The sequence below is a fragment of the Paenibacillus sp. p3-SID867 genome, assembly GCF_025142895.1.
GTDB lineage: Bacteria > Bacillota > Bacilli > Paenibacillales > Paenibacillaceae > Paenibacillus_AQ.
Map to the genome: position 1 here is coordinate 229,289 of NZ_JAMBDM010000010.1, position 43,408 is coordinate 272,696.

A 43,408-nucleotide genomic window follows, 5' to 3' on the forward strand; every position below is an offset into this window, starting at 1 on the left:
GTACTTGATTTCATCGCCCTACTTCTATCCGATATGTAAAACAACACCGCCGCCAGTTATCAATCAAGGCGGCGGTGCTATGGTCACCCTTACTTATGAATCGTACTGTATACGTCCACAGCACGCTGCAGGAAATCTTCAATCTCCTGGCGCGATTTGCGGAGTTTGTTAACATAGCGAACCAGCTCGCGTCCATCGGAGTATGCAACAAAGCTGGGGATACCCAAAATATTTTGCTGCTGACTCACGTCACCGACAGCATCGACGTCAACCTCTACCAGAGTCAATTGGTTTGAGAACTTCGTCTCAACCTCCGGCATGAATGGATCGATAAACTTGCAATCGCCGCACCAGTCTGCTTTAAATACGGCAACAGTCAGTCGCGGAGACTGGATTGCAACCTGAAATTCTGCTTCCGAAGTGATTTTTTCCATTGATTATCTCCCCTTTACGTCGAGTTCCTTCACCCTTAGTGAATCAAAATGTTGAGTGGAAGTCAAATTTTAGAGCATACTGACATTATGATGTTCACAGGCAGGGATTAACCATCAGAAAGTGCAGGTGACCCCCGAATGCACTCGAACGGAGTCAAAAATAAAAAAAACCAGGGCAAGGATGTATGGTCATGGGCGGCAGCCATTCCGCAGGCCCTGACAGAATCATGGTCGGGGATGATTGCATCATGGAGATTCTCCTTAAAACTCAGGACAAGCAAACACGAATTGCAATGGGACCCTGCAGCGGTAAGGGGAATTCGCATAAAACTCAAGGAAATCCTCTCCTCCCATCCCTACCTGCAGCAGAGCGTTTCCCCGTTTCCGTACCCTTCCATGCAAGGGTATAGCGATATTCGGATTCATGAACCAGGTGCAGATGTTCAGCTATCACAAGAAGAGCAGCAGTTGATTCATCATATTCAGGAGGCCGCAGCCTCAGCCAACCGGAGTAACGTGACCCGTACGCAAGCCTATTGGGACTGCTATGTATCACATCCTGAGCTGCATTGGGCCTTTCTGGCCCACATGGTATCGCGCAATGCCGGGTGGAATATGAGCGATTTGAAAGGCGGATTGATGTCTGATCTCATGGATTCGACATTCAAGAGCAATCTGTACCGTTTCCTGGAGCGCTGCAATGCGCTGATCTTCCAGGACGCCTACCCCCAGCTGCTTCTCTATATACACAGTCGAAATAAAGGCAAGCCCCTATTTCATTTACTCCCCCACTTTCATGTTTCGTCGTTTATGACACCGTTCTGGGAACAGTTCTGGCAGGATCAGAGCAGTTCGCTGCTTACGGTGGCACTCATCATTAATGAGCAGAACTATATAGAGGGGCGTGTGGCGAGACATCCTTTTTACCAACAACATATTCTGGAGAATCCCTTCTTTCGGATGCATGAGCTGACCCGGTTGAATCAAATCGTGTTTCCGCTGGGTCTAGTCCGACGAACAGAGTCGGGGGAAAGCGCTGGGCCAAAGCCCCTATCCCCAACCAGGCCGCTGGCCGGACTTACCATCCCCAAGTTTGACGACCTGTCCATTCGGATCAAGGCTGGCCGTTCGCTGTATGCTTTATTGTTTGGGTATGAGGAGATTTACCGCGCTGTGCTGGCCTTCGCGCGATCCACCAAGCACCAAGGATCGCGCGCTGAATACTGGCCGGCCTTATTTACGCCGACCCTTGATCAAGCCATGAATCATGGCCACGCGGGATCTGACCTCATCACTTCCGAATGGCTCCCGGGTGGCCAGCATCTGTACAGCCCTTATCTTGAGGAGATCTGGGAGGATGAACCCCCCGAGCCGATTCCCCGGTACGACTGGTTTCAGGGCCGGGCGATGTTTAGGCATATCCGCAAACCGTTACGGCCGCTGCTGCCGGATATTACCCACGCCCATCGGGCCGCTCTGGAGAAAACCTCCATCGTGCATGATGTGTCTGATCAGTTCCATCCGCATTAAAATGAAAAGAGACCGTCCCGATACTGCAAGGAAGGTCTCTTTTCGGTTCTATATACACGATAAGTGAAACTAAATCTATGTCTTTATCCCCGCTCCCGCATACGTGCAGGCTGCAGTCTCATAAGCGGACGGAACACCTTCTGCAAAAGGCGCGGGTAACTGCTCAGCTCCGATTGCCGCAATACGCCAAACACCACCAGCAGGACAAGATATATAATGACTACAGCCACGCCTACAACCAGGCAAGTCAGCAGGAATGCCAACCGTGCCGGCATGACATCGACCATTTGAATACCGGCCAGATTCAGGCCATATCCGATTCCCCCGGCAGCAATCACCGTCAGTACGAAGCCCGTCCAGCGTTTGCCCAGGATGGAGAAGGATACAATCCCTTTAATCGATCTTATATTCAGTATCGTAATGACAAGGAAACAGAGCGCCGTGCTCCCTATGATCCCGTAAATCCCAAAGAACGGAGCAAGCAGGAAGCTGGCTGCAAGCTTGACCACAACCCCAACCATCACGTGAATCATCGAGAGCTTGGCCTTGCCGATTCCGAGAAGAATGGAATTTGTGGTCATCATCGTGATTTGGAAAATCGTACCGAATGTCAGAAATCCAATTATCCCACTGCCGCCCAAGGAACTAAACAGCAAACCATTAATGGAATAGGATGCCACGCATAGCGCAATCACCATCGGCATGCCTGTTAAAATGGCAATACGCATAGCCAGCGATACTTGCTGTTCCAGATGCTCCTGATCTTTCTTCGCAAACGCTGCAGAGATGATCGGAATGAGCGAGGTGCTCAGGGCAATGGCTAGAATCGGCGGAATCCCCGCCACGCTCTGTGCCCGGTTTCCTAACACCGCGAGAGCTGCGGTCGCTTGTCCTAGGCCAACCTGCCCAATCAACAGCGGCTTCACAATGGAGCTGTCAATGAAGTTAACAGCCGGAACCGCCAGGGAAGACAGTACAATCGGTATAGACAACGTGAATATATCCCGGTATATCCCGCCAAGCGGGATGGAGCGGTCCGCTGCCGGCATCTTGAGCTCACGATCATTTCGGCGAAGCTTTACCGTAAAGTACAGCATGACGGCAAATGCTCCGATACTGCCGAGTACGCCCCCGAAGGAGGCGCCGGCTGCAATCCAGGTATCATCGTAACCCATCCGCAGCAGCACATAGGCCAAACCGATCGCTGTCAGAACCCGTGCAATCTGCTCGATAATCTGCGATATGCCGCCAGCCGTCATATTATTGCGTCCCTGGAAGTATCCCCGCATCATGGCAATGGCCGGAAACAGCAGCAGCGCTGGGGCAAGTGCCTGGATGGCCGCGGCGGCCTCCGGCTGCTTAGCAATATGGGTAGCATAATATGGGGCTCCGAAATAAAGCAGCAGCGTCATGACAACGCCTGCTGCTCCGGCAAAAATAAGCGCAGCATGATAGACACGCCGTGCCTCCGCTGGCTTGTTCAAAGCATGACGCTCGGATACCATTTTGCTGAGCGTGCTGGGAATGCCGGCCGTTGCTACCGTTAACAGCATTAAATATACGTTATTGGCGATCGTAAATGAGGCATCCCCTATATCGTTCAGCATATGCTCCAGCGGCACCCGCTGGACAAGACCCAGCACGCGGGCGACCAGCGCAGCAGCGGCCAAGATGATCGTGCCTTTAATAAATGACTCTTTCTTTGACAAAACCGTACCCTTCTTTCTCCTCCAAAGCGCCTCTTACAGCGATTCCTAAGCGTCTATTAGAAAATCCAAATGAAGAAAATAACAATCATCGCGAGCTGTAAAATAACCTTCACCACAATGCTGCTGAACAATCCAATGACCGATCCGAATCCAACCTTCATGGATTTGCTCGGTCCCGAACCTGCCAGCATTTCACCCAAAAATGCTCCCAGGAACGGTCCGATAATCAATCCAAAAGCGGGAATAACGAACGGCCCGATAATCAAACCGATGGTGCTGCCCCATATCGAGGCTTTGGAACCGCCGAGCTTCTTAACCCCCCAGGCGTTAACCGCATAATCGGCAATGAAGAGCACCACCAGAATGATGGTCTGAATAATCCAGAACCATGAATTGTAATGCTCGAATGTAAAGAACCAGCCGTAAACAAACAGCGCCAGGTAAATGGCGACAACCCCCGGCAGAATAGGGTAAATCGCCCCGGCCATCCCAATGATAAACAGAGCGATAACGATAATCCAGCCCAATATGTCCATCAACATCTCACCTTTCGATCAAAATATGATCCCTGATGACCTCAACGATGCCGTCCTCATTGTTGCTGGAAACCACAAGGTCCGCTTCATCCTTAACCGTCTGCTGGGCATTGCCCATCGCCACGCCGAGGCCGGCCTGCTGAATCACAGCCAGGTCGTTCAAGCTGTCGCCTACGGCTACGACTTCGGACATGCTAATGCCGAGCAGCTCGCACACCTGTCCGATTCCGGTCGCTTTGTTAACGCCCTGCGGATTGATTTCCAGGTTATCCGGCGAGGAGTTCGTGATCTCCAGTCCGCCCATATCCTGCAGGCGCATCAGAATGTTGTGACGCACCTCATGATCATTCGTGGTGTAACCGAATTTCAGCCATTCCTGATTCGCGATATCGTCGGTCCAGTTCTCAGAGTTATACAATCTTTCTACTGAATACGCCCAGAACCATGATCCGGTTTCAATGGCCAGTGCGTGCATTTGCTCCACGAGCTTGCTGTCGAGCAATGCGCGGCGGTGTAATTCATATGGCGCACGCCATACCTCGCCTCCGTTCACCGTTACCATCGGTGTCGTCAGTTCAAGCTGTTTGGCATACGGATACGCATCCTGAAACGGCCGGCCTGTCGAGAGACAGACATGAATGCCGTGCCGTACCGCTTCCTTGATCCACTTCACCGTTTCCTCAGACACTTCATGATCGTCCCGCAGCAGCGTACCGTCCATATCCAGTGCCAACAATCGATATTTATGTTTCATGGTATTAACCCCCTTACGAATCACAAGCAAACATAACGACATTTTACCACAAAAGGCATGACGTCAAAACATTCCCCTATGAATAGCCGCCCCCGGACATGCCAAAACTGAGGTAACGCTAGTCTCAAGTAGTATTTCCCAAGCTCTCGAACAAAGCACACGACCCTTGAAATAAATGAGCAATGTAAAAGAAAGAATATGAATTCCTATATGCTACGATATTACTGAAGACAACCCGAAAGGAGTCATAAAATTCATATGACCAAACTCAATGAGACCCCTGTCGTGACGGCAGAGATGTTGATTCGAAGACCCGTTTCAGAAGTATTCGAGGCTTTCATCGACCCTGAGATTACAACCAAGTTCTGGTTTACCAAAAGCAGCGGCAAGCTGGAGGAAGGCAGCCATATTCGCTGGGATTGGGAGATGTATGGGGTACATGATGACGTTTACGTTCAACATATCGAAGTCAATCGCCGCATCACGATCGAGTCTTCAGACCAGACCAAAACCGAGTGGACATTCACGCCACGGGGCGATCATGAGACCTTTATTGCCATTACCCACTCTGGATTTACAGGCAGTGCGGATGAAATGGTAAAGGGAGCTATTGATTCCATGGGAGGATACACTATGGTACTCTGCGGCCTCAAAGCGCTGTTGGAGTTTAACATCGTCTTGAACCTGGTGGCGGACAAAGCCCCGGACGCCCATGTGTAACGGATAAAGAAAAGGCAGCCAACCCATTTAGGGCTCTTGGCTGCCGTTTTGTAAATATCCTCTTATTCGTTACTGCCATCCCCATTCTCACCCTCGGTTTTTTTAGGGTGAGGCGTACCGTCCAGGCCGTAAATCTCGTCATACGCGTCGAAAATTTTACGGGCAACCGGCGCGGCACTCTGGGAACCGAAGCCGGCTTCAGGTATGACCACGGCGACGGCCAGCTTCGGATTTTGCCGTGGAGCAAAGGCGATGAACACCCCGTTTTCCACCCGGATCCGAGTACCGTTTTTATAAATATCCTGCTCGGATGTTCCTGTCTTCCGTGCAAAATCATATTTAAAATCTTCAAATGCTCGAAGTCCTTGCGTATTCATCCCTGCAATGACTTCATTCCAGTACTGCTCCGGGAAATCCGCTTTATTTAATACCTCGCGTTTGAATTCCTTGATCACATTGCCGTCCTGATCCACAATCTTGCTCGCAAGCTGAGGCCGAATGCGTTCTCCCCGATTGGCAAGCGTGCTGGCATACTGTGCCAATTGGAGCGTCGTATATTTACCGGACTGTCCGAATGAAGCATATGCCATGGCAGCCAGATAACTTCCCGCCTGCTCGATATTGGTATACTCGATGATTCCTTTATGCTCCTTTGGCAGACCGGATTCGGTAGAAACCCCAAGCCCGAATTCCCTCATGTATTCATCCCATATTTCAACGGATTTGGAGCCGTATTTGTTATACAGTCGTTCTCCGATCCAGTCAACCATAAAGGCGTTGGAGGAATGTTCAATCGCTTTTCTCGCATTCAGAGATCCATAGGCTTTACCGCCTGAGTTCCGGACTCTCGTATTATCCTTACCGAAAAATGCTGCCCCGCCATCATAATAATAATCGTTCGGTCCGAATAGTTTCTCATTAAGTCCAATCAATACCGTCAAGGGCTTCATAGTGGAACCGAGCAGCACAACCGATTCCAGATTGTTGCCGGATCGACCGGAACTGTATGGAGAAATCGTCCCGTTGCCGTAATACTTCATAACGGTTTCCCAATTAGCATCATCGGTCCCATTCTCCCACACATTCGGGTCATAATCCGGCATACTGGCCATGGCAACAATGTTTCCGGTGTCCACTTCCATCGCTACGGCATACCCCGTTTGCGCATTCGGATGCGTTTTACCGGAAACCGGATTGGCGTGAAGCCATTTCAGCTGATCAATGATCGCCTGCTGCGTCACCTTCTGGATATCCTTGTGGATCGTCGTATGAATATTGTAGCCCTTCTCCGGGGCGATCATGGTTGGCACCCCGTCCGCCATGTTCTGCGGATTAATCGGAATGCCGATATATCCGTTCTTGCCGCGCAGCTCATCCTGGAACATCATTTCGAGTCCGTCTACACCGACCTTCTCCTGCTCCGTATAGATGAGTCCCGGATCTTTTTGCTTCTTATTCTGCTCATCGATCTGTTTATACTTATCCAGTGTCTTATTTCCGCGGAATTCTTTCAAATAACCAATCGTTTGAACGGCGATTTTGTCCGGGTTGTATTGACGCTGACTCTCTTCGACAACCTCGACTCCAGGATATTCATTTTTATGCTCCATAAAGTAAGCCACTTCTTTAGTCGAGAGATTTGCCTTTATGCGTCTCGGCTCATAACCCGGCTGCTTGTTGAACTCCAGGTCCATCGCTTTGATCACATCATCCACCGTCAGCTTTTCGGCTTTTGGATCACCATACTGTTCGAAGACCTTGACCATTTCCTCGGCCAGCTTTTGGATCTCCGGACGGTTCTTCTTTCCTCGCTCGGATGAACTGTAATCCTTTAACAGCGTTAAATATAGTGCTTGGGAAGGTGTCGAGTAGGCAAGCGGCGTTCCGGAAGCATCGATGATGCTGCCCCGGATCGGCTGAAGCGGGAAATTTTTAACCTGCCCGCCGGTTTCGAGCTCTTTTAACTCAGGCCCCTCAACGAACTGCAGTATAGCAAGGCGTATAATAATGACACAGAATATGATAAAAGTGCTGAAAAAAAATAGATTAACCCGCAAGTTAAACTGACTGCCGGCATCTTGTTCTTCTTGTTTGCGCTTATCCGGCCTAAACCCTTTCACGTATGCTTCTCCCCTTTATCCACAATCACATAAACCCATATTAACATAAACGCCCCCCCACTTCATCTGGAAGGGCCCTCCTGATGGGAAAGGGCGGACTTCCCTTGCTCCAAAGTCCGCCCTTCTCCATATCAACACACCGATCAAAACACCTGCTCCTTAATATGCGTCTCATTAAAGCGAGGCGGATTAAACCAGCTTCCGCTCTGTGCCCAGGTCGGGTCCAGCGGTATCCATCGCTTCTCTTCACTCAAGTAGACCTCATTCCAGGCATGCGGACCATAACCGCCTTGACCATTATATCCCCTGCCGGTTACGACCCGGACTTTCAGATCCTGAGACCGGGCCATCATGGCATACAGACGGGCATAATCAATGCACACCCCTAACCTTGTATCGTACGTATCCTGCGGTGTCTGCTCTTTCCATATCCGCTGCTCTTCATACAAGGTCACTTTGTCGTGATCATATGTTATCCGGCTGCCAACCCAATCATAGAGCTTTCGCGCTTTCTCTTCATCGGTTGACGAATCCTTCACGACATGGGCTGCCGTCTGCTCAATGCCCTCGGGAATCTTGTGGTCGATGACCTCATACTTCCGCTGAATGATCCCGTTCAATTCTTCCTGAACGGATTGGGTAAAGACCGGCAGCTTCTCGCGGACGAGAGAGCCCGACAAAGGCTCTATTACTGCCCTCGCTCCCTGTTGATAAACGGGTGAAGCCTCAACGTACCGGCTAAAGCCGTGATCGGGATTCAAACTGACGTAGATGAATAAGATCGCAATAACAATAATGCTCCGCGCTGCGCCCATGATGACGCCAATTCCCGCACCTGTTAGCCGGCTCAGCAGCGATGCCGATGTATCTTTTCTCGTTTCGAAGAGTCCCAGCCTGCCTCCCATAATCAGGGACACGAGCAAACGCAGCATAAATACGATAAGGGCGTAACTTAACATAAACAGCACCGCAAACCGCAGCAGCGGGAAATCCGCCAGCGATTTTACGGCTGTATAATAAATCTGTTCCCAGAAGCGCAGCTCTCGATTCGGTAAAGTGGAGACCGTACCCAGCCAATCGCCTGCTTTAGGTGATAACCATAATGTAAAAGGAACGGAGATCGCTAGCCCGACCAGGCGCAGCACCGCGTCCCCCAGAAAAAAAACAAGCTTCCCGGCTGACCGGGAGGCTCCGCGACTCCATCCCTGTAATAGTGAAAAAGCCACAATCAGCAGCAGCAAGATGGTGATTCCGTTCCCACCCAGCACACTATCCTTCCATGCCGACATCAACGGTATCCCCTCCTCTCCCCATGATGTCTTGTCAACCGATGTAATCGAGCTGCAGCACTAACAACGCTGCCGCCCTCGTACATTCGCTTCCGATTGCGTTCTATCTTTTTTATTTAGAGGCCGTATTGCTCTTGGCATCGTCGATAAAGCTCTGAATTGTATCGTTGATATCCCACTTCCCTACCGAAACACCGCGGAAAGTCACTTCAACCTCTTCGGAACCGGCGCTTCCTTTCAGCTCCAGATTGGGAGCTTTAATGGAGTAGGTACCGTCCTCATTCGAGGTATATTTCGCTTCCTTCGCTTCATTCATCATCATGTTCAGCGCTTCTTTTTTTATCGTGTCCACCGTTTCTTCCTTCACCGTGGTTACAACCTCGCCGATTTTATCTAAGGAAATCCCGCTGTACACTAACAATCCCACGATGATAAGTACGGCCAGCGCCCATTTAATGACGGTTCTCACTACGTTCAGCACAATAAACAAGACAATTAAGGCGATGGCAATGACCAGCCAGTTTTGTTTGAGAAATTCAATCCAGACCTGAGTATCCAATACAATTCACTCCCGTTCATCGTTTCAAAAGCGGCGGTTCATGGCCGTCTTATTAATTATACATGATACCCCGCAAAGCTGTCAGCCAACCGGGTCTTTTCACAAAAAGGTATAAGCTTGCCCTTTCGAACGTACAAGTAGTAGTAACAATATCAACTTGCCGGATAGGAGGGTGCCATATTGAAAACCGCTTTATGGCTCTATATGTTTTTGTTTCTGGCGTTTTTTGATTTGCATGCTCAGTATCCTGTACTGACGCCTTTTGCCATCTCTCTTGGCGCAGCCCCTACGTTTATCGGCTGGATGATGGGCATTTATGCTCTGACCCATCTGCCTGGCAATCTGCTTGCAGGCAATCTGATCGATCGGCACGGCAGCAGACGCTACATTATTTTTAGCTTAACCGCCGCTGGTGTGATCCTGCTGCTCCAGGCTCATGTCCAATTGCCTTGGCAGCTGCTCGTGCTCCGCTCGATCAGCGGATTCGTTCTGGCCTTTTTGTCACCGGCCTGTCTGGCACTGCTTGCGTCACTCTCCCGGGATCCTGTTACGCAAGGCAAATATATGTCCGGTCATGGCGTAATACACACTCTTGCCTCTGTCTTGTCCCCGGCCGCCGGCGCTTTCATTGTAGCCAAAGCAGGATTTTCCGGTACATTCCAGAGTCTGGGCTGGCTTTTGATTTTCACCGGTTTGATGGCGTTTCTCAGTCTCCCGAAACCTCTGTCAGCCACTGCTAAGGATAAAGGTCAGGCTGCTGTTCCGATCAACAACGGGGCACCGGCGCGGCTTCCTTTTAGCTTGCGTTTATATTTGATTCCGTTTGCTATCGCATGCTCTCAAGGAATCCTGTTTTTTGAAATACCGCTGCGAGAAAGCGGGCTGGCAAGCATTATGTCCACCGGACTTCTATTCTCCGTCATTAGCCTTGGAGCTTTGGTCACATTAAGCATGCTGTTTCTTAATCGTTATGCGCCCCATATCAGAGTAGCCATCGGCGTATTGGGGCTGGCGATTTGCTTCTACGCTCTTGCCGCAGCTCATCATGTACCGATTATGATCATCCTGTTTGCACTCGGGCTAGCTAAAGGATTGCTGTTTCCGGCGTTATCCTCATTGTTCATCGAGCTAAGCGGCGGAGGCAGACTCGGGAAAGTATTCTCATTTCAATCCATCGCCATGTCGCTTGGTTCCTTTGTCGGCCCGATTGCGGCTGGACAGCTTCGAACGGTGGTGTCACCTTATTTCATCGCGTTTCTGATGCTGATGACCGTTCTGCTGCTGCTCCCCAAACGCAATCGTGAAGCCCCTTTAACGGCCATCTCACCGGAAGCCCCAATCTCAACCGTCTAAGGAAGCTGTACCTGCTTGAGTCAGCGCCCAAAAAGATGCGGATGGGCCAACACACAGTCCATTTGGGTAAATCCACATAAGATACAGTGTGGCAAATGACCACGTACATCTAACCAAGGGGTGAAGTAATCATGAGTCATGTTCATCATCATAAACATTGTCATACAGGAGGCCATGGAAATTCTGTAGGGATGGTTCTTGTATTGTATATTCTGCTCGTCATTATCTTGAGCTGTTTCTACTAGAATACATGGGTTAACCTTGTTGCGGCCATCCAGTGGATGGCCGTTTATTTTGCCTGCTTTGCATGATCGGCAAGAAACAAGTTACACTATACATACACCATTCGACATAACCATCATTCGACGGCGGATTATCATTTCCCGGGGAATGCTGCCAAGGATCTCCGTATCATGACAGAGGTGAAAAAAGATGCCGATATTCATCATCGTAGAGGGCAAGAACGACAGGAGTCGACTACGCCGATTGCTGACATCAGATATAACCATCTTGTGCACGTTCGGAACGTTAAACACCGCCAAGCTTGAAAGCCTTCATAAACAGGTGAAGGATCAAGAGGTCTATCTTTTTATGGATAACGACAGCTCCGGCAAGAAAATTCGCGGTGCCCTGCGCGACATCTTTCCTGATGCCGAACAGATTTATACGCGCCGGGGTTACGCCGGAGTTGAAGGAACGCCTGACGAGTACCTGATTGCCCAGTTAGAGAAGGCCGGGCTGGAAGAGTTCATCATTTACCCGCCTCCTGCTGAATTCTGATGACCTTGTTTTAAAATAATAAAAAGGCGTCTCCATCCTTAACGATAGAGCGCGCCTTTTGGTTTTACCTATAGGTTATTCCTTAATTAAGGACTTAATGTCCTTCACAATATCCTCGGTCTTCACTTGGGCCGGGTCTGCTGCATTATAAGTCTTCCGAATATTGTTATCCCGGTCAACCAATGCAATGGAATTGCCATGCGTGAAATTTGTCGAGTTATTGCCGAGCAGCGGGATTTTGAAAGAGTCCTGCATCAGCTTCCGTGTTTCCTCCTGATCTCCACGAAGGAAGTACCAGCCGCTATAATCAGCATAGAAACGGTCCCCGAATTCCTTAATCTTCTCTTTTGTATCGGTTTCCGGGTCAAAGGAAATGGACACGAAGTTAACCTCTTTACCGAAGAGGCCCTCTTTCTTCAAGTCTTCCTGTATTTGCGAAAGTACCAGTGTCGTAATCGGGCATACATCCGGGCAGCTGGTGAAATAGAAGTACATAAGCTTCACCTTGCCTTTGGTATCATCCGATGTGATCGTCTTTCCATCCACATTCTCCATGGAATAAGCGGCAACCTCACGAACGATAGGAAACTTTTCTTTTCCGAATCCCAGCGAATTGTATACCAGGTAAATAGCTGCTATTACACAGACAGCGAGTAGTACCCAAGTCCATTTGTAACGTTTGAATGCATTCATGACCTTCCCCGTTCTCCCTTCGTCTCAGGCAATCCCTGTTCTTATCAGGTTTAGTGTAGCGTTTAAGCCCTTCCACCTATTAAAAGGTGGTATTGAGTATGAGAACGATCAGGCTCAAGGTCAAGTAGTTGATGGAGATAATAAATACCTTTTTGGACCAAGCTTCATCGTCCTTGGCACGGAAACCTTGGAGTGCGGCGTAGAGCCACCAAACAGCCAGGAAGAGTCCGATAACCAGAAAGAAAATACCGGCGTACCCATACGTGTACATCAGAATAGGGATCGGAATAAGTAGCACCAGGTAAGGAATCATCTGATACTTCGTGCGTTTAATTCCTTTAACAACCGGCAATAACGGGAAGCCCGCTGCGCGATACTCTTCAACGCGGCGAATGCCCAGCGCCCAGAAATGTGGCGGCTGCCACAGAAACAGAAGTGCGAACAGCAGCACTGCAGCCATATCTACGTTTCCTGTCACGGCCACATAGCCGATCACCGGAGGCATCGCTCCGGAAATAGCGCCTACCGATGTGCTCCATGTTGATGAACGCTTTAACCATAATGTGTATACCACAACGTATACGAACATTCCGATCGCTCCGAATATCCCTGCCAATACCCCTGAGAACAGGAATAACATAGCTAGTCCAACGACCCCAAGTATGATGGCATACCAAAGAACAACCTTAGGTGTCAGCCGTCCGGTTGGAAGTGAGCGATTCCGTGTGCGCTCCATCTTCATGTCGAGCTCTCTGTCGAAATAGTTATTGAAAACACAGGACGAAGCCATAACAAGCACGGTTCCGAGAAGTGTCATAATCATCAATCCAAATTGGATATCCCAACGCGATGCTAGCCAAAATCCGGCAAAAGCCGCTATCAAATTTGACCGGATGATTCCGGGCTTCGTCACCGTGATAAAATCTTTCCAAGTCCCCGCCTTATCGGGAGGTGCAGGCGCTGCCGAGGCAAGTGCCGCGGATTCTGAAGGAGCCTGGTATCTCAAGTGATTATCCACGTGTAAACGTTCCTCCTTGTATCTGTCGTTATGGAGGAAGTACTGCCTCCGCTATAAAGTTTATCATATCATTAGTAAAAAGTGTTTAGCAATCCTTCGGAATTCGTTCCATCTATATGACAATTCAGTGACATTTGGAAGCGATCTATTCTTGACGTTATGCCGTTGTTTAAGGCACAATTTGTCTATGTAGCAAAGTGAGTGTCGATCCCTTAATATGAATACAAAGCCCGGAGCGCAATGATAGCGCTCCGGGCTTCCATACTCACGTTATGAGAAAGAGATTACAGCGTGCGGCCAGACCCCGAAAGAGCCTGTTCAGCTTGCTGTACCAAACGTTTTGTAATGTATCCACCCAGGGATCCTGTTTCACGGGAAGTATAGTTACCATAGTAACCGTCCTGAGGAATCGTTACGCCTAGTTCTTGAGCAGCCTCGAGTTTCAAACGTTGTAATGCTGCAGTAGCTTGAGGTACAACCAAATTGTTGCTGCGGCGTGCCATATTAAATATCTCCCTTCACTGAATGTCTGTTATTCCAGTGCAAGCTTGCAAACTTATTATGGCTCCTTCTTGCAACGTTATACGTATTTTTTGAATTTTTATCTTTGGAGGTTTTTTTCATATGAGTAAAGGCTTATCCCTATGGTTTGCGGTCTCTTCGATCGTCCTGCTGACCGCTTCGGCCATATCCATCAGCTACAACGGATTTCTGGCCGTCGGTCTGGCTCTACTCTCCATTCTCAATATAGGTTGGGGATTCATTATCAAATCCAAACGCAGGCCTTCTTAAGGAAGCACCCTGCTTATTTACGAGCCAGAAAGCCCATTTTGTCCTTGACTCCATCCAGTATTTGAGCCGCAGTCTTCTGTGCCTGCTCTGCTCCCTTGGCCAGAATGTCATGGATCTCACCGGTTTGGCGAATTTCGTAGTATCTGTTTTGAAGTGGTTCCAGAGCGGCTACTACAACTTCGCCAAGCTCCTTCTTGAATGCCCCGTACATCTTTCCTTCAAAACGCGCCTGTACTTCCTGCAGGGATACTCCGGCGCACTCGGAATAAATGCTCATCAGATTGCTAACCTCAGGTTTAGCGGACGGATCATAGACCACTTCGGCCCCGGAGTCGGTTGTAGCCCGGCTGATTTTCTTGCGGATTTGATCCGGCGTATCCAGCATCGCAATATAACTGCCCTCAACCGGATTACTTTTGCTCATCTTTTTAGAAGCATCGTCCAGCGACATAATTCGTGCGCCTACCTCCGGAATGAACGGTTCCGGCATATTGAAGTAGGAACCAAACCGATGGTTGAACCGTGCAGCTAAATCGCGCGTGATTTCCAAATGCTGCTTCTGGTCATCCCCTACCGGTACCAGATTGGCATTATACAGCAATATGTCTGCAGCCATGAGCGCTGGGTAGACAAACAAACCGGCTCCTACGGAATCTTTACCCTCCGATTTGTCCTTAAATTGTGTCATTCGTTCCAATTCGCCCATATTGACCATCGTTGTCATGATCCATCCCAGCTCGGCATGCTGAGGAACATGGGATTGGAGAAAAATATTAGCACGGTTCGGGTCGATTCCGGCTGCAACGTACAGTGCCGCAACCGATTCGGAGCGATCTCTAAGCGAGCTAGGCTCCTGCGGTACCGTAATGGCATGCAGATCGACGACCATAAAGTAACAATCATGCTCATCTTGGAGCTTAACAAAATTTTTAATGGCTCCGATGTAGTTGCCCAGTGTCAAATTGCCGCTCGGCTGAATTCCCGATAATACAGTTTTCATGACTAGCCCTCCATTTATTTACAATATTCTTTTAATCCAAAGTCTGCCCCGCTCAAGGAATTATATATGAACGCAAAAAGGCCTCACATCCGCAAGGGACGTGAGACCGTGGTGCCACCCTAATTCGCTGCAGTAAACTCTAATACTTAAGCTGCAGCCTTCCATTCTTGTAACGGAGAATACCCGGCCGGCATATTAAGGAATATCAGTATAATCCCTGTTCAGCCTGGCACTCAAAGGTCCATTCAGCAAAGCGGATCCACCGGTTCACATCAACCACCGGCTTTCTGAAGGATGGGCCGCACCTGCTTACTTGTCCTTGTCATCGTGTTTCAATCATTTTGGATCACTATTACATGCAATGATAAAACTCTTGCTCTCCCTTGTCAATTCCATTTTGGAATCAAGTCGTCCGATGTTTTGAAGCATTTCTTTTACCCTTTCCACAAAAATCTGTTATGATGTGGTTAATCGTCCAGACCATGATTTCTGTTAGTAAAGGAGCATCGATATGAATCAAGTGACCAAAGGCCAGTGGAATGGTTACGACACCTATATTTTAAACAGCGGCCGTCTTGAAGTGACTCTCCTTCCTCGTCTAGGTAACAATGTCATTGGAATTAAAGACCTTGAAAATTCACGCGAAATCCTTCGAAAACCAGATGAAAGTGAGCTTGCCTTCTATCTTCAGAAGCCCTATCACTTCGGCATCCCGATGCTCATTCCGCCAGGCCGGATTTCCAAAGGCCAGTTTGAGTACGGCGGAACATCGTATCAATTTGATCAAAATACCGCGAACGACAATCATATCCATGGTCTCCACCGATCACAGGCTTGGTGTGTCAGCGACATAGAGGAAGATGATGATGGGTGCGCCGTTTCGACAGAGTTCATATCATCGGATGATCCGAAATGGATCGCCCAATTCCCAGTACCGCTGAAGCTGGAAATGACCTTCCGTCTTCAGGGCGCCCGCTTATCGCAGAGTCTTCGTGTAACGAATCTGGGTTCCAGCCCTGTCCCGTTCGGGATGGGTTACCATACGTGGTTCCTGCTTGATGGTGAGCCGCATCGCTGGACGCTGGATCTGCCTGTAGAGGGTATTTATACCTTGAATAATGAACTGATCCCAACCGGAGATTTTTCACCGCTTGGCCATCTGGAACAACTGAATTCCGGACTAAACCTGAAGGAAGCCGACCTGGATACGATATTAAAGATTCCAGAGGGCAAACCGGCTGAAGCCATGCTTCAACGGGATGATGGTTATCAAATTCATTATTCGGCTGACCGCGCCTTTTTCAAGCATTGGGTGCTCTATACGAAAGGCGTCGCTGAGGACTTCCTTTGCATCGAGCCGTATACCTGGCTTCCGAACGCGCCCAATTTGAATCTGCCGAATGAAGAAACCGGACTGATTCATCTGGAACCGGGGCAGACCGTGAACCTGAATACCCAGATCAGCATCCAAAAAACAACACCCGAGGCGGAGCAAGGGTAATAGCAAATCCCCGGTGAACCATAAGATCTTCATATACTTAATGTTTCAACAAGAGCAGCCCTTTGTTTCAAAGGGCTGCTCTTGTTTGTCTAGATAACGACAATTTCATTCGGATAATTTTACCAGCCAATGATCTGCCTCCAGCACGAATGAGATTCCTAGGATTCAGTCATAATATCCACATACAACATCAAAGGAGGTGACATGACATGGCTCAAGGTCGTTCTTCTAACAATCTTGTCGTTCCTCAAGCAACTGCAGCTCTTCAACAATTGAAAGTAGAAGCTGCTCAAGAACTGGGTGTGACGCTTCCACAAGACGGTTACATGGGTAACTATACTTCCCGTGAAACAGGTTCTTTGGGAGGTTACATCACCAAACGTCTGGTTCAATTGGCTGAGCAGCAATTATCGGGTCGTTCGAACCTGTAATTCGCATCTCTTCCCTCCAGCCGTAATTAGAAAGAGGCGATCTTCTCCCCAAAGATCGCCTCTTTCGTTATATGTTCTATATGATAAATGATTTCAGGATTCCGAAGCAGCTTCGGCATATGTATTACGAGGGTACCGAATCATCAAGTTTGCCATGTTATAGTTGGATTCAAGGACAGCATCTACAACGACAATGCCTTGTCGTACCATAAATTCATAACTGATTTCGCCGTGTGTCCAGTGGCGTTTATGTTTCAGACTTTCAAGCGCCATCGTACGAAAAGAGAATTGTTGAGCTTCACTTAGCCCCTCCTCAAGTGGAGCTATGACTCCGTTACGCCCAGCCAATGGATTGTGCCGTATGCCAAATTTACCAATTACATTATTTCGTATTTGTACAAATACTGTCCCTGAACTAAGACCTCCCAACTCTTCTTCCAGCTCTTTAAAAACGATGTCCAATTGTCTAGCCAGTGATAATTGATCTAGTTTTACCATCTCTTCTCCCCTCCTTTATTAGTAAATCTTCCCTATTATTAGGGCTTATGACTCATTATAGGGTAAAGGAATCAATGTATCAACAATATTCAACACATTTGGGTATTTATTACTAAAATTGCACAAATAATTTAGGTTTTGTCCCCTTTTTTGCGTCAACTTTCATTCTTTTACGACAAAAAAAGAAGCCCGAATCGGGCTCCTCCATAGGTTGGAAATTGCATGTCTTGAGAGGTAAACGTCCTCCAAGGAAATTCTTATCTGTTATTCCGATGATAATCAACAAATCACGCCATATGCTCCGTCATTTGCAGGAATTGTCTAATGTCGGATACGCAGGAATCTGCTGCACTCTGCCAGAAATCGCGCTGGGTCAGATCCACATTCAGGTGTTTCTTCGCCAGATCCTCCACGGACATCACGCCGGTGTCACGAAGAAGTGCATCATATTTGTCCGCAAAGCTCGGCCCTTCTTCCAATGCCCGAACATAGAGGCCCGTACTGAACATATAACCGAAGGTGTACGGGAAATTATAGAACGGCGTCCCGGTAATATAGAAATGAAGCTTGGATGCCCAGAAATGCGGATGGTATGATGTCAGAGCATCACAATAGGCTTCCTTCTGCGCTTCCACCATCAATTCCGATATTTCCTCGCTGCTGAGCAGACCGCTCTTCCGCTTGTCATAGAATCGAGTTTCGAACAAGAAGCGTGCATGAATATTCATAAAGAAGGCTACGCTGTTCTGAATTTTCTCTTCCAGCAGGGCCAGCTTTTCTTCTTCGCTGCCGGCTCCCTTCACCATCGCATCAAAAACAATCATTTCGGCAAATGTAGATGCCGTCTCGGCAACATTCATCGCATATTTTTGGTTAAGCACCGGAATTCCGCCCATCAGATGCTGATGATAGGCATGGCCGAGCTCATGAGCCAGGGTCGAAACGTTCGAGGCCGTTCCGCCAAACGTCATGAAGATTCGGGTCTGGCCGCTTGCCGGGAAGGAGGTACAGAAACCGCCAGGGCGCTTGCCGGGACGATCCTCCACCTCAATCCAGCTCTTGTCGAACGCCATTTGCGAGAAATCAGCCAATCTCGGGCTGAACTTGCGGAATTGCTCCACAATGTTAACAGCTGCATCGTCATATGAGATTTTGGTTGCGGATGTGCGCAGCGGGGCATCTACATCAGTCCAAGACAAACCTTCCAGACCAAGCAGCTTCGCTTTGCGGTTCAGGTATTCCACAAGCACCGACTTCGTGTCTTGGATGACCGCCCACATGGTATCCAGGGTCTCACGGCTCATTCGGCCAATCGCGAGCGGCTCCTTCAAGACATCCTCCCAGCCACGGTTCTCGTACAGCTTCAGGCGGTAGCCGGATAAATGGTTAAGGGTATCCGCACAGTAATCAGCGGAGTCTCCCCATGCCTGCTCCCACTTTTCAAACATGGATTGACGTACTTCCCGGCGAGGATCATGCATTTTATTGAATGCCTGTCCTGCGGACAACATGACCGTCTTACCGTCTTCCTCATAGGGGATTTGGATTTTCTTAACGATGGTATCGTAGAACTCTCCCCATCCATGATAACCGTCTACGCCAAGCGATAGAGCCAGGCTCTCCAACTCGGGACTCATCTTGTCTTTGGCGAGATTACGGCTTTCGTTCAATACGAAATCAAGCTCGGACACCTTATCCGTACCGGTCCAAGCCGTCCAGAGTTCGTCATCCATACCACGGAGAACGTTATCGAATTGGTTCTTAACCGATTGCAGGGTTGCGGACAACGACGTTACCCGTCCGGATAATTGAACCGCCTTCTTGTCATTCACATTCTGCGCGGTCAGGCAGCCCACGAATGCGGAGACTTCACGGATGCGGGCATAGGCATTCTGAAACTGCTCAAGGAAGCGCTCAAGGCTGGCTGCGCCCTCCATGGTTTCCGGAACAGTCAGTGCTTTAACGGCTTGCTGAAGATTATGTACATCCTGCTCAAGTGCCTCAAGAAAGCTCACGAGCTGCGGTGAAGAAGAGCCTCCGGGAAATATCGATTCCAAATCCCAAGTTTGTTGAAGTGCCATTGAACATTCATCACCTTTCAAAATAAAATATGAATTCAAGCGGAATACCATTTGTGTGGACTTAGGGAAAAGTGTATAACTATATATAACTCAATTTATGTTATCACTGTTACAACCAATTTACTGCTGGAGGAGCTAGAAGCCATGAGACCTTTGCAAATATCACCGGAGACGGCGGTTACACTGTCCAAGCAGCTGGGCGTTCCGCTGGAACAGCTGATGCACATGCCTCAGCATATATTAATGCAGAAAATTGCCGAGCTTGCCAAGAATGAAGAAGCGAAAGCAACGAAAAAAGACGATGAGTCACCATCATCGGAGAACTCATGATTCCTTTTTCCAATACTTGGCCCTATGATGTCGTGGGAAACGACGTATATGTACACAGCTGCCCATTCTGCGGAACCGACAATGTATTGCTGCCGATGAAACCCAAAGAGCTGATAAGCGTAAGGGAAGGGAAAAAGAAGCTGCTGATCTTCCCCTGCTGCCACAACAAAGTAACCGTGCTGGACAGCGATATCGACTACTTGCTCACGGATCAGCGATTACGCTGATTTTGCCGTAGAGCATGAGTTTAGCTATTCGTGTTAGTCCAACAGCCTGCTGACCCACCCTTCAGCGGGCTATTTGCATTATGACTCTGCCTTGAGTGCCTCGTTCTTCTGCTCCCGTATCTGCTCGGATATCAGCTTCCATTGCTCTCTGGATGCGCGTATCATCGCGGCGTCCATAATCTTGTCATCCTGGACCACTCTGGAGAACCATTGAACCGCCTCCTGAAACTGTCCCAGCCTGCGGTGGATCTCTCCGATCAGATACAGCAGCCTAGCATCATTCGCCCCTACCCCTTCCAGCTCGAACACTCGAACATAGGATTCCAGGCTATAACTCAAGAACCGCTTCTCTTGATCCTCGTTGCCCTGATACCGATACAGCCAAGCGATATGATGCAGCAGGCTGGCCACAATGCGATCCCGCTCCCCGATGACTTGGGCGCAGAGGAGAGCCAGCTTGTACGACTCCAGAGCATCCTCCAGATTACGCGAGCCGCCCATATCCCTCTTCTCCCAGCGGCATCCGACTTGCTCGTGAAAGAGCGCCTTCTGCCGTTCGTTCAATTTCAGGGTCGAGTTTTCCGTGGAGGCAAAACCGCATTCAGGACAGATCCGCACCACGTAAAAATCGGGATTCTCCGATTTATAATAAGCGCAAAAATCCGTATCGGAACGGTATGCCTTTTTAAAGCTGGGTCTTACCCTGGATGTTTCATATTCATGCTCACAGTGCGCGCAAACCACCTTGATGGAATACAAGGGTTCCAATTTCACGCCATTCGCCATCCCTTCATTCGTGTCTAATTCCTGTTTCGAAATAGGTCTTTGGAACTAAGGAGTATTCACGAAATGGTGGGCGGGGCCGGACAGACGCTGAAGCACAAAATCACGTAATTCATCCTCCACGCCAATTTCGATTAGGGCTCCTGCCATGCAGCCAAGCCATTCTTCGGCATGGCGATCCGTAATCGGGAATTTCATGTGCCTGGCCCGCATCATCGGATGTCCGAATGCTTCCGAGAACAAGGCTGGGCCTCCAAAAAACTGGCTCAAGAACATATATTGCTTCTCCATCACCGGCATAATATCTTCCGGAAACAATGGCGAAAGCAGCTCATTTTGCTGCACTCTCGGATAAAAAGCTTCGACGAGCGAACGTACACCCTCGGCACCCCCGAGGTTATCATAGATGCTTAAGTTCGGATTCATATCCGCTAATCTCCCATCTGTTTTATGTTACGCTTTCGATTGGATGTACCTATCCATTATACCAAAAAAACAACAAAAAAAGGCGCTAAGCAATGGTTAGCACCTTTTAGAACTTATTAATAACTGCGCCAGTCCTCTTCACTCTGGACGAGAGAAGCACGTATAACATAAACGAAGGCGCATACTAGGATACCTGCGACTATGCTCATGATCATCACTCCATCCAAACATAATACGAAAGATGTGCTTTGATGTTTTTTATTATAGCACAAGATCCCCGAAAATAAAGCACAATTGTAACCGCTTTCTCATGTTTTTTATACTGTTTGTCCTATATCTTGCATAGATTTTTAACAACGGACCTATATTTCCATCATTCACATCGATGCCAGGGGGCGTATTTCTTATTATGACCATGAAAAAAATGGGCTGGCTCTTGCTCGTGACGGCACTGCTCAGCGTAATTGTCCTAATGGCTTTATTTCCCGAAGCGGCGCTTCAATCCGCACTCCGTGGCCTGTCGATATGGTGGGACGTGCTGTTCCCTTCCCTGTTCCCGTTCTTTGTTATTTCCGAGGTGCTGCTGGGGTTCGGCGTAGTCCACTTGATTGGCACGCTCCTGGACCCTATGATGAGACCGTTATTTCGTATTCCGGGGGCCGGAGGATTCGTTGCAGCAATGGGATATGTTTCAGGATACCCGGTCGGTGCCAAATTAACCGCCAAGCTATGGGAACAAAAAATGGTAAATCGGGAGGAAGGAGAGCGGCTTGTCGCTTTCACCACCTCTTCTGACCCTATATTTCTAATTGGTGCCGTCTCCATCGGCTTCTTTCATGACCCCAAGATCGGTTTGATCCTTGCCTTGTCCCATTATGGCGGAGGTTTCCTTGTGGGCTTGATTATGAGATTTCATGGCAGGCATGAATCCAAAAACGCAACCGATTCACTCCGCCTGTCCCAAGCTAATACAAGCAGACTCAAGTCCGCCCTCCATGCCATGCATGCGGCGCGTGAGCAGGATGGCCGGGACCTCGGCACCCTGTTAAGACAAGCGATACAATCATCGCTTCAGCTCATTATCGTCGTCGGCGGGCTTGTGGTTTTCTTCTCCGTGTTTCTTGAACTCTGGACCCGCGCCGGCGTTATGCCTGCGCTGACTGAAGTCATCAGTTTGCTGTTATCTCTGGTCGGGATGCCTGAATCCTTATCCACTGCCATCGTAGGCGGATTGTTTGAGGTCACACTCGGTGCCCGATATGCCGGGGAAGCGGGGGCTGCAATTCCATTGCCATACAAAGCGGCGGCGGCGGCCTTTATATTGTCATGGGGCGGCTTGTCCGTCCATGCCCAGATCATTAGCATCCTGAACTCTACCAACCTCAGATATTTCCCTTTTGTCATTGCAAGACTGATTCATGGTGTGATTGCCGCGGTCGCTGTATTGCTGCTGTGGAGAAGTGTCATGGGATCTTCGATACCGACCATGGCCCTTCCGGCTGTTTCGGATTCCGCCCTAAACGGGTATACCCATATTATGGCGGCTTTCTGCATCCTGCTCGGTTTCCTGATTGCGGTTGCGTTGTTTATTCAGATCATTCGAGGACTGCAGCAGAAAATCCGCAAATTCCCAAGGTGAACATTGTGTTCTTCTCCAAGATTGATTATCATCTTTATATAACCTTACAAAGGAGCTTATCAACTTGAGATATTATGTTCTGGACCGCGGTGACCCATTGTCTGTCGAGCTGACCCAGCAATTTCACAAGCTGGCGGAACAGCGGGGGTTTGTGCTGGATGCAGAATCTCCGGAGATTGTGGTCTCGATCGGCGGAGACGGTACGATGCTGCATGCTTTCCATACTTTTATAGACCGTATTCCTGACCTCGCTTTTGTCGGTGTCCACACGGGCCACTTGGGATTCTATGCTGATTGGAAGGCCGATGAACTGACAGAGCTAATTGATCATATGAGCGGGGAAGGCGAACACGGCAACGTGAAGCCGCGCCTCGTCAAGTACCCCCTGGTTCAACTGGAAATTCATAAGAAATCAGGAACGTCCTCTTACATTGCTTTAAACGAATTCACGCTTAAAGGCGTTGACGGTACCGTTGTCGCGCAGATTGACATCAACGACGTAACCTTTGAGATGTTCAGGGGAGACGGGATTTGCGTGTCCACCCCATCCGGCAGCACGGCTTATAACAAAAGTGTCGGCGGAGCGATGGTGCATCCTTCCATCGATGCTCTGCAGATCGCGGAAATCGCCTCGATTAACAATCGGATTTTCCGTACGCTGGGCTCACCGCTGCTCCTGCCTAAGCATCATCATTGTGATATATTCTCGCGTAAAGAACAGCGTCTGCTGCTAACTATCGATCATGTGAATATCTCGATTGACGACCTCGTATCCGTGCGCTGTCAAGTGGCGGAACAGCAGGTCAGTTTTGCACGCTATCGGCCGTTCCCGTTCTGGAATCGTGTCCGTGATGCATTTCTTGGCTAATATTAAGAAGAACGACTACCTAACAAAAGAACGGCCACCATTACTGGTGACCGTTCTATTTTATTGCGGCTGTTCAGCCGGAGGATTAGGCTCCTTGGAAGGCTTTGCGTCCTTTTCTTTGGATTCCTTAGGATCGCGTCTGGATTCCTTCGCTTCGCGCCGCTCGCGTTGGTCCTTGTGCTCCTTGCCCGGTTTGGGGCCATCCTGCTGGGTTTCCTTGCTTCCCTTCGCTTCCCCTTCCCCCTCACCCTGGGTTTCCTTGGGGGATGATTCACGAATCTCTACAGGCTCTTTGGAATTGGCATGGTCTTTGTTATCCTTCTGCTCCTTGGTTTTCTGAAGCACGAAGTGAGCACAACCAAAATTGCAGTATTCGTTAATGTAATCGGACATGCTGGAGAAGGTAGAGTCCTTGGCAGCTTTAGGATGATTATCCCGATAGAAACCTTTAAGCCGAAGCTGATTGTAACCCCAGTCTCCCACGATGTAGTCATAACGGTCCAGCACCTCGCTGTACCGCTCCCGGAAAGCTTCCAGATTCCAGCCGTTTCGATGGTCCTTTAACACTTCATAACTTTTGTTTCCGATAACGATCATTGAAAGCTTCCCCTGCCTTTCCAAAGGTTAAGACTGCACGGTCTCTTCCTTGTTGCGTTCTGCAGATTTCACTTGCTCGTGTGCATGATAGGAGCTGCGCACCAGAGGACCGGACTCCACGTGGCTGAATCCGCGCTTCATTCCCTCTTCCTTCAAGATCGCAAACTCCTCCGGCGTATAGTATTTTTCCACATTCAGATGCTTTGGCGAAGGCTGCAAATATTGGCCGATCGTCATGATATCGCAACCCACCGAACGCAGGTCGTCCATCGCTTCCAGAATCTCATGCCATTGTTCGCCGACACCTAGCATTATGCTGGATTTGGTCGGAATATCCGGCTGCATCGCCTTGGCATTCTTCAGCAATTGCAAGGAACGGGTGTACTTGGCCTTGGCACGTACCCGATCCGACATTCGCTCGACCGTCTCAATGTTATGGTTCAGAATGTCCGGCTTCACATCCATTACGATCTTAAGCGCTTCTTCGCTGCCCATAAAATCCGGAATCAGCACTTCCACAGAGCATAACGGCAGACGTCTGCGAATGGCTTTAACCGTTTCAGCGAATATGTAGGCCCCGCCATCTTTCAGATCATCCCGTGCTACGCTTGTTACTACGCAGTGACGCAGGTTCATCTGTTCCGCCGCTTCCGCTACGCGTTCCGGTTCCTGAAGATCCAGTTCCGTTGGAAGACCCGTGTTGACAGCGCAGAATCGGCAGGCGCGGGTACAAATATCACCCAGGATCATGAAGGTTGCCGTACGGTTAGCCCAGCATTCATAAATATTCGGACAGCGAGCCTCTTCACACACCGTGTGCAGTGTCTTGGATCGCATCATGCTTTTGATTTCTTTATAATTATCGCCAGTAGTCAGCTTGATTCGAATCCAGTCAGGTTTTGGCTGTTTGGTTTTAGACAAAGAAAAAACCTTCTTTCGAATTTATTGATGTAACTCAAGACATACCCCATCGTTTGCTGTCCCATATTATATCATGAAAACCATCATATTACTTGTTTCGCATCGATATGAGATTAATCTAGTTGCGGCATGGATAAAAATCCTTGTTTCGATTCACCCTACAGTGTAGGCATGACTGTCCGTCCTTAATTATGACAATCCAAAAGGAAGGAGAAGGACACATTGAGGATTTTCCAACCATTGAGCGCAAGCGGTATTATGATTCGCTGCACTGCTGCAGCTGTGGCTGCCTTGACAGCTGCCTGCTGCATGTGCGGGCCTGTGTCCGCATCCGCCTCTGTTGCGGTCAGCACCGCTGACGATACGGTGAAAACATCGGATGTTAACGCCATTTTTGCAGACCGGAAGTCGTTATATGATGAGATTTCCACCGTTACCCAAATTCCTTGGTATCGCCTGGCTGCCATTGACCAGTATGAACGGACACTAACTAGAGTCCACCCCAAGGATCGCAAACATCCGGACCGGACGCTCGGAATCTTCATCCCCTCCACAAGATGGGCCGGGGCGTTAAATCCCAATCAGGAAGATGTAAATCCGACGTCGATCAGCGTGTTTTCCGGCATCGGGCTGGATGGGGATGGAGATGGCAAGGCAGATCCGAATAATGATATCGACCTGCTATATACCGTTGCGGCAAGGCTCGCCCCCTACGGTCATGCTGCCGATGACTTCAGCATCGGACTCTGGTCATACTACCAGAATACGCGGGCTGTTCAGCGCGTCATGCAATACGCCAAAATGTACGAAACCTTTGGAAAGCTGGACTTGTTTGACCATGCATTCCCTCTCCCGGTCAAAAGCAACTATTCCTACCGAAGCACATTTGGCATGGGACGCAACTGGGGAGGCAGAAGGGTTCACGAAGGAACGGATTTGTTTGCCTCATACGGAGTCCCCGTTCGAAGCACCTGTTACGGCGTTGTCGAAATCAAGGGCTGGAATAAATATGGCGGGTGGCGCATCGGCATCCGTGATTTGAACAATCATTACCACTATTACGCCCATCTGCAAGGCTTTGACAAAGGAATCTCGCTCGGGGATGTCGTTAAGCCGGGTCAAACCCTTGGCTGGGTTGGGAGCTCCGGTTATGGCAAGCCGGGAACCCAAGGCAAGTTCCCTCCACACCTCCATTACGGCATCTACCGGGATACCGGATTGACCGAATGGGCATTCGATCCTTACCCGCTGCTGAAACACTGGGAAATGGAAGAAAAACGCTCGAAGAAAAAAACGCGCTCCTGAGTTCAACCCAGGGGGCGCGTTTTCTCCGTTAAGGACCTCCATAACTGCGAAGTGAATCATGGAGCAGGCTTCCATATGCTGGCGCCAAATTAATGAATCAGCGCTCTTAGCCTCCAGTGTTGTTTTCCCCCGTCTGCCCGGATAAGTCTGCTCCGCCAGGTAAAGGTTCCAAAGGTGTCGTTGTTCCATCTGGAGGATTCGTCGGCGGAGTTACAGGCGAGATTTCCTGCTCCGTATTATGGCTATTCTCATTGGTAACGGGCGGCGGTATCGCTATGCTCGGCGCGCTTGCCTTATTCTCGCCGACGGCCTTTCCTTGCCCGTCATAATAATACATCGGCACATCGCCGACCACGAGCAGATAAGAAATGGGAATATCGGTTTCCACAATCTGCGGCTCCATGTCAAAAGGAACGACAACCGCTACCTCTGTTACAATGTGGACGAATACCTCCACCAAAATCATATTAATGCCCGCACCCTGCTGCCTGGTATCCAGTTGAACCTTCACCGCTCCCTGCGGTTCGATCTTCAAAGGAATTTGCGGACCGAATGAAGCGATAATCGGGCTTTTCAGCACCTGTCCCAAGGGAATTTGCTCCTTACGCTTATGAATATCGTCCAGTGTGCTCTGAACAACCTCCGTTGTATGGGACGTGATTTTTAAATGCTCGGCATAATTCAGCATGAATCCCGTCACTTTGCCCGAGCTGTCCGTTTTCCAGTTGACCAGATTATCGAAGTCCTTGCCCTGCGTCACTTGAGAGGTGATCGCTTTATTGATGGCTTCAGTGGCAATCTGTTTAACCCTGATTTGGGCTAAATGCATGATCGGCGGCCGCAGATTCTGCTCAATATACATAAAAAACTCAACGATCCCAAACACAAGGAGCAGAGCGCCGATCAGCCACCACTTTTTCGTGCTTCGTCTTTTGGCAGCCTGAGGACGCCCTCGGCTCTGCGGTACGGGCCGAAAGCCTCTGCGTGGTGGTTTATAAGCTCTCCTTGGTTTAGGCCACGACAGCGACGGAAAGGCCAAACGCCTGCTTCCCCATCTCTTTCGTCTCATGCTTGGTCCCCCCTATTTTCGCCCCGAGGAGCATGTTTACCATGGCAAGCTCTCCTGTATAGAGGGTATGCGGACAAACGGCAAAAAAGAAGAGCATGGATGGGATCCTCACTCTTCTTCCTTATGGATATTCAATTTCAAGAAAGACGGCAAAGAGGATCTACTTGTCGTTCTTTGGATTGTCTTCTTGATCCTCCACATAATATTTCAGCATCGACAGTTTATTCTCCCAGAAGCGGTCGAAATAAGCCAGCCAATCCTTTAATTCCTTAAGCGGTTCGGCATCCAGCCGATAGCGCGTTTCGCGTCCAACCTTGCGGTCCTGCACAAGGCCCGCTTCCCCCAGAATTCGGAGATGCTTGGAGACGGCAGTCCGCGTCATGGAGAAGTGCCCTGTAATTTCTTTAACCGGCATTTCCTTATCACTTAACAAGCCAAGCAGCTTACGGCGTGTCGGATCTGCGATAGCTTGATAAACATCATGCTTCGGAGCAGCTTGCGACATGGATTAGGCCTCAACGTATCCCGCAAGCTTCTGAACAATGCCTGCCCAGCCGTTGTCCATACGGCCCCGCACGATATCGTGTGCTTCCCCGAACTCGGTCACTTGATCCGCTGTCCATCCGCCGTGAATGAGCGTAAATTCCGTATGATCTCCCTGCTGTACCAGTTCGAACGTAACACTCCAATCCTTGCCCCAGTTAAAAGATAAGCGGTTAGGCTCGTCAATAAGCGTGACCTTGCATGGTGAATTGCCGAAAGGGCCTGCATTCAATTGAAACTCAAAGCCTTCCACCGGCTCAAAATTGTTAGGCATAAACCAGGCTGAAATTCCTTCAGCCGTTGCCACGGCTTTCCACACCTTCTCGATGGGTGCTTTCAGCACCAGCGTATGACGAATATCCGGCAGCTTGCCGTTTGATGGGTTGTCCATATCACATAAACCTCACTCATGTTTAATATTATGAAACCATTTGGTTTCCCTTATTGCATTATAGGACACCAAACGGTTTTACGTCAAATAGCAATATTCACCTGTACCCAATCAGCACATCCTATTGTCCAGCCTCCCATAAAGCCTTGTAAACCAGGCATCTTGCCGGCTTCTCATGCCTAGAGCTCGCTAGGACTGAGCCGGGTAGGTCTTGTTCAAGAAGGCAATCGATTCGCAAATCAGCTGCTTTAAGACGTCCACATCAATATCCGCCACTTTATTAATATACACGCAGCCTTTCCCGGCCGTATGTTTACCGAAACTCGGCAACAGCTCCTCCCGCTTCTCATCGCCCGGCGCAAAATACAGGCTGATCTTCGCCTTGCGCGGCGAGAAACCTACCAACGGTGCATCGCCTTCGTGCCCGGTAGCGTAGCGGTAATGATAGGAGCCGAAACCGATGATGCTAGGGCCCCACATCTTGGCCGGAAAACCGCTCGTCTCCTCAAAAATCTCCAGCAAACGATAAGCATCCTCCCGTTTTTTTGGCGAATCCACTTGCTCTATAAACTCCACCACGCTGTGATCCGTTTCTTTTGTTTTTTGCTCGTACATTGGGGTTTAACTCCTTTCGAGTACTCCTGTTATTATGACCAGCCTTATCAAAAATAAGAAAAACGTCATCGACGTTCTTGTTAGAAAACAGACCGTATTTAGAGGAAGCTTCCTTGCGATATAAGGAGGTAAACCTCTAATGCTTACTTATCTCTTAAATAAAAAAAAGCCGGAGATGATTAGCCATTGATTTCTAATCACTTCCAGCTTCGTCGAGGAGCCGCTCCGGTCTTTATTGTCCTGCATATTCTCTTTGCCGTAAAGCCTCGTACATCAGCACCGACGCTGCCATAGCCGCGTTCAACGATTCGGCTTTCCCGGGCATGGGAATACGGATCGCATCGTCCACGAGTTCCGCAACCTCAGGTGAGACACCGCGCCCTTCGCTCCCAATCACGATCCAGCTTGTCCCTTTGAAATCATACTCGAAGCAGGAATGTTTCCCTTCCAGCAGGGTTGTAACCAATCGGGCCCCCCGTTCCCTGGCTTCCGGCAAAATGCTTAGCAAATCGCCTTCGAGCACCGGTAGGTGAAACAGGGATCCCATGGTAGAGCGCAGCGTCTTGGGGTTGTACAAATCCGCGCAGCCGCGTCCCAGAACCACGCCAGCAGCCCCTACGGCATCTGCGCTTCGTATGATGGTTCCTACATTCCCCGGGTCCTGAAGACCGTCCAGAACGATGACCAATCCGTTCTCGCGCAGGATCAGGTCCTGCCATTGACGTGCTTCTTTGCAGACCACGGCAAACACCTGCTGCGGTGACGGCGTATCACTGACCTTCGAGATGACGGCATGGGATACGCCAATCCATTCAGCACCTTGTCCTGTATCCGATATATGACGAAGTTCCTGGGGAATGCCCTTCTCCACATCATACGCAACACACTCGATGTCCACTCTGGATGACAGAGCTTCCTGTACGAGATGAATGCCTTCCACCACATACTTGTTCTGCTTGTCTCGATGTTTTTTCTCCTGAAGCTGTGCCCAGCCCTTCACTCTGGCATTCTGCGGCGATAGTATCTCCATGGTTAATCCATCCGTTCTTTACTTATATATAAAACCGAGTCCCACTCAACCCAGCATACCCGCTTGCGGACAGCTTACTTCGGATAAGCAAGCTCCATCTTCGTTAAGTTATTCTTGTGCCCCACAATAATGAGAATATCGCCTTCCTCAATCCGGTCATCCGGACTTGGAGAAATGTTCATATCCGCATCTCTTCGAATCGCCATGACATTGCAGCCGAATCGTGCCCGAATATCCAGCTCTATCAGATTGTGACCGACCAGATCTCCTGTAGCAAGCATCTCCATAATGCTGTAGTCGTCCGACAAATCGATATAATCCAAAATATTCGGTGACACCAGATGATGGGCAACCCGCAGCCCCATATCCCGTTCAGGGAAAATCACCTTGTCCGCACCGATTTTGTTCAGCACTTTTCCGTGCAGCTCATTCTTCGCTTTCACGATAATGGCCGGTACGCCAAGATCCTTCAAGATCAGCGTAGTCAAAATGCTGGATTGAATATCCTCCCCGATCGCCACGACAACCACATCAAAATTCCGTATGCCCAGCGCCCGAAGCGCATCTTCATCGGTCGAATCCGCCGATACGGCATGCGTGACCATACTCGCGATTTCCTGAATGCGCTGTTCGCTCGCGTCTACGGCTAATACATCAAATCCCATGCTGCTCAATTCCTTAGCAACACTCGTGCCAAAACGCCCCATACCGATTACTGCGTACTGCTTCTTAGCCATTTATATATCCCCCCACGAGCCTAGGTCATCCATAATCATAATGATAATAGTATATCATACTGTCCCGAATACTTGAATGTAACTGCCCCGGAACGGGCACATTACACAATGACCCTTTCATAACAAGGAGGAACATGTCCATGTCCATATTGTTAGATCTAAGGCAGGCCGTCATTCATAAAGTCCACAATCAGGACGAAGAAGAGCTGCGCTCCATGATCGAGGGTTCCGTTGACGGGCCTGAAGCTGCCCTGCCGGGACTCGGTGTAATGTTTGAAATGATGTGGAAAGACATGGATGCTACCCAGCAGAACAGCCTTGTCTCTTCCCTCCATGATCATCTGAAAACCGTTACGCCCGGCAACCTTCAAGGATAATCCCATGGTCAACAAAAAGGAACAATCCCCTAAGCTGTGAACGCTGGGGGATTGTTCCTTTTTGCTGCATATTTATAACATCGCTTACGGAGCGGTCTCAAGAAACTGGGCGGTTGGATTCTTGTCGATGGCGGTTCTCATCGCATACTCATTTTCGAACAAGACAACATAGTTATCCTTCTTGTCTTTGACCAGCGTTGAGTTTATCCGGAACTTGGACGGATCAATATTGTCGTCCACGATCCAGCGGGCGAACTGATACGGCATGCGTTGAAGCTGGACATCAACGCCGTATTCTCCCTTCATCCGGTACTCGAAGACTTCGAACTGGAGCTGTCCGACAACCCCGAGAATGGTCTCGTCAAAACTCACGGTGCGGAATACCTGAATGGTGCCCTCTTCCGTCAGCTGATCAATCCCCTTCTGATATTGCTTATGCTTCAACGCATTCTTCACCGTTACTTTCGCAAAAATTTCCGGTGAGAACGTTGGAAGCTCGTCGAATACAACTTCACGACCTTGACTGAGTGAGTCCCCAATCCGGAAAATGCCCGGGTCAAACAGACCGATAATATCGCCAGGGTATGCCTCCTGCACAATATCTCGATCCTGCGCCAAAAATTGCTGCGGCTGCGCCAGCTTAATTTCCTTGCCTACCCGAACATGCTTCACGCTCATACCGCGTTCGAACTTGCCCGATACGATTCGCAGGAAAGCGATACGATCCCGGTGAGCCGGATTCATATTGGCTTGAATCTTAAATACGTATCCGGAGAACTTCTCATCTGTGGGTTCCACCACACCCTCCGTACTGCGGCGCGGCTCCGGCTTCGGCGCAAGCTGAAGAAAGTTCTCCAGGAAGGTCTGGACGCCGAAATTGTTGATCGCACTGCCGAAGAATACAGGCGTTAGCTGACCCTGCATAACTTTTTCCAGATCAAATTGGTCTCCGGCAACATCCAGCAGCTCGAGGTCTTGACATAACTGATCATGCAGGTAATCGCCTGCCATCTCGCGAATGATTGGATCCTCATAGCCTTCGACCTTTTGTACCTTAATCGTGGAATGGTCGTCGCCCTGGAACAATTCAACCTGATTTTTAACCCGGTCGTACACGCCGCACAGGTCACGCCCGGAGCCGATCGGCCAATTCATCGGTACGGAGCGGATGCCGAGAACCTGCTCAAGCTCCTCCATCAGATCAAACGGGCTGCGCCCTTCGCGGTCGAGTTTGTTGATAAAGGTAAAGATCGGAATGCCCCGCTTCGCACAAACCTGAAACAGCTTGATGGTCTGGGCCTCGACCCCTTTGGCTACGTCAATCAACATGACGGCGCTGTCAGCGGCGGTCAGCGTACGATAGGTATCCTCACTGAAGTCTTGGTGACCCGGCGTATCCAATATATTAATCCGATGCCCTAAATAATCAAATTGCATAACAGACGAGGTAACCGAGATTCCACGCTGCTTCTCGATCTCCATCCAGTCACTCGTTGCATGCTTGCTCGCTTTACGAGCTTTAACCGATCCAGCCAGACGAATGGCGCCCCCAAACAAGAGCAGCTTCTCGGTCAGTGTTGTTTTACCGGCGTCAGGGTGGGAAATAATCGCAAACGTGCGGCGCTTATCCACTTCCTGCTGCAGTTCATCTATTTGCTTTGCCATTTCACTTATCCCTTCGTAACTAAAGTCATGTATATCATTGTACCACAATTTATACGCAAATCATCCCCATGCGCCCTGCGCATGAGGATGATTTTTAACACGTAAATTTTAGAAAATGATCTTAGTTTTTCAACCACACCACATTATCCTCAAGCTGACCGTTTACCGGCCACCAGTGGAATCCGTCTTCCTTCAACAGCTCATCCGCTTTGTCAGGTCCCCACGATCCAGCAGGATACGATTCCAGCTCGCCCTGGTTCTCTCTCCATGCGCTGGCGATACGATCCACGAAGGACCATGCCGAAGCCACTTCATCCCAGCGCGTAAAGTAGGTGGAGTCTCCACGAGCAGCGTCATGCAGCAGACGCTCATACGCCTCAGGAGAGTTAATGCCCACGATGCAGCTTTGGCAGAAGTCCATCGCTACAGGAGCGATCTCGGATTCAGATCCCGGCTTCTTCGCATTAATCTTCACATAAATGCCTTCCATCGGATTGACGCGAATAACGAGCAGGTTAGGCTCCAGGGAATGCTTTTGGCCTAGGTATACGTTGGTTGGCATCCGTTTGAACTCGACAACCACCTCGGTTGTCTTAACCGGGAGGCGTTTGCCCGTACGGATATAGAACGGTACGCCAGCCCAGCGGAAGTTATCCACGAAGACTCTGGCGGCAAAATAGGTTTCCGTATTGGATTCCGGATTCACTTTGTCCTCTTCACGGTATGCCGGCAGATCTTTGCCGCCCGCGGAACCGCTCGTATATTGGCCGCGAACCACGTTGTTCTTCACTTCTTCATGAGTGGCATACGGACGCAAGGAGCGAAGGACCTTGACCTTCTCATCGCGGATATCCTCTGCAAGCAGTCGGCTAGGCGGCTCCATCGCAATCATGGTCAGCAGCTGCAGCATATGGTTTTGGCCCATATCCCTTAGAGCGCCGGCATGATCATAGTACCCGCCGCGCTCCTCGACACCAACCGTTTCACCAAGCGTGATTTGGATGTTGGCGATATGCTTGTTGTTCCACAGCGGCTCGAAGAAAGCATTCGCAAAACGTATAACTTCGATGTTCTGTACCATTTCTTTACCGAGATAATGGTCAATCCGGTAAATCTCTTCTTCCTTGAACACTTTACGGATCTCTTCGTTCAGCTTGGCAGCCGACTCGAGATCGTAGCCGAACGGCTTCTCGATCACAAGACGGTTCCAGCCTTCTCCGTCGAGCATACCGCCCTTCATCAGGTTAAACGATACGCTGCCGAACAATTCCGGTGCAAGCGCCAGATAGAACAAGCGGTTGCCCGGTATATTAAATTTTGTTTCCAATTGCTCCGTTTGTTCGCGAAGCTCACGGAAACCGTCAATATTGTTAATATCTAAAGATTTATATTCAAAATGTTGTGCAAATGCATTCCATTCACTATCCTGTTCCGAACTATATCGGCAGAATTCCTGAATTGAACGATACACGTCCTCCCGAAACTCTTCCTGGGTGCGCGGACGCCGCGCCACGCCGATTACCGCAAAATCCTCATCCAGTTTTCCTTCACGATAAAGACTGTAGATCGCCGGAAACAACTTACGTCTTGCCAAATCACCAGTCGCTCCAAAGATGAAAAATACAGCTCCCGGTGTCTTCATTGTATCTAGATTTTGATTTTCAGCCATGGCTCCTCATTCTTTCTATGAATTATAGTGTATTTTTATGCATCGGCACTTAACTCGATGTGATGACATTTTAGCATATTCATTTCAAGTATGCTATCTCATTCCGCATTTTTTCATCCGAGTTTCAGAAATCATTTTCAATATTCTATTGTAATGACGGGAAATCCGATCGTTATTCTACTACTTTTCTTCATCGAATCTTCATGCACCGCGATCTGCATATGAATCGGCGTGTCGCCACTCATCACAAAAGCACCCAGTGAAGGAACCTCATATGAACGGCTTTGTGTTGTGTCATCTGCATAATCCTCAACGGGGCGAAGCGAGAGTTTTTGGGCTACAGCCCCTTCTACCTGAGCCATCGTTCCATCAACGCTAGCCGTCTCCGATGCATATCCTTGAATGGACGCATTCCAGGAGTTCGGTATGCCTGCTTGCTTCATCATCTCTTGAATCTGCTGCTGTAGGGTCATCATATCCCGGGACTGTCCTGCTGCGTCTCCTACAAGCATGGCTCTGACATAACTATGACCCTCCGTCGTGAAAGCCCAGTCCAGATGCACCGATACACCGGAGAGCACGCCTTCTGCTTGGAATACTTCATTTCCCTGAAGCTGGGACGTTGTAATCCCGGAGAGCCCCATTGTACGAGCCAGCTGCTCAGCTGTTGTCTTAGCTTGATCCTTGGGTATGGAATTTATCATTTCACCTTGAATTTTTACCGTGAGTATTGCCGAAGGCTCCATATGTTCTTGCCCAAGCGCCGCCAGAAGCGTTAGATCGCTTTCTGCTGCTTCCCCGGCTCTAGTTATTCCATTGACACTTGATTCTTCCGTTCCGCGCAAAGCTGAAGCTGACGCTTCTCCTGCATACGGAGCGGATTCGTTTCGATTGCTGTCCGCTGTTCCCGCAAAACCCGCCATCATACCTGCTGCCCCGCACAGCAACAGCATCATCACAATGATCTGTAAACGCATCTTCCGCATGATCAGTCACGCCTCCCCGTCCGAATCTATCAATCTAGTAAAAGGATGGCCTTGGCACCACGGATTTATACCTCGCTTTTTAAAAAGATCCTCCATCGGGCTGTATGTAGAGATTTCTTCTTTCCTGTCAATAAATAAAAAAAGCTCCCGATCCGGGAGTCTTTACGTCTCTCTCTCATTGTTTACATGGATATGTTTATAACTCACGCATCGCATCATGGATCTGCTTTCGTACTACGCTCAACAACCTCAGAGCATCTTGGATATGTTTATGTCACGACCATCGCATAAAAAAGGGCCGGCATTCTTTACTCAGCCAGCCCATTTTTATAAGCGTAGATGGCAGCCTGGGTTCGATCCTCTACCCCCAGCTTGCCTAAAATATTCGTTACATGAAACTTCACGGTTTTGATGCCTATAATCAAATCATCAGCAATATCCTGATTCGACTTGCCTTGCGCCACCAGTCGCAGCACTTCCATTTCCCGGTCCGTAAGGTCGTTATGCGCCGGAGCTTCATTTTGCGGATGCCGGAATCGATTCATCATCTTGGAGGCAACCTGCGACTCCAGCACCGACTGCCCGCGTGCGGCAGCACGTATAGCATCAGCTACTTCAGAAGCACGGGATGTCTTCAATAAATAACTGAACGCACCTGCTTCAATAACCGGATACATCTTCTCATCGTCCAGATAGCTGGTCAGTACAATGACCTTAAGATTTGGAAACTGATTCATCAATTGGCGCGTCGTCTCGATTCCATCCATTCCGTCCATCACCAAATCCATCAGCACCACATCAGGATGATATTCCTGCGCTAAGCGTATCCCTTCCTCGCCGCTGCCCGCTTCACCAACGACCTCAATGCCGTCCTCAGTACCAAGCACAGCCGCTAAACCGATCCGGACCATCTCATGATCATCCACCAGCAGCACCTTAATCGGCGTTTCCATCTACATCCCCCCGTTTGCGTTCTTCGTTTATGAGTGGCACAACGATCTCAATTCGAGTCCCTTTACCCGGTGCTGTTATGAATTGTACCGAGCCCCCGATCTCCGTCACCCGTTCCTGCATCGTCGATAGACCGTAGGAAGTCTGTTTCTTGTCATCCAATTCAAATCCGATCCCATCGTCCCGCAGCATCACCCGAACGGTGTTCTGCCTGCGGTGAATACGGATATCCATTTTCTCCGCTTTCGCGTGTCTGAGGGTGTTCGACATGGCCTCCTGGATAATCCGGAACAGATGATTTTCGATCCCTTTAAGCAAATGTATGTCATCGTCCATTTCAAACGTAATTTCCATAGGTACTTTGATTCGCAGTTCCTTAATCAGTTCACGCAGCCCCTGCTCAAGTGCCTTTCCTTCGAGATAAACCGGCCGCAGATGAAGAAGAAGCGCCCTCATCTCGGACTGGGCCACAGCCGACATTTCCTCGATCAGAGCCACCTGGCGCTGCGCTTTGTCAAAATCCTTATCCAGCGTTCTGCCCACAGCGGTTGCCGTCATCGAGATGGCAAACAGCTGCTGAGAAACCGCATCATGGAGCTCGCGCGCCAGACGCTGCCTCTCTTCCACAATCGCCGTAACCCTGGCCTGCTCGGCAAGCTGGGCATTGTTCGTAGATAACCGCTGCAAGGAAGACACCTGATCCTCCCAGCGTTTGCTGATCTTCACCAGCTGTTCTCCAAGCCGGCCCACTTCGTCTTCGCCGATGTCCGGCATGACGTCCGTAAGGCTGCCTTTTTCCCAGTTCACCAGCGTTTCCCTCACAAGATCGACCCGTCGTTTTACCCGGTATCCCTGGAAGAAGCCATAGATCGCTCCCAGCCCAATCGGCAGCAATACGATCGTAATGCCGGCTTCGATCCGGTTCTTCCACGTCTCAAACGGTTGAAGATAACCATATGTATATAGTAAATATAGGACAACGAGCATGACAACCAATCCCAGAAGGGTCCCCTCACGCATACTTCGGGTAATCATATTTGCTTTCTTTTCCGTTTCCACGGGGCAACCCTCCTGAATGGTTTACACAAAACTTACGTTTATTATGTCATTCTTATATTCAAATCTCCGCCTAAATAAGAAACAATAAATTTCACTTTATATTCACTGGTCTCATAATTGGGTGATTTATACCGCACGCGGTTTAATATGCCGGTTTCCTTCCGGTCGTCCATATGAATGGAGCCAAACAGGATGGATGCTTCGATCTCCACCCCATAATAGTCCGGGATCATCAGATCAATATCCCCCAGCATTCCATGGAACATCAGGACCGTTTGGCGTTCCTCCGGAAGGGCCAGGGACAGATCCACATCCGCCTCTCCCAGCACATGCCACACACTCAGACTGCGCATCACCCACGGAGCCCGGTCCCAATCAAAGTTGGACATAAAGTTCTGCTTCTGAATGTACTTCGTCGTGGTATGAGCTCGTTTGGACTTGCCATAAAAAAAACCTAGCGATATCAAGCTGATGCCGATAATCAACATGAGATGCTCCAGCAGCAGCAGTACGGCACCTACTCCGAGCAGAATGTATCCCTTCTTCACATGTCCATGTTTGATCTGAAGGACACCAGCAAACATGAGTAACAGGGCGACAATGGTGAAGAAACCAAACCACCGGCCGAAAAGCATAATAAAACCCAAGCTGATTAAACCAACTGCTATCCAGCGGTTTCTGTCCATGTCGCACCTCCTTGATGACCAAGATATAAGCTCGGAAAAGCCATATCAGTGAGACGTTCCCCACTGTATGGCTTTGCCTGTACTATACGACAATCTCATTCGTATAGCATATCATATGAACATGGTGTTCGAATACGGTTTAATCTTATTTTGCTGACTTGCTAAGGAATTACTCGGACTTCGAAGAATTCCCCATTTTGTTTTTCAAAGCTTGCAGCTGCTCATCCACCTTCAATTGCTTCTCAGCGTCCACGGGGCTTGTGTATACTGCATTGTTAGGACGGTATGGGGCGCGAAGCACATCAGCTTCTGCTTCCATTTGCATGATTTTTTCCTCCATGCGGTGGAAGCCCATCGAAGCACTACCGCTTTCGATTGTGTGCAGGCTGCTCACTTGAGACATTTGCTTCTTCGCTTTAGCCATTTGAGCGCGGGCTACAAGCTCATTGCGCTTGTTGCGCATTTTGTAGAACTCGTCTTTCATTTCATGCAGCTGAGCTACAAGTTCTTTTGCTTGAGTCTCGGATTGCAGGTGCAATTCCACGTACTCGGTTTCTTTTTGATCGAAATAGATTTTTTCTTCAAGCAGCTTGCGAGCCACTTCTTCTTGACCATTCTTCAGAGCCAATTCAGCTTGAGCTTCACGTTGTGCCGCCATCTTCACAGCCTCATCGACGCGCTGCTTCATACGACGCTCATTAGCCATTTGCTTCGCAACCGTTACCTCTGCTTCATGAATTTCTGCCTCCATGTCGCGCAGGTACTGGTTCAACATTACGATCGGATCCTCTACTTTATCCAGCAGTTCATTCACCGATGCTTTCGTCATATCCTTAATTCTTTTAAATACTCCCATGTTATTTATCTCCCTTCTCATAGTTCGAAAGTTTTTTCTTCAATTCTTCGATTTCTTTTTGCATTGCTTTTCTTTCAATATCCTTCATCATCGCATCCAGATCGGAATCCGTTGACGCGTTGTTTCTTGCACCATTGGGACGGTCATATTTGGGACCAAAGCTACTATGCTCATTAGGATAGCCTTGACGTCCATAAGAATCATTATAGCTGTTGTAGCCTGGTCCAGGGCCCGGATGATCGTTGTAACGGTATCCGCCGCCATGTCTGCCCTGTGGACCATACGGATCGTGATAATACGGCTCCTTAGGTACTACAAGGGATGCAATCAGATAGATCAACAGCGTTGTACCGCCTGTAAAAAAGATACTGACTACAAATATGATTCTAAGTAGGGTAGATTCGACTCCGAAATGATCGGATATACCGCCGATCAACCCTGTGAACATTTTGTCTCGGGTGGAACGGTACAATCTAGTCATGGTTACTCCTTTCCGCTGTTATTCAGCTTTTGCTTCAGGCGGGCAAGTTCTTTTTCTAATACAGTGGAGACCGATTCACCAGCCTGTTCCATGTATTCCTGCCCCATGCGGCGTAAATCGCGAAGACTTCTGGCTTCCAGTTCCCAATCGCTGATACGGTCTTCGAGGCGATTGAACATCTTCGGTACGTCATGACCGCCGCCGTAGGATCCCGTACGTTCATTCATTTTCTGCTGAAGACGAAGGGTTTCCACTCGGGCAACATAATATTGACGCTTGCTGTATACCGTCTGGTATTCCATCCGCAGTTCGCCGAGCTGCTCCTCGATTTCTTTTAGCGACTCCAGGCTTGAGGACAACAGGCCTTGATACTGCTCGATCTTTTCCTCATAGATCAATTTCTCCTGCAATGCCAGCTTGGCAAGATGTTCTTCGCCGGCCTTCAGTGCAAGCAGTGCCTGCTCTTCGCGTTTATATCGCATGGATTCGGCTTGATCCACCTGCTGCTTCAGCTGTCTAGAATGTACTTGGCATTGCTGCTGCAGCTTCTCAGCCTCAGCAATGTCCTGTCTGGTTGAATGTAGGAACTGGTCGATCAATCGAACCGGATCCTGGCTCTGCTCGAGCTTTTCATTCAATGTTGCTACGGTTATGTCTCTTATCCGCCGGAAAACACTCATATTGGCTTAGCCCTCCTCATCTATCATGATCTGTTGTTCATGCATGTTATTTAATGTAGTGGTTTTTATCAATAACGGGGTCTACCATTCTTCAATCGGGACAACCCGTAGATGATCAAGATAATTCCAAAGATCGGACCGATCAGCCAAGACAGTTTACCCATCAACCAGATCACACCGATACCGAGAATAACCCATCCCATCAAGGTGTTACCTCTCCGGATCCCGTAGTATCCCAAAGCGACCATCAGGATTGGAATTAGAAGACTGAACAACCATCCAAGCAGAGGACCGAATACTCCAAGGAGAACCAAGATCCCTACACCAATCAACAGGATACTCATTCCATTTCCTTTTGAATTTCTCATTTATACACCGCCTTTCTGTTGTTTGATCGTTGTTTCTTTTGTTCAACCTTATGACTCTATTCTAGGTAATTTCGAGTTTGGCTAAAACGGCCTGGGGACGGTTTTTGGACCTAGACCTAAGGCGGGGCCTTCTACAGACCTACGTCCAACCCTGCACTGGATCGATGATTCGATGGGTTAGCCTGTGTAGATGAGTTCATCTGGATAATCTTTGTTTTACCTATAAAGAATGTGGTTTCTAATGATAGTTTAGTTTAAGGAGTGTAGCTCGAGGAAGCTCCGAAGGTGATAGAAAAGCCCTCGCGATTACTGGAGAGGTAACAAGAAGAATGGAGTCTAAAATTAAAATCACGAAGAAGCAATCGATGTAGATGCAACGAAAAAAGGAATGCAGACGTTTAACGTCTACATTCCTTTTGGATGATGCCGGTGAAGGGACTCGAACCCCCACGGTTTCCCTCACGATTTTGAGTCGCGCGCGTCTGCCAATTCCGCCACACCGGCTTACATTATGGCGTGCCCTAAGAGATTCGAACTCCTGACCTTTTGATTCGTAGTCAAACGCTCTATCCAGCTGAGCTAAGGGCACATAAGTTTGTAATGGAGGCGCCACCCAGATTCGAACTGGGGATAAAGCTTTTGCAGAGCTGTGCCTTACCACTTGGCTATGGCGCCAGAAATAAAAATGGAGCGGACGACGGGAATCGAACCCGCGACCCTCGCCTTGGCAAGGCGATGCTCTACCGCTGAGCCACGTCCGCAAACATAAAAATCAATGGCTGGGGATATAGGATTCGAACCTATGCATGACGGAGTCAAAGTCCGTTGCCTTACCGCTTGGCTAATCCCCAATATGATTTTGTAATATGGGGCGATCGAGGGGAATTGAACCCCCGAGTGCCGGAGCCACAATCCGGTGCGTTAACCACTTCGCCACGACCGCCATATTGAAACACTGTGATACGATTGGCAGGGGCAGCAGGAATTGAACCCACACTAACGGTTTTGGAGACCGCTGTTCTACCTTTAAACTATGCCCCTAAAAACTGGTGGAGGATGATGGATTCGAACCACCGAACTCGAAGAGAGCAGATTTACAGTCTGCCGTGTTTAGCCACTTCACTAATCCTCCAGAATGGTGCCGGCGAGAGGACTTGAACCCCCAACCTACTGATTACAAGTCAGTTGCTCTACCAATTGAGCTACACCGGCATATAAAGTTATAAAACGTACATGGTGGCTCGGGACGGAATCGAACCGCCGACACGAGGATTTTCAGTCCTCTGCTCTACCGACTGAGCTACCGAGCCTTAAAGCTCTTCGCGAACTTTGACGGAACCCATATCGGATACTCATCTCATCCCAAAGTTGTAAAGAATGGCGGAACTGACGGGATTCGAACCCGCGATCTCCTGCGTGACAGGCAGGCATGTTAGGCCTCTACACCACAGTTCCACGAGGCATTATCGCTATTGCGATATAAATTGGTTGCGGGGGCAGGATTTGAACCTACGACCTTCGGGTTATGAGCCCGACGAGCTACCGAACTGCTCCACCCCGCGTCATTATAAAGGTGTATAAATGGTGGAGGCTGAGGGGATCGAACCCCCGACCCTCTGCTTGTAAGGCAGATGCTCTCCCAGCTGAGCTAAGCCTCCGTAACAAAGCGACTTTTATCATATCAAAATCTGATATAAGAAGCAAGTGTTTTTTTAAAGAAAGTGGTGACCCGTAGGGGATACTCTCACTTCGTTCGAGACTGCGAGGTCAATGCTTACGAAGTTATCCTCCGACGAACCGACGGGATTCTCATCCCCTGATGCAATTAAGAAAGTGGTGACCCGTAGGGGATTCGAACCCCTGTTACCTCCGTGAAAGGGAGGTGTCTTAACCCCTTGACCAACGGGCCTTGCTTAAAATAATAGTGGCGGAGAGAGAGGGATTCGAACCCTCGAGACGCTTTTGGCGCCTACACGATTTCCAATCGTGCTCCTTCGGCCAACTCGGACACCTCTCCATAAATGGCTCCCCGAACAGGACTCGAACCTGTGACAACTCGATTAACAGTCGAGTGCTCTACCAACTGAGCTATCAGGGAACAATATTCAATTCAAGTGATTGATCACCTGAAAACTAGATACGAAACGATCTTTGCAGCACATTAGAATTCGTAGCATTCACCCGATGTGGTATCGGGGTCCCCGGAAAGTATTCGGCGTTGCTTCAAAGCTTCGCTTCACTTTTTGGGGTAATTTGGATAAGCCCTCGACCGATTAGTATTGGTCAGCTCCATGCATTGCTGCACTTCCACCTCCAACCTATCTACCTCGTCGTCTTCAAGGGGTCTTACG

General features: G+C 49.2%; 46 protein-coding genes, 16 tRNA genes, 1 rRNA gene and 1 other annotated feature. Of the genes, 13 read left to right on the forward strand and 50 right to left on the reverse strand.

The features are described 5' to 3' along the window. Positions 1-89: 89 nt before the first annotated feature. Positions 90-434 (reverse strand): thioredoxin family protein, encoded by a 345-nt coding sequence (locus M4D81_RS21475; RefSeq protein ID WP_260068010.1) that lies wholly within the window; start codon positions 432-434, stop codon positions 90-92. A gap of 138 nt (positions 435-572) precedes the next feature. Here M4D81_RS21475 and M4D81_RS21480 point away from each other — a divergent pair, with 138 nt between their 5' ends. Then, positions 573-1,964 carry a DUF2515 family protein gene (locus tag M4D81_RS21480; RefSeq protein WP_260068011.1) on the forward strand — a complete coding sequence of 464 codons (1,392 nt, stop codon included), beginning with the start codon at positions 573-575 and terminating at the stop codon, positions 1,962-1,964. 83 nt (positions 1,965-2,047) lie between these two features. Here the strand turns inward: M4D81_RS21480 and M4D81_RS21485 are convergent, their stop codons facing one another. Genes M4D81_RS21485 through M4D81_RS21495 form a run of 3 tightly spaced genes read right to left on the reverse strand, consistent with a single transcriptional unit; the run spans position 2,048 to position 4,963 of the window. Then, on the reverse strand, positions 2,048-3,673 hold the full coding sequence (locus tag M4D81_RS21485) for a putative polysaccharide biosynthesis protein (protein WP_260068012.1): 1,626 nt from the start codon (positions 3,671-3,673) through the stop codon (positions 2,048-2,050). A 56-nt stretch (positions 3,674-3,729) separates the two neighbouring features. Then, positions 3,730-4,209 (reverse strand): DUF456 domain-containing protein, encoded by a 480-nt coding sequence (locus tag M4D81_RS21490; protein ID WP_071222385.1) that lies wholly within the window; start codon positions 4,207-4,209, stop codon positions 3,730-3,732. A 7-nt stretch (positions 4,210-4,216) separates the two neighbouring features. After that, on the reverse strand, positions 4,217-4,963 hold the full coding sequence (locus M4D81_RS21495) for a Cof-type HAD-IIB family hydrolase (RefSeq protein WP_071222384.1): 747 nt from the start codon (positions 4,961-4,963) through the stop codon (positions 4,217-4,219). A gap of 258 nt (positions 4,964-5,221) precedes the next feature. On the opposite strand from M4D81_RS21495, the gene M4D81_RS21500 reads away from it, so the two are divergent. Next, positions 5,222-5,683, forward strand: a complete 462-nt coding sequence (locus tag M4D81_RS21500) for an SRPBCC family protein (RefSeq protein ID WP_071222383.1) — start codon at positions 5,222-5,224, stop codon at positions 5,681-5,683. Positions 5,684-5,745: 62 nt separating this feature from the next. Here the strand turns inward: M4D81_RS21500 and M4D81_RS21505 are convergent, their stop codons facing one another. From M4D81_RS21505 to M4D81_RS21515, 3 genes are all read right to left on the reverse strand, one after another. Then, on the reverse strand, positions 5,746-7,803 hold the full coding sequence (locus M4D81_RS21505; RefSeq protein ID WP_071222382.1) for a peptidoglycan D,D-transpeptidase FtsI family protein: 2,058 nt from the start codon (positions 7,801-7,803) through the stop codon (positions 5,746-5,748). Positions 7,804-7,946: 143 nt separating this feature from the next. Then, positions 7,947-9,095 (reverse strand): transglutaminase domain-containing protein, encoded by a 1,149-nt coding sequence (locus M4D81_RS21510; protein WP_162487642.1) that lies wholly within the window; start codon positions 9,093-9,095, stop codon positions 7,947-7,949. Positions 9,096-9,204: 109 nt separating this feature from the next. Further along, the gene (locus M4D81_RS21515; protein WP_071222380.1) at positions 9,205-9,651 is read right to left on the reverse strand and encodes a hypothetical protein; all 447 of its coding nucleotides are present in this window, start codon (positions 9,649-9,651) and stop codon (positions 9,205-9,207) included. Between the two features lie 180 nt (positions 9,652-9,831). Between M4D81_RS21515 and M4D81_RS21520 the strand changes: the two genes are divergently transcribed. Together M4D81_RS21520 and M4D81_RS21525 are read left to right on the forward strand one after the other, a co-directional pair. Beyond that, a complete protein-coding gene (locus tag M4D81_RS21520) occupies positions 9,832-11,004 on the forward strand; it encodes an MFS transporter (RefSeq protein WP_071222379.1) in 1,173 nt (390 codons plus the stop codon). Positions 11,005-11,436: 432 nt separating this feature from the next. Further along, positions 11,437-11,784: a toprim domain-containing protein gene (locus M4D81_RS21525; protein ID WP_071222378.1), complete on the forward strand. Its 348-nt coding sequence runs from the start codon at positions 11,437-11,439 to the stop codon at positions 11,782-11,784. Between the two features lie 75 nt (positions 11,785-11,859). Here M4D81_RS21525 and M4D81_RS21530 read toward each other — a convergent pair whose 3' ends face one another. The 3 genes from M4D81_RS21530 to M4D81_RS21540 all read right to left on the reverse strand — a co-directional run bounded on the left by M4D81_RS21530 (position 11,860) and on the right by M4D81_RS21540 (position 13,998). After that, positions 11,860-12,477 carry an SCO family protein gene (locus M4D81_RS21530; protein WP_071222377.1) on the reverse strand — a complete coding sequence of 206 codons (618 nt, stop codon included), beginning with the start codon at positions 12,475-12,477 and terminating at the stop codon, positions 11,860-11,862. Positions 12,478-12,556: 79 nt separating this feature from the next. Continuing rightward, on the reverse strand, positions 12,557-13,495 hold the full coding sequence (cyoE, locus tag M4D81_RS21535; protein WP_260068013.1) for a heme o synthase: 939 nt from the start codon (positions 13,493-13,495) through the stop codon (positions 12,557-12,559). 284 nt (positions 13,496-13,779) lie between these two features. Next, on the reverse strand, positions 13,780-13,998 hold the full coding sequence (locus M4D81_RS21540) for an alpha/beta-type small acid-soluble spore protein (RefSeq protein ID WP_015737431.1): 219 nt from the start codon (positions 13,996-13,998) through the stop codon (positions 13,780-13,782). A 121-nt stretch (positions 13,999-14,119) separates the two neighbouring features. On the opposite strand from M4D81_RS21540, the gene M4D81_RS21545 reads away from it, so the two are divergent. Then, positions 14,120-14,287 (forward strand): hypothetical protein, encoded by a 168-nt coding sequence (locus tag M4D81_RS21545; RefSeq protein ID WP_164817467.1) that lies wholly within the window; start codon positions 14,120-14,122, stop codon positions 14,285-14,287. A gap of 13 nt (positions 14,288-14,300) precedes the next feature. Here the strand turns inward: M4D81_RS21545 and trpS are convergent, their stop codons facing one another. Beyond that, entirely contained in the window at positions 14,301-15,287 is a 987-nt protein-coding gene (gene trpS / locus M4D81_RS21550) for a tryptophan--tRNA ligase (protein ID WP_071222375.1), read from the reverse strand. A gap of 91 nt (positions 15,288-15,378) precedes the next feature. After that, positions 15,379-15,622 (reverse strand) — a binding site (T-box leader). Positions 15,623-15,798: 176 nt separating this feature from the next. Between trpS and M4D81_RS21555 the strand changes: the two genes are divergently transcribed. Then, positions 15,799-16,788 (forward strand): aldose 1-epimerase, encoded by a 990-nt coding sequence (locus tag M4D81_RS21555; RefSeq protein WP_071222374.1) that lies wholly within the window; start codon positions 15,799-15,801, stop codon positions 16,786-16,788. A gap of 209 nt (positions 16,789-16,997) precedes the next feature. Beyond that, entirely contained in the window at positions 16,998-17,219 is a 222-nt protein-coding gene (locus M4D81_RS21560) for an alpha/beta-type small acid-soluble spore protein (protein WP_007131961.1), read from the forward strand. Positions 17,220-17,312: 93 nt separating this feature from the next. On the opposite strand, the gene M4D81_RS21565 is transcribed toward M4D81_RS21560, so the two are convergent. Further along, positions 17,313-17,717, reverse strand: a complete 405-nt coding sequence (locus M4D81_RS21565; RefSeq protein ID WP_071222373.1) for an O-methyltransferase — start codon at positions 17,715-17,717, stop codon at positions 17,313-17,315. A gap of 287 nt (positions 17,718-18,004) precedes the next feature. After that, on the reverse strand, positions 18,005-19,798 hold the full coding sequence (locus M4D81_RS21570; RefSeq protein WP_071222372.1) for a M3 family oligoendopeptidase: 1,794 nt from the start codon (positions 19,796-19,798) through the stop codon (positions 18,005-18,007). A gap of 144 nt (positions 19,799-19,942) precedes the next feature. Here M4D81_RS21570 and M4D81_RS21575 point away from each other — a divergent pair, with 144 nt between their 5' ends. Beyond that, entirely contained in the window at positions 19,943-20,128 is a 186-nt protein-coding gene (locus M4D81_RS21575; RefSeq protein WP_071222371.1) for a YycC family protein, read from the forward strand. After that, positions 20,125-20,355 (forward strand): hypothetical protein, encoded by a 231-nt coding sequence (locus M4D81_RS21580; protein ID WP_071222370.1) that lies wholly within the window; start codon positions 20,125-20,127, stop codon positions 20,353-20,355. Before M4D81_RS21575 ends, M4D81_RS21580 begins: the two co-directional genes overlap by 4 nt. A gap of 78 nt (positions 20,356-20,433) precedes the next feature. On the opposite strand, the gene M4D81_RS21585 is transcribed toward M4D81_RS21580, so the two are convergent. Together M4D81_RS21585 and M4D81_RS21590 are read right to left on the reverse strand one after the other, a co-directional pair. Continuing rightward, on the reverse strand, positions 20,434-21,129 hold the full coding sequence (locus M4D81_RS21585; protein WP_260068014.1) for a DUF2225 domain-containing protein: 696 nt from the start codon (positions 21,127-21,129) through the stop codon (positions 20,434-20,436). 57 nt (positions 21,130-21,186) lie between these two features. Further along, positions 21,187-21,564, reverse strand: coding sequence for a globin domain-containing protein (locus M4D81_RS21590; protein ID WP_071222368.1), 378 nt, complete (start codon positions 21,562-21,564; stop codon positions 21,187-21,189). Positions 21,565-21,973: 409 nt separating this feature from the next. On the opposite strand from M4D81_RS21590, the gene ylbJ reads away from it, so the two are divergent. Then, a complete protein-coding gene (ylbJ, locus tag M4D81_RS21595; RefSeq protein ID WP_260068015.1) occupies positions 21,974-23,203 on the forward strand; it encodes a sporulation integral membrane protein YlbJ in 1,230 nt (409 codons plus the stop codon). A gap of 64 nt (positions 23,204-23,267) precedes the next feature. Then, a complete protein-coding gene (locus M4D81_RS21600) occupies positions 23,268-24,071 on the forward strand; it encodes an NAD kinase (RefSeq protein ID WP_009591431.1) in 804 nt (267 codons plus the stop codon). Positions 24,072-24,131: 60 nt separating this feature from the next. Here the strand turns inward: M4D81_RS21600 and M4D81_RS21605 are convergent, their stop codons facing one another. Both M4D81_RS21605 and lipA read right to left on the reverse strand, forming a co-directional pair. Next, positions 24,132-24,668, reverse strand: a complete 537-nt coding sequence (locus M4D81_RS21605) for a YutD family protein (protein WP_260068016.1) — start codon at positions 24,666-24,668, stop codon at positions 24,132-24,134. A 27-nt stretch (positions 24,669-24,695) separates the two neighbouring features. Beyond that, entirely contained in the window at positions 24,696-25,589 is an 894-nt protein-coding gene (gene lipA / locus M4D81_RS21610; RefSeq protein WP_071222365.1) for a lipoyl synthase, read from the reverse strand. A 258-nt stretch (positions 25,590-25,847) separates the two neighbouring features. Here lipA and M4D81_RS21615 point away from each other — a divergent pair, with 258 nt between their 5' ends. Next, complete coding sequence (locus M4D81_RS21615) at positions 25,848-26,894, forward strand: M23 family metallopeptidase (protein WP_397376769.1); 1,047 nt, start codon at positions 25,848-25,850, stop codon at positions 26,892-26,894. A gap of 106 nt (positions 26,895-27,000) precedes the next feature. Here M4D81_RS21615 and yunB read toward each other — a convergent pair whose 3' ends face one another. The 6 genes from yunB to M4D81_RS21645 form a co-directional block, all read right to left on the reverse strand. Next, the gene (gene yunB, locus M4D81_RS21620) at positions 27,001-27,963 is read right to left on the reverse strand and encodes a sporulation protein YunB (RefSeq protein ID WP_260068017.1); all 963 of its coding nucleotides are present in this window, start codon (positions 27,961-27,963) and stop codon (positions 27,001-27,003) included. Between the two features lie 160 nt (positions 27,964-28,123). Further along, positions 28,124-28,468 carry an ArsR/SmtB family transcription factor gene (locus tag M4D81_RS21625; RefSeq protein ID WP_071222362.1) on the reverse strand — a complete coding sequence of 115 codons (345 nt, stop codon included), beginning with the start codon at positions 28,466-28,468 and terminating at the stop codon, positions 28,124-28,126. Between the two features lie 3 nt (positions 28,469-28,471). After that, positions 28,472-28,897: an SRPBCC family protein gene (locus M4D81_RS21630; RefSeq protein WP_071222361.1), complete on the reverse strand. Its 426-nt coding sequence runs from the start codon at positions 28,895-28,897 to the stop codon at positions 28,472-28,474. Between the two features lie 189 nt (positions 28,898-29,086). Continuing rightward, positions 29,087-29,512 carry a DUF1801 domain-containing protein gene (locus tag M4D81_RS21635; protein WP_071222360.1) on the reverse strand — a complete coding sequence of 142 codons (426 nt, stop codon included), beginning with the start codon at positions 29,510-29,512 and terminating at the stop codon, positions 29,087-29,089. Between the two features lie 232 nt (positions 29,513-29,744). Further along, the gene (locus M4D81_RS21640; RefSeq protein WP_260068018.1) at positions 29,745-30,542 is read right to left on the reverse strand and encodes a TrmH family RNA methyltransferase; all 798 of its coding nucleotides are present in this window, start codon (positions 30,540-30,542) and stop codon (positions 29,745-29,747) included. 74 nt (positions 30,543-30,616) lie between these two features. Further along, entirely contained in the window at positions 30,617-31,279 is a 663-nt protein-coding gene (locus M4D81_RS21645; RefSeq protein ID WP_071222358.1) for a potassium channel family protein, read from the reverse strand. Between the two features lie 140 nt (positions 31,280-31,419). Between M4D81_RS21645 and sspI the strand changes: the two genes are divergently transcribed. Beyond that, complete coding sequence (gene sspI, locus M4D81_RS21650; protein WP_071222357.1) at positions 31,420-31,656, forward strand: small acid-soluble spore protein SspI; 237 nt, start codon at positions 31,420-31,422, stop codon at positions 31,654-31,656. Positions 31,657-31,740: 84 nt separating this feature from the next. Here sspI and M4D81_RS21655 read toward each other — a convergent pair whose 3' ends face one another. The 27 genes from M4D81_RS21655 to M4D81_RS21785 form a co-directional block, all read right to left on the reverse strand. Next, entirely contained in the window at positions 31,741-33,321 is a 1,581-nt protein-coding gene (locus tag M4D81_RS21655; RefSeq protein ID WP_071222356.1) for a peptide chain release factor 3, read from the reverse strand. Between the two features lie 121 nt (positions 33,322-33,442). Then, the gene (zwf, locus tag M4D81_RS21660; protein WP_260068019.1) at positions 33,443-34,990 is read right to left on the reverse strand and encodes a glucose-6-phosphate dehydrogenase; all 1,548 of its coding nucleotides are present in this window, start codon (positions 34,988-34,990) and stop codon (positions 33,443-33,445) included. A 137-nt stretch (positions 34,991-35,127) separates the two neighbouring features. Beyond that, entirely contained in the window at positions 35,128-35,976 is an 849-nt protein-coding gene (locus M4D81_RS21665) for a YwmB family TATA-box binding protein (protein WP_260068020.1), read from the reverse strand. 308 nt (positions 35,977-36,284) lie between these two features. Beyond that, positions 36,285-36,929, reverse strand: coding sequence for a response regulator (locus tag M4D81_RS21670; RefSeq protein ID WP_006212655.1), 645 nt, complete (start codon positions 36,927-36,929; stop codon positions 36,285-36,287). Next, a complete protein-coding gene (locus M4D81_RS21675; RefSeq protein ID WP_260068021.1) occupies positions 36,913-37,986 on the reverse strand; it encodes a sensor histidine kinase in 1,074 nt (357 codons plus the stop codon). Before M4D81_RS21675 ends, M4D81_RS21670 begins: the two co-directional genes overlap by 17 nt. Before the next feature lie 41 nt (positions 37,987-38,027). Further along, on the reverse strand, positions 38,028-38,672 hold the full coding sequence (gene liaF, locus M4D81_RS21680) for a cell wall-active antibiotics response protein LiaF (RefSeq protein WP_260068022.1): 645 nt from the start codon (positions 38,670-38,672) through the stop codon (positions 38,028-38,030). A 169-nt stretch (positions 38,673-38,841) separates the two neighbouring features. Beyond that, complete coding sequence (locus M4D81_RS21685; RefSeq protein WP_071222351.1) at positions 38,842-39,528, reverse strand: PspA/IM30 family protein; 687 nt, start codon at positions 39,526-39,528, stop codon at positions 38,842-38,844. A 1-nt stretch (position 39,529) separates the two neighbouring features. Further along, entirely contained in the window at positions 39,530-40,009 is a 480-nt protein-coding gene (locus tag M4D81_RS21690; RefSeq protein WP_260068023.1) for a PspC domain-containing protein, read from the reverse strand. A gap of 2 nt (positions 40,010-40,011) precedes the next feature. After that, the gene (locus tag M4D81_RS21695; RefSeq protein ID WP_071222349.1) at positions 40,012-40,689 is read right to left on the reverse strand and encodes a PspA/IM30 family protein; all 678 of its coding nucleotides are present in this window, start codon (positions 40,687-40,689) and stop codon (positions 40,012-40,014) included. A gap of 68 nt (positions 40,690-40,757) precedes the next feature. Next, positions 40,758-41,057, reverse strand: coding sequence for a LiaF transmembrane domain-containing protein (locus M4D81_RS21700; RefSeq protein WP_071222348.1), 300 nt, complete (start codon positions 41,055-41,057; stop codon positions 40,758-40,760). A gap of 424 nt (positions 41,058-41,481) precedes the next feature. Continuing rightward, a tRNA-Leu gene (locus M4D81_RS21705) sits at positions 41,482-41,561 on the reverse strand. Between the two features lie 8 nt (positions 41,562-41,569). Beyond that, positions 41,570-41,646, reverse strand: a tRNA-Arg gene (locus M4D81_RS21710). A gap of 12 nt (positions 41,647-41,658) precedes the next feature. Then, positions 41,659-41,732 (reverse strand) — tRNA-Cys (locus M4D81_RS21715). 11 nt (positions 41,733-41,743) lie between these two features. After that, positions 41,744-41,818, reverse strand: a tRNA-Gly gene (locus tag M4D81_RS21720). Between the two features lie 15 nt (positions 41,819-41,833). Beyond that, a tRNA-Gln gene (locus M4D81_RS21725) sits at positions 41,834-41,908 on the reverse strand. Positions 41,909-41,924: 16 nt separating this feature from the next. Then, positions 41,925-42,000: transfer RNA gene (locus M4D81_RS21730), tRNA-His, on the reverse strand. Positions 42,001-42,024: 24 nt separating this feature from the next. Continuing rightward, positions 42,025-42,098 (reverse strand) — tRNA-Trp (locus tag M4D81_RS21735). Positions 42,099-42,104: 6 nt separating this feature from the next. Then, a tRNA-Tyr gene (locus M4D81_RS21740) sits at positions 42,105-42,189 on the reverse strand. Between the two features lie 4 nt (positions 42,190-42,193). Then, positions 42,194-42,269 (reverse strand) — tRNA-Thr (locus M4D81_RS21745). A 22-nt stretch (positions 42,270-42,291) separates the two neighbouring features. After that, a tRNA-Phe gene (locus tag M4D81_RS21750) sits at positions 42,292-42,367 on the reverse strand. A gap of 68 nt (positions 42,368-42,435) precedes the next feature. Next, positions 42,436-42,512: transfer RNA gene (locus M4D81_RS21755), tRNA-Asp, on the reverse strand. A 30-nt stretch (positions 42,513-42,542) separates the two neighbouring features. Next, positions 42,543-42,619 (reverse strand) — tRNA-Met (locus M4D81_RS21760). A 20-nt stretch (positions 42,620-42,639) separates the two neighbouring features. Next, positions 42,640-42,715, reverse strand: a tRNA-Val gene (locus M4D81_RS21765). Between the two features lie 176 nt (positions 42,716-42,891). After that, positions 42,892-42,966 (reverse strand) — tRNA-Glu (locus M4D81_RS21770). A gap of 16 nt (positions 42,967-42,982) precedes the next feature. After that, positions 42,983-43,074 (reverse strand) — tRNA-Ser (locus M4D81_RS21775). Between the two features lie 5 nt (positions 43,075-43,079). Beyond that, a tRNA-Asn gene (locus M4D81_RS21780) sits at positions 43,080-43,155 on the reverse strand. Between the two features lie 155 nt (positions 43,156-43,310). Next, a 23S ribosomal RNA gene (locus M4D81_RS21785) occupies positions 43,311-43,408 on the reverse strand; the annotation flags it as partial.

Coding starts and splice junctions, on each gene's coding strand:
- M4D81_RS21475 (WP_260068010.1), bottom strand. CDS start 434: ATGGAAAAAATCACTTCGGAAGCAGAATTTCAGGTTGCAATCCAGTCT.
- M4D81_RS21480 (WP_260068011.1), top strand. CDS start 573: ATGCACTCGAACGGAGTCAAAAATAAAAAAAACCAGGGCAAGGATGTA.
- M4D81_RS21490 (WP_071222385.1), bottom strand. CDS start 4,209: ATGGACATATTGGGCTGGATTATCGTTATCGCTCTGTTTATCATTGGG.
- M4D81_RS21495 (WP_071222384.1), bottom strand. CDS start 4,963: ATGAAACATAAATATCGATTGTTGGCACTGGATATGGACGGTACGCTG.
- M4D81_RS21500 (WP_071222383.1), top strand. CDS start 5,222: ATGACCAAACTCAATGAGACCCCTGTCGTGACGGCAGAGATGTTGATT.
- M4D81_RS21525 (WP_071222378.1), top strand. CDS start 11,437: ATGCCGATATTCATCATCGTAGAGGGCAAGAACGACAGGAGTCGACTA.
- M4D81_RS21530 (WP_071222377.1), bottom strand. CDS start 12,477: ATGAATGCATTCAAACGTTACAAATGGACTTGGGTACTACTCGCTGTC.
- M4D81_RS21540 (WP_015737431.1), bottom strand. CDS start 13,998: ATGGCACGCCGCAGCAACAATTTGGTTGTACCTCAAGCTACTGCAGCA.
- M4D81_RS21545 (WP_164817467.1), top strand. CDS start 14,120: ATGAGTAAAGGCTTATCCCTATGGTTTGCGGTCTCTTCGATCGTCCTG.
- trpS (WP_071222375.1), bottom strand. CDS start 15,287: ATGAAAACTGTATTATCGGGAATTCAGCCGAGCGGCAATTTGACACTG.
- M4D81_RS21555 (WP_071222374.1), top strand. CDS start 15,799: ATGAATCAAGTGACCAAAGGCCAGTGGAATGGTTACGACACCTATATT.
- M4D81_RS21560 (WP_007131961.1), top strand. CDS start 16,998: ATGGCTCAAGGTCGTTCTTCTAACAATCTTGTCGTTCCTCAAGCAACT.
- M4D81_RS21565 (WP_071222373.1), bottom strand. CDS start 17,717: ATGGTAAAACTAGATCAATTATCACTGGCTAGACAATTGGACATCGTT.
- M4D81_RS21570 (WP_071222372.1), bottom strand. CDS start 19,798: ATGGCACTTCAACAAACTTGGGATTTGGAATCGATATTTCCCGGAGGC.
- M4D81_RS21575 (WP_071222371.1), top strand. CDS start 19,943: ATGAGACCTTTGCAAATATCACCGGAGACGGCGGTTACACTGTCCAAG.
- M4D81_RS21580 (WP_071222370.1), top strand. CDS start 20,125: ATGATTCCTTTTTCCAATACTTGGCCCTATGATGTCGTGGGAAACGAC.
- M4D81_RS21590 (WP_071222368.1), bottom strand. CDS start 21,564: ATGAATCCGAACTTAAGCATCTATGATAACCTCGGGGGTGCCGAGGGT.
- ylbJ (WP_260068015.1), top strand. CDS start 21,974: ATGACCATGAAAAAAATGGGCTGGCTCTTGCTCGTGACGGCACTGCTC.
- M4D81_RS21605 (WP_260068016.1), bottom strand. CDS start 24,668: ATGATCGTTATCGGAAACAAAAGTTATGAAGTGTTAAAGGACCATCGA.
- M4D81_RS21615 (WP_397376769.1), top strand. CDS start 25,848: ATGATTCGCTGCACTGCTGCAGCTGTGGCTGCCTTGACAGCTGCCTGC.
- yunB (WP_260068017.1), bottom strand. CDS start 27,963: ATGAGACGAAAGAGATGGGGAAGCAGGCGTTTGGCCTTTCCGTCGCTG.
- M4D81_RS21625 (WP_071222362.1), bottom strand. CDS start 28,468: ATGTCGCAAGCTGCTCCGAAGCATGATGTTTATCAAGCTATCGCAGAT.
- M4D81_RS21630 (WP_071222361.1), bottom strand. CDS start 28,897: ATGGACAACCCATCAAACGGCAAGCTGCCGGATATTCGTCATACGCTG.
- M4D81_RS21635 (WP_071222360.1), bottom strand. CDS start 29,512: ATGTACGAGCAAAAAACAAAAGAAACGGATCACAGCGTGGTGGAGTTT.
- M4D81_RS21640 (WP_260068018.1), bottom strand. CDS start 30,542: ATGGAGATACTATCGCCGCAGAATGCCAGAGTGAAGGGCTGGGCACAG.
- M4D81_RS21645 (WP_071222358.1), bottom strand. CDS start 31,279: ATGGCTAAGAAGCAGTACGCAGTAATCGGTATGGGGCGTTTTGGCACG.
- sspI (WP_071222357.1), top strand. CDS start 31,420: ATGTCCATATTGTTAGATCTAAGGCAGGCCGTCATTCATAAAGTCCAC.
- M4D81_RS21655 (WP_071222356.1), bottom strand. CDS start 33,321: ATGGCAAAGCAAATAGATGAACTGCAGCAGGAAGTGGATAAGCGCCGC.
- zwf (WP_260068019.1), bottom strand. CDS start 34,990: ATGGCTGAAAATCAAAATCTAGATACAATGAAGACACCGGGAGCTGTA.
- M4D81_RS21665 (WP_260068020.1), bottom strand. CDS start 35,976: ATGCGGAAGATGCGTTTACAGATCATTGTGATGATGCTGTTGCTGTGC.
- M4D81_RS21670 (WP_006212655.1), bottom strand. CDS start 36,929: ATGGAAACGCCGATTAAGGTGCTGCTGGTGGATGATCATGAGATGGTC.
- liaF (WP_260068022.1), bottom strand. CDS start 38,672: ATGGACAGAAACCGCTGGATAGCAGTTGGTTTAATCAGCTTGGGTTTT.
- M4D81_RS21685 (WP_071222351.1), bottom strand. CDS start 39,528: ATGGGAGTATTTAAAAGAATTAAGGATATGACGAAAGCATCGGTGAAT.
- M4D81_RS21690 (WP_260068023.1), bottom strand. CDS start 40,009: ATGACTAGATTGTACCGTTCCACCCGAGACAAAATGTTCACAGGGTTG.
- M4D81_RS21695 (WP_071222349.1), bottom strand. CDS start 40,689: ATGAGTGTTTTCCGGCGGATAAGAGACATAACCGTAGCAACATTGAAT.
- M4D81_RS21700 (WP_071222348.1), bottom strand. CDS start 41,057: ATGAGAAATTCAAAAGGAAATGGAATGAGTATCCTGTTGATTGGTGTA.